Origin of the sequence: Phaeobacter sp. JH20_26 (assembly GCF_048056275.1) — a bacterium.
Classification (GTDB): Bacteria; Pseudomonadota; Alphaproteobacteria; order Rhodobacterales; family Rhodobacteraceae; genus Phaeobacter; species Phaeobacter bryozoorum.
In genome coordinates, this window is record NZ_JAYMWL010000019.1 from 219,827 (window position 1) to 273,769 (window position 53,943).

General features: G+C 62.8%; 59 protein-coding genes and 1 pseudogene (2 of these 60 only partly in view). 40 read left to right on the forward strand and 20 right to left on the reverse strand.

What is annotated here, in order from left to right; translation table 11 throughout:
* The 6 genes from VWY60_RS16495 to VWY60_RS16520 all read left to right on the forward strand — a co-directional run.
* Positions 1 to 997 carry the 3' portion of a hypothetical protein gene (locus VWY60_RS16495; RefSeq protein ID WP_416541184.1) on the forward strand. It extends 125 nt beyond the left edge of the window, so the window shows 997 of its 1,122 coding nt (coding positions 126–1,122); the start codon falls outside the window, past its left edge; the stop codon is at positions 995 to 997.
* 107 nt (positions 998 to 1,104) lie between these two features.
* A complete protein-coding gene (locus VWY60_RS16500; RefSeq protein WP_416541185.1) occupies positions 1,105 to 3,042 on the forward strand; it encodes an ATP-binding protein in 1,938 nt (645 codons plus the stop codon).
* 113 nt (positions 3,043 to 3,155) lie between these two features.
* On the forward strand, positions 3,156 to 3,983 hold the full coding sequence (locus tag VWY60_RS16505) for a hypothetical protein (protein ID WP_416541186.1): 828 nt from the start codon (positions 3,156 to 3,158) through the stop codon (positions 3,981 to 3,983).
* Positions 3,984 to 5,381, forward strand: coding sequence for a DUF6638 family protein (locus VWY60_RS16510; protein WP_416541187.1), 1,398 nt, complete (start codon positions 3,984 to 3,986; stop codon positions 5,379 to 5,381). It begins immediately after the preceding gene.
* Positions 5,381 to 5,647, forward strand: a complete 267-nt coding sequence (locus VWY60_RS16515; RefSeq protein WP_416535291.1) for a hypothetical protein — start codon at positions 5,381 to 5,383, stop codon at positions 5,645 to 5,647. The genes VWY60_RS16510 and VWY60_RS16515 overlap by 1 nt, the downstream gene beginning before the upstream one ends.
* Before the next feature lie 8 nt (positions 5,648 to 5,655).
* Positions 5,656 to 6,303 carry a DUF1523 family protein gene (locus VWY60_RS16520; protein WP_340546769.1) on the forward strand — a complete coding sequence of 216 codons (648 nt, stop codon included), beginning with the start codon at positions 5,656 to 5,658 and terminating at the stop codon, positions 6,301 to 6,303.
* A gap of 45 nt (positions 6,304 to 6,348) precedes the next feature.
* Here VWY60_RS16520 and VWY60_RS16525 read toward each other — a convergent pair whose 3' ends face one another.
* Complete coding sequence (locus tag VWY60_RS16525) at positions 6,349 to 7,926, reverse strand: DUF5928 domain-containing protein (RefSeq protein ID WP_416541188.1); 1,578 nt, start codon at positions 7,924 to 7,926, stop codon at positions 6,349 to 6,351.
* Positions 7,927 to 8,067: 141 nt separating this feature from the next.
* Here VWY60_RS16525 and VWY60_RS16530 point away from each other — a divergent pair, with 141 nt between their 5' ends.
* Positions 8,068 to 8,886 carry a sulfotransferase family protein gene (locus VWY60_RS16530; protein ID WP_416535289.1) on the forward strand — a complete coding sequence of 273 codons (819 nt, stop codon included), beginning with the start codon at positions 8,068 to 8,070 and terminating at the stop codon, positions 8,884 to 8,886.
* Between the two features lie 130 nt (positions 8,887 to 9,016).
* On the opposite strand, the gene VWY60_RS16535 is transcribed toward VWY60_RS16530, so the two are convergent.
* From VWY60_RS16535 to VWY60_RS16545, 3 genes and pseudogenes are all read right to left on the reverse strand, one after another.
* Entirely contained in the window at positions 9,017 to 9,484 is a 468-nt protein-coding gene (locus VWY60_RS16535; RefSeq protein ID WP_416541189.1) for an NUDIX hydrolase, read from the reverse strand.
* A gap of 115 nt (positions 9,485 to 9,599) precedes the next feature.
* A complete protein-coding gene (gene ilvD, locus VWY60_RS16540) occupies positions 9,600 to 11,444 on the reverse strand; it encodes a dihydroxy-acid dehydratase (protein ID WP_416541190.1) in 1,845 nt (614 codons plus the stop codon).
* 121 nt (positions 11,445 to 11,565) lie between these two features.
* Positions 11,566 to 11,805, reverse strand: a pseudogene (locus VWY60_RS16545) (benzoate/H(+) symporter BenE family transporter); the annotation flags it as partial.
* A 150-nt stretch (positions 11,806 to 11,955) separates the two neighbouring features.
* Here VWY60_RS16545 and VWY60_RS16550 point away from each other — a divergent pair.
* The 6 genes from VWY60_RS16550 to VWY60_RS16575 all read left to right on the forward strand — a co-directional run bounded on the left by VWY60_RS16550 (position 11,956) and on the right by VWY60_RS16575 (position 17,113).
* Positions 11,956 to 12,516 carry a helix-turn-helix domain-containing protein gene (locus tag VWY60_RS16550; RefSeq protein ID WP_416535285.1) on the forward strand — a complete coding sequence of 187 codons (561 nt, stop codon included), beginning with the start codon at positions 11,956 to 11,958 and terminating at the stop codon, positions 12,514 to 12,516.
* A gap of 180 nt (positions 12,517 to 12,696) precedes the next feature.
* Entirely contained in the window at positions 12,697 to 13,560 is an 864-nt protein-coding gene (locus VWY60_RS16555; protein ID WP_416541191.1) for a DMT family transporter, read from the forward strand.
* 81 nt (positions 13,561 to 13,641) lie between these two features.
* Positions 13,642 to 14,118, forward strand: coding sequence for an SsrA-binding protein SmpB (gene smpB, locus VWY60_RS16560; RefSeq protein ID WP_340546776.1), 477 nt, complete (start codon positions 13,642 to 13,644; stop codon positions 14,116 to 14,118).
* Between the two features lie 321 nt (positions 14,119 to 14,439).
* Positions 14,440 to 14,937, forward strand: coding sequence for a hypothetical protein (locus tag VWY60_RS16565; RefSeq protein WP_416537423.1), 498 nt, complete (start codon positions 14,440 to 14,442; stop codon positions 14,935 to 14,937).
* 140 nt (positions 14,938 to 15,077) lie between these two features.
* Positions 15,078 to 15,929: a 3-mercaptopyruvate sulfurtransferase gene (sseA, locus tag VWY60_RS16570; RefSeq protein WP_340546778.1), complete on the forward strand. Its 852-nt coding sequence runs from the start codon at positions 15,078 to 15,080 to the stop codon at positions 15,927 to 15,929.
* Positions 15,929 to 17,113 carry an amino acid aminotransferase gene (locus VWY60_RS16575; RefSeq protein WP_340546779.1) on the forward strand — a complete coding sequence of 395 codons (1,185 nt, stop codon included), beginning with the start codon at positions 15,929 to 15,931 and terminating at the stop codon, positions 17,111 to 17,113. The genes sseA and VWY60_RS16575 overlap by 1 nt, the downstream gene beginning before the upstream one ends.
* 216 nt (positions 17,114 to 17,329) lie before the next feature.
* Here VWY60_RS16575 and VWY60_RS16580 read toward each other — a convergent pair whose 3' ends face one another.
* Both VWY60_RS16580 and VWY60_RS16585 read right to left on the reverse strand, forming a co-directional pair.
* On the reverse strand, positions 17,330 to 18,673 hold the full coding sequence (locus VWY60_RS16580; RefSeq protein ID WP_340546780.1) for an ammonium transporter: 1,344 nt from the start codon (positions 18,671 to 18,673) through the stop codon (positions 17,330 to 17,332).
* 26 nt (positions 18,674 to 18,699) lie between these two features.
* A complete protein-coding gene (locus VWY60_RS16585) occupies positions 18,700 to 19,038 on the reverse strand; it encodes a P-II family nitrogen regulator (RefSeq protein WP_024095995.1) in 339 nt (112 codons plus the stop codon).
* 270 nt (positions 19,039 to 19,308) lie between these two features.
* Between VWY60_RS16585 and VWY60_RS16590 the strand changes: the two genes are divergently transcribed.
* Positions 19,309 to 21,564, forward strand: a complete 2,256-nt coding sequence (locus VWY60_RS16590; protein ID WP_416535283.1) for a transglycosylase domain-containing protein — start codon at positions 19,309 to 19,311, stop codon at positions 21,562 to 21,564.
* 272 nt (positions 21,565 to 21,836) lie between these two features.
* Here the strand turns inward: VWY60_RS16590 and VWY60_RS16595 are convergent, their stop codons facing one another.
* Positions 21,837 to 22,445: an MlaC/ttg2D family ABC transporter substrate-binding protein gene (locus tag VWY60_RS16595; RefSeq protein WP_340546782.1), complete on the reverse strand. Its 609-nt coding sequence runs from the start codon at positions 22,443 to 22,445 to the stop codon at positions 21,837 to 21,839.
* Positions 22,435 to 23,214 carry a VacJ family lipoprotein gene (locus VWY60_RS16600; RefSeq protein WP_374015516.1) on the reverse strand — a complete coding sequence of 260 codons (780 nt, stop codon included), beginning with the start codon at positions 23,212 to 23,214 and terminating at the stop codon, positions 22,435 to 22,437. The genes VWY60_RS16595 and VWY60_RS16600 overlap by 11 nt, the downstream gene beginning before the upstream one ends.
* A 184-nt stretch (positions 23,215 to 23,398) precedes the next feature.
* Here VWY60_RS16600 and VWY60_RS16605 point away from each other — a divergent pair, with 184 nt between their 5' ends.
* From VWY60_RS16605 to VWY60_RS16630, 6 genes are all read left to right on the forward strand, one after another.
* Positions 23,399 to 25,129, forward strand: a complete 1,731-nt coding sequence (locus VWY60_RS16605) for a type I secretion system permease/ATPase (protein WP_416535282.1) — start codon at positions 23,399 to 23,401, stop codon at positions 25,127 to 25,129.
* Complete coding sequence (locus VWY60_RS16610) at positions 25,126 to 26,442, forward strand: HlyD family type I secretion periplasmic adaptor subunit (RefSeq protein ID WP_340546785.1); 1,317 nt, start codon at positions 25,126 to 25,128, stop codon at positions 26,440 to 26,442. Before VWY60_RS16605 ends, VWY60_RS16610 begins: the two co-directional genes overlap by 4 nt.
* Positions 26,443 to 26,567: 125 nt before the next feature.
* Positions 26,568 to 27,026, forward strand: a complete 459-nt coding sequence (locus VWY60_RS16615) for a RidA family protein (RefSeq protein WP_340546786.1) — start codon at positions 26,568 to 26,570, stop codon at positions 27,024 to 27,026.
* The gene (locus VWY60_RS16620; protein WP_340546787.1) at positions 27,023 to 27,796 is read left to right on the forward strand and encodes a glycerophosphodiester phosphodiesterase family protein; all 774 of its coding nucleotides are present in this window, start codon (positions 27,023 to 27,025) and stop codon (positions 27,794 to 27,796) included. The genes VWY60_RS16615 and VWY60_RS16620 overlap by 4 nt, the downstream gene beginning before the upstream one ends.
* Positions 27,797 to 27,842: 46 nt before the next feature.
* Positions 27,843 to 29,030, forward strand: coding sequence for a GNAT family N-acetyltransferase (locus VWY60_RS16625; RefSeq protein WP_416541192.1), 1,188 nt, complete (start codon positions 27,843 to 27,845; stop codon positions 29,028 to 29,030).
* The gene (locus tag VWY60_RS16630; RefSeq protein WP_416537419.1) at positions 29,027 to 29,320 is read left to right on the forward strand and encodes a 4a-hydroxytetrahydrobiopterin dehydratase; all 294 of its coding nucleotides are present in this window, start codon (positions 29,027 to 29,029) and stop codon (positions 29,318 to 29,320) included. Before VWY60_RS16625 ends, VWY60_RS16630 begins: the two co-directional genes overlap by 4 nt.
* 100 nt (positions 29,321 to 29,420) lie before the next feature.
* On the opposite strand, the gene VWY60_RS16635 is transcribed toward VWY60_RS16630, so the two are convergent.
* Positions 29,421 to 29,909 carry a peroxiredoxin gene (locus VWY60_RS16635; RefSeq protein ID WP_340546790.1) on the reverse strand — a complete coding sequence of 163 codons (489 nt, stop codon included), beginning with the start codon at positions 29,907 to 29,909 and terminating at the stop codon, positions 29,421 to 29,423.
* 123 nt (positions 29,910 to 30,032) lie between these two features.
* On the opposite strand from VWY60_RS16635, the gene VWY60_RS16640 reads away from it, so the two are divergent.
* The 4 genes from VWY60_RS16640 to VWY60_RS16655 all read left to right on the forward strand — a co-directional run bounded on the left by VWY60_RS16640 (position 30,033) and on the right by VWY60_RS16655 (position 33,000).
* A complete protein-coding gene (locus tag VWY60_RS16640; protein WP_416541193.1) occupies positions 30,033 to 31,244 on the forward strand; it encodes an NAD(P)/FAD-dependent oxidoreductase in 1,212 nt (403 codons plus the stop codon).
* The gene (gene rsmD / locus VWY60_RS16645; protein WP_340546792.1) at positions 31,241 to 31,795 is read left to right on the forward strand and encodes a 16S rRNA (guanine(966)-N(2))-methyltransferase RsmD; all 555 of its coding nucleotides are present in this window, start codon (positions 31,241 to 31,243) and stop codon (positions 31,793 to 31,795) included. The genes VWY60_RS16640 and rsmD overlap by 4 nt, the downstream gene beginning before the upstream one ends.
* 24 nt (positions 31,796 to 31,819) lie before the next feature.
* A complete protein-coding gene (locus tag VWY60_RS16650) occupies positions 31,820 to 32,488 on the forward strand; it encodes an HAD family hydrolase (RefSeq protein ID WP_416541194.1) in 669 nt (222 codons plus the stop codon).
* A 185-nt stretch (positions 32,489 to 32,673) separates the two neighbouring features.
* Positions 32,674 to 33,000 (forward strand): hypothetical protein, encoded by a 327-nt coding sequence (locus VWY60_RS16655; protein ID WP_040181163.1) that lies wholly within the window; start codon positions 32,674 to 32,676, stop codon positions 32,998 to 33,000.
* An 83-nt stretch (positions 33,001 to 33,083) separates the two neighbouring features.
* Here the strand turns inward: VWY60_RS16655 and map are convergent, their stop codons facing one another.
* Positions 33,084 to 33,893, reverse strand: a complete 810-nt coding sequence (gene map, locus VWY60_RS16660) for a type I methionyl aminopeptidase (protein WP_416541195.1) — start codon at positions 33,891 to 33,893, stop codon at positions 33,084 to 33,086.
* A gap of 157 nt (positions 33,894 to 34,050) precedes the next feature.
* On the opposite strand from map, the gene VWY60_RS16665 reads away from it, so the two are divergent.
* Positions 34,051 to 34,977: a mechanosensitive ion channel family protein gene (locus VWY60_RS16665; protein WP_416541196.1), complete on the forward strand. Its 927-nt coding sequence runs from the start codon at positions 34,051 to 34,053 to the stop codon at positions 34,975 to 34,977.
* A gap of 17 nt (positions 34,978 to 34,994) precedes the next feature.
* Here VWY60_RS16665 and sfsA read toward each other — a convergent pair whose 3' ends face one another.
* Positions 34,995 to 35,702 carry a DNA/RNA nuclease SfsA gene (gene sfsA, locus VWY60_RS16670; RefSeq protein ID WP_340546796.1) on the reverse strand — a complete coding sequence of 236 codons (708 nt, stop codon included), beginning with the start codon at positions 35,700 to 35,702 and terminating at the stop codon, positions 34,995 to 34,997.
* A gap of 50 nt (positions 35,703 to 35,752) precedes the next feature.
* Between sfsA and VWY60_RS16675 the strand changes: the two genes are divergently transcribed.
* The 4 genes from VWY60_RS16675 to VWY60_RS16690 are packed head-to-tail and all read left to right on the forward strand — an operon-like array spanning position 35,753 to position 38,786.
* Positions 35,753 to 36,490 carry a competence/damage-inducible protein A gene (locus VWY60_RS16675; RefSeq protein ID WP_340546797.1) on the forward strand — a complete coding sequence of 246 codons (738 nt, stop codon included), beginning with the start codon at positions 35,753 to 35,755 and terminating at the stop codon, positions 36,488 to 36,490.
* Entirely contained in the window at positions 36,487 to 37,230 is a 744-nt protein-coding gene (locus VWY60_RS16680) for a GNAT family N-acetyltransferase (protein ID WP_416541197.1), read from the forward strand. The genes VWY60_RS16675 and VWY60_RS16680 overlap by 4 nt, the downstream gene beginning before the upstream one ends.
* 3 nt (positions 37,231 to 37,233) lie before the next feature.
* Positions 37,234 to 37,809, forward strand: coding sequence for a peroxidase-related enzyme (locus tag VWY60_RS16685; RefSeq protein WP_340546799.1), 576 nt, complete (start codon positions 37,234 to 37,236; stop codon positions 37,807 to 37,809).
* A complete protein-coding gene (locus VWY60_RS16690; RefSeq protein ID WP_416541198.1) occupies positions 37,806 to 38,786 on the forward strand; it encodes an OmpA family protein in 981 nt (326 codons plus the stop codon). Before VWY60_RS16685 ends, VWY60_RS16690 begins: the two co-directional genes overlap by 4 nt.
* Before the next feature lie 123 nt (positions 38,787 to 38,909).
* On the opposite strand, the gene VWY60_RS16695 is transcribed toward VWY60_RS16690, so the two are convergent.
* Positions 38,910 to 39,815 carry a LysR family transcriptional regulator gene (locus VWY60_RS16695; protein WP_340546801.1) on the reverse strand — a complete coding sequence of 302 codons (906 nt, stop codon included), beginning with the start codon at positions 39,813 to 39,815 and terminating at the stop codon, positions 38,910 to 38,912.
* A gap of 222 nt (positions 39,816 to 40,037) precedes the next feature.
* Here VWY60_RS16695 and VWY60_RS16700 point away from each other — a divergent pair, with 222 nt between their 5' ends.
* The 4 genes from VWY60_RS16700 (at position 40,038) to VWY60_RS16715 (ending at position 41,651) form a co-directional block, all read left to right on the forward strand.
* A complete protein-coding gene (locus tag VWY60_RS16700) occupies positions 40,038 to 40,481 on the forward strand; it encodes a DUF4399 domain-containing protein (protein ID WP_416541231.1) in 444 nt (147 codons plus the stop codon).
* 98 nt (positions 40,482 to 40,579) lie between these two features.
* Positions 40,580 to 40,900: an NIPSNAP family protein gene (locus VWY60_RS16705; RefSeq protein WP_416541199.1), complete on the forward strand. Its 321-nt coding sequence runs from the start codon at positions 40,580 to 40,582 to the stop codon at positions 40,898 to 40,900.
* Positions 40,900 to 41,256, forward strand: a complete 357-nt coding sequence (locus tag VWY60_RS16710; RefSeq protein ID WP_416535266.1) for an antibiotic biosynthesis monooxygenase family protein — start codon at positions 40,900 to 40,902, stop codon at positions 41,254 to 41,256. The genes VWY60_RS16705 and VWY60_RS16710 overlap by 1 nt, the downstream gene beginning before the upstream one ends.
* Before the next feature lie 47 nt (positions 41,257 to 41,303).
* Positions 41,304 to 41,651, forward strand: coding sequence for a hypothetical protein (locus tag VWY60_RS16715; RefSeq protein WP_416541232.1), 348 nt, complete (start codon positions 41,304 to 41,306; stop codon positions 41,649 to 41,651).
* 70 nt (positions 41,652 to 41,721) lie between these two features.
* Here VWY60_RS16715 and VWY60_RS16720 read toward each other — a convergent pair whose 3' ends face one another.
* Together VWY60_RS16720 and VWY60_RS16725 are read right to left on the reverse strand one after the other, a co-directional pair.
* Positions 41,722 to 42,273 carry a type 1 glutamine amidotransferase domain-containing protein gene (locus tag VWY60_RS16720; RefSeq protein WP_416541200.1) on the reverse strand — a complete coding sequence of 184 codons (552 nt, stop codon included), beginning with the start codon at positions 42,271 to 42,273 and terminating at the stop codon, positions 41,722 to 41,724.
* Between the two features lie 160 nt (positions 42,274 to 42,433).
* Positions 42,434 to 44,461, reverse strand: coding sequence for an FAD-dependent oxidoreductase (locus tag VWY60_RS16725; protein ID WP_416541201.1), 2,028 nt, complete (start codon positions 44,459 to 44,461; stop codon positions 42,434 to 42,436).
* 158 nt (positions 44,462 to 44,619) lie between these two features.
* Here VWY60_RS16725 and VWY60_RS16730 point away from each other — a divergent pair, with 158 nt between their 5' ends.
* A complete protein-coding gene (locus VWY60_RS16730) occupies positions 44,620 to 45,102 on the forward strand; it encodes an RNA pyrophosphohydrolase (protein WP_340546806.1) in 483 nt (160 codons plus the stop codon).
* Positions 45,103 to 45,140: 38 nt separating this feature from the next.
* Positions 45,141 to 45,644, forward strand: coding sequence for a hypothetical protein (locus tag VWY60_RS16735; protein WP_416541202.1), 504 nt, complete (start codon positions 45,141 to 45,143; stop codon positions 45,642 to 45,644).
* 20 nt (positions 45,645 to 45,664) lie between these two features.
* On the opposite strand, the gene VWY60_RS16740 is transcribed toward VWY60_RS16735, so the two are convergent.
* A complete protein-coding gene (locus VWY60_RS16740; protein ID WP_340546808.1) occupies positions 45,665 to 46,534 on the reverse strand; it encodes an EamA family transporter in 870 nt (289 codons plus the stop codon).
* Positions 46,535 to 46,616: 82 nt separating this feature from the next.
* On the opposite strand from VWY60_RS16740, the gene VWY60_RS16745 reads away from it, so the two are divergent.
* Positions 46,617 to 47,105, forward strand: coding sequence for a MarR family winged helix-turn-helix transcriptional regulator (locus VWY60_RS16745; RefSeq protein WP_260082048.1), 489 nt, complete (start codon positions 46,617 to 46,619; stop codon positions 47,103 to 47,105).
* 97 nt (positions 47,106 to 47,202) lie between these two features.
* Here VWY60_RS16745 and VWY60_RS16750 read toward each other — a convergent pair whose 3' ends face one another.
* On the reverse strand, positions 47,203 to 48,192 hold the full coding sequence (locus VWY60_RS16750; protein ID WP_416535260.1) for an adenosine kinase: 990 nt from the start codon (positions 48,190 to 48,192) through the stop codon (positions 47,203 to 47,205).
* On the reverse strand, positions 48,189 to 48,833 hold the full coding sequence (nth, locus tag VWY60_RS16755) for an endonuclease III (protein ID WP_416541203.1): 645 nt from the start codon (positions 48,831 to 48,833) through the stop codon (positions 48,189 to 48,191). The genes VWY60_RS16750 and nth overlap by 4 nt, the downstream gene beginning before the upstream one ends.
* A gap of 177 nt (positions 48,834 to 49,010) precedes the next feature.
* On the opposite strand from nth, the gene VWY60_RS16760 reads away from it, so the two are divergent.
* Positions 49,011 to 49,868: a methylated-DNA--[protein]-cysteine S-methyltransferase gene (locus tag VWY60_RS16760; protein WP_416541204.1), complete on the forward strand. Its 858-nt coding sequence runs from the start codon at positions 49,011 to 49,013 to the stop codon at positions 49,866 to 49,868.
* Here the strand turns inward: VWY60_RS16760 and VWY60_RS16765 are convergent.
* Positions 49,823 to 50,107 (reverse strand): hypothetical protein, encoded by a 285-nt coding sequence (locus tag VWY60_RS16765; RefSeq protein ID WP_416541205.1) that lies wholly within the window; start codon positions 50,105 to 50,107, stop codon positions 49,823 to 49,825. The genes VWY60_RS16760 and VWY60_RS16765 overlap by 46 nt on opposite strands.
* A 103-nt stretch (positions 50,108 to 50,210) precedes the next feature.
* Between VWY60_RS16765 and VWY60_RS16770 the strand changes: the two genes are divergently transcribed.
* The 3 genes from VWY60_RS16770 to VWY60_RS16780 all read left to right on the forward strand — a co-directional run bounded on the left by VWY60_RS16770 (position 50,211) and on the right by VWY60_RS16780 (position 52,466).
* Positions 50,211 to 50,918 (forward strand): helix-turn-helix transcriptional regulator, encoded by a 708-nt coding sequence (locus VWY60_RS16770; protein ID WP_416541206.1) that lies wholly within the window; start codon positions 50,211 to 50,213, stop codon positions 50,916 to 50,918.
* A gap of 124 nt (positions 50,919 to 51,042) precedes the next feature.
* Positions 51,043 to 51,702, forward strand: a complete 660-nt coding sequence (locus VWY60_RS16775; protein ID WP_340546814.1) for an OmpA family protein — start codon at positions 51,043 to 51,045, stop codon at positions 51,700 to 51,702.
* A gap of 221 nt (positions 51,703 to 51,923) precedes the next feature.
* Complete coding sequence (locus VWY60_RS16780) at positions 51,924 to 52,466, forward strand: NADPH-dependent FMN reductase (RefSeq protein ID WP_416535257.1); 543 nt, start codon at positions 51,924 to 51,926, stop codon at positions 52,464 to 52,466.
* 99 nt (positions 52,467 to 52,565) lie between these two features.
* Here VWY60_RS16780 and VWY60_RS16785 read toward each other — a convergent pair whose 3' ends face one another.
* On the reverse strand, positions 52,566 to 52,982 hold the full coding sequence (locus tag VWY60_RS16785; protein WP_260101075.1) for a VOC family protein: 417 nt from the start codon (positions 52,980 to 52,982) through the stop codon (positions 52,566 to 52,568).
* 23 nt (positions 52,983 to 53,005) lie between these two features.
* Positions 53,006 to 53,943, reverse strand: the 3' portion of a protein-coding gene (locus VWY60_RS16790; protein WP_416541207.1) for an NAD(P)/FAD-dependent oxidoreductase. Its footprint extends 127 nt past the window's final position; only the last 938 of its 1,065 coding nucleotides appear in the window; its start codon lies beyond the right edge, outside the window — the gene reads right to left on this strand; it ends in the stop codon at positions 53,006 to 53,008.

Here is a 53,943-nt window from a genome sequence, read left to right on the forward strand (position 1 = left end):
GCGGCTATCGAAATCCGATGTGAAGGTGCTGACCGCCTACCTGATGCGGCTGAACTTCACCTTCCGCGCGCTGTCGATGAAATACCTGATGGCGGGGCGCGACACGGGCCGCTTTTTTGGTAGCCTGGCGATGGACAAGCGCGACAGCGGATTTCCCGTCGCCGCCGAGTTGATGACCATGGCCAATGACGCCCAGCAGGCGGAGCGGCACCTGGCCAATATGGCCAGTGAGGCGCAGCTGAAGGACGATATGGTGCGCACCATCATCTCGGAGCGCACAACGCCATCAAAACTGCAATTCGCTCTGTCGCAACGGCTTTATTATCAGGAGCTCATGAAGGGGCAGCTGTTCTGGACCCAAAATGATCCGGTCTGCGAATGGCTGGAAAACCTTGGCCCGCGCCGTCGGCGCTTCCTTTTGCATTGGGCAGCCTACGACAGCCAGGTGAACCTGCCGGTGATCTACCTGATGGAGCTGGAGGACAGCGGCAAGGTGGCGCTGCCCAAGGATGAGCGCCGCTGGCCCGAGGTGCAGGCGCATCTGATGGCACAGGCCTTGGCCGGGCTGAAGCTGGTCACGATTGCCAAGGGGTTTGACGAGGATTTCGACGACCTCCACCCCAAGCATCTGCGCCGCTACCATGTGGGGCCGATGTATTCCTCCGCCTATACCGATCAGTCCGGCCCGCTGCACCGGGTGCTGGAGGAGGCGGAGGCGCCCGCGGGCCAGGACTGGGCCTTGGCCTGGACGCTGGAGGAGCTGGAGAGCGAAGACGTGCGCGAGGAGCGCGCCGGCTGGTTCGGCACCGTGGAGCGGCAGATCTTTGCGCTTGACCCCTTTGGCGGCCGCGGCGCGGATACCGGCGCGACCCGGACCCAGCGCGCCATCATCCTGCCGCAGCGCCCGTTCCAGGTGCTGGCAGAGCTGGATCCGCCGGGATTTGCCGACGTGCAGAAGTTTGTGGTGAGCGACACTGGGCAGGTGCTGCGGTATTGAGCGGCTGCGCGAGCCGTGAGTGCGGGAGCCTCCGGCGGGGATATTTTATGGCCAGAAGAAGCGCGGGTTGGATTTTAGGCCCGCAAGCGACGGATTGAGAGGGTGAGATGAGCATTTCAGGCAACCAGATGGAACTGCGGGAAGAGGATATCCGCAAGCACTACGCGGCGGCTGCGGCGATGCTGGAGGGGTTTGACCACACCCCGCGCATTGCCAAGCCTGCGATCGAGGGCAAGGCGCCGGAGCGCTCAGCCGGGATTGGCACGCGTCGGCGTTTCCGCTCCACCACGCCGGGGCTGGTCACACGCTCCACCGCGCGCCCTGAGGGTGTGCATCTGATTGCCCGCATCGAGGCGGCGGATGACGATGATCCGCTGACCTCGCCGCTTCAGGCGACCCTGCAGCATGCCTTGCGCCGGGCGCTGGCGGTCTCCCTGGCGATGGGGGAGGCCTATGCGGATGTGTCCGGATTGGCGGATCTGAAGCGGGCCAATCTGGCCGGTTCTTTGGACGCGGCGCGCAAGGGGGAGTTCACCGAACTGCTGGCCGCCGAGGCGCTGATTGCGGCGCATGTGTTTGCCAATGCCGCGGCCTATCTGCTGGCACCGCACGGCTCCGAGGCGCAGGCCGAGGTGGGCGAGGCGGAGGAGCTGCTGACGGATAACGCGCCGCTGGCGCTGCACGGGGCACTGTGGGAACTGGACCAGAAACTGGCGCTGCATGCCCCCAATGATGCGCATCTGATCGCGGCCACGGCCGCCTATGCGGAGCAGCTGATGGAAAAGGCGGCCTTGCGCGCCCAGAACGCGCCGCGGCTGGAAGCGTTCACCGCTGCGGACTGGCGGGTGGAGGCGGATGACCTGACCATCAGCGGCTTTGAACCGGCGGCGAAGGCAAAGTCCACAACGCTCACCATGGCGTTCAAGAAACCGCATGAGGTGGTCGGCAACCATATCGCCAAATACCAGGCACTGCGCCTGTCCAAAATGCTGATGGCCTATGATTTCGACCGCCGCCTGAACCCGTTTGCCGAGATGGGTGGCTTCATCTTCACCTTCATGGGGGATGGCAAGCCCGGGACGGGCAAGACGACGCTCATTCAGATGATGGCCGGCCTCATCCATGATTATTGCCAGAACGCAGGCTATGCCTTCCGCTACCAGAATTTCGGCATCGACAATATCGACAGCTATCAGGGCAAGTCCGGCCAGAACGCCAAATCCTTCATCCAGAATGTGATCGACCCGCATGTCATCGGCTTTGGCACCATCGACGACATCGACCAGATCGCAGGGAAACGCGGCGACCGCCAGTCCAGCGCGGGCCAGCAGGAGGTGACGGCGGTGTTCATGGAGGCCTTTGCCGGCGCCAATACCGTGGTACGCGGCAACTGCACCTTTGGCATGTTCTCCAACTACCCGGAAAATGTGGATGACGCCCTGCGGCAGCGGGCCGGCGCGCGGTTCCTGGTGGACGGGCCGCAGACGCGGGAGGATTACATCGACATCCTGACCCTCCTGATGGGCAAGAACCACAGCATTCCGCTGGGCGACCATGACCTTTACGGCGCGCAGGAGATCAAACAGGCCGTTGCACGGTCGTTCGAGGCGCACAACCGCCCGCAGGAGCCGGGGCTGATGGAGGTCTTTGGCCGGGTGCATGACCAGATCGGCGCGCTGGATGATCTGGCCAAGCTCGGCACGTACCTCAAGGCAATCCAGCAGGCGGATGAGCGGTTCACCGGCCGTGCCATCAAGAACATCACCGATGCGGTCAAGGTCCGGGCGATGGATTTCGAGCTGCCGGACGACTGGATGGAGAACCCGGAGCTGTTCCTGTTCAAGGATTACGAGACCAAATCCGCGATGATTGCGGAGCTGCGGGTGCCCATCACGGTCGACATGGTGGTGCAGGAGATCAACCGCTACGCCGACAGCGAGTTCCGCTATGCCGACAAGTCGGATGAGGTGGCGATTGAAAACATGGTGCGCGATTTCGGGCGGCAGGAAGAAGCCAAGCGGCGGTATCTGGAGGGGAAGGGGTGAGCATTCTTCTCCACAGAAGGGCAGAGTCCGCCCGCGGGCGGAAGCATGGCGCCCGCCCATGGGGGCGGACGGGCGCTACCCGAACCGCAAGCGCCTCGGGCGGGGAGGCTTAAATGGCTGAGAAAAGCCCGCGTGCCTTTTGGAGACTGCAAAACCCAATCATGTGGGCATGTTTGGTGACGCTAACTTTTGTCTGTCTCATTCTTTGGTTCGGACTAGCAAGTACATGCAATGAGATTCTTTTTCCAAAAGGCGACTGCCCTCCGAAATGGAGGCACTTGCTGGTGGCTCCTCCAAATGAAGTTGGTGATACGCTCGCAGGTTTGGCCGGTGTGTTAGCTTTCGTTTGGCTTATTGCGACTGTGTTGTTGCAAGCTACTGAACTCCGCGAGCAGCGAGAAGAGTTTGAGCGGATGGCTGACGCGCAAAGTGAACAGGTGAAGCTTCTGCAAAAACAAGCCGCTGTCTTTGCTGCAGAGTTAGAGGACAGACAAGGTGAGCGCTCGCGAAAGCTGCTGAATGTACAGCTAAAATCTTTGTCTGACTTGCTCGATTTAGAAAGCCGTGCAGGCGACCTGTTTGGGATGAATGATGCGCATAACGAGAAGCTATTTGAGCGACGTGCCGCAGAGGACATCGATATCCATATCTTTCGAAATAAGGATGCTGTGACAGACTTTTACATCAGGAATGAAGATCTGGATCTTGGCGGTCAGTCACTCCTTAGAGGATCCATCGCGCCTTATCTCAAAATAGCTGGCCTTACCCAGCAGATCAGTAACTTGTGGGACGCTTTGCCCGAAGATCAGCTCGCGAGACTTAGTAGCATTGGCTTCACTGATTTGCACCATGCCATTAACAGGTTTGTCGATGACAATATCTGGTCCGATGATGCAAGCGACCCAATGAACCCAGCGAATTTTCTCGAAAGGATTGGTTGATTGAAACGCCTCATCCAAAACGGTCTGATGTTCGGCAATCTTTTCCATGTGGCCTCGCCCGCGCTGGTGGAGCGGTATAACCGCGCGCTGAAGCATCTGACCGGCAAAACCACCACCCTCACGGATTTCCACGTCGATATCTCTGGCTACTCGCCGGAGGTGGGCGATGAGCTGGGCGATGATCACTATCTGAACCACGCGGGCGTCAACCGGCAGTTCATCCTGCTCAGTACCGAGCAGAAGCGCTGCCCGCTCCTGAATGTGAAATTCTCCACCAGCCGGGACATTCTGCGCCGGTTCATTGCCGCCAATGAAAGCCAGCTTTTTGCACTGACGGCCACGGATGCGGTGGCGGGCGAGCTGGTGAATTCGGTCTTCGAGGTCACGACCCCGGCCAAATTGTTCGATATCCGTCAGGTGCGGATCGAGGCCGACACCACGCGGGCCACGCTGCGGCAGGCGGATCGGCTGGCGGAGCTGGTGGAACGGTTCAAGAGTGAGGAAGACGGCTGGTTCGATGACGCGCTGATCGCCGAGATGATCGAGACGGCGGAAAAAACCGGCGATGTCACCCGCAACCCGGTGCGGCTGAAGCATGAGGTGTTTGAGCAGCAGAATTTCTGGACCGCGCATTTCGGCGGGCTTTACGTGTTTCAGAAGGTGGAGCACCCGGCGGTGATCGCCAGCGGCGCCAAGCCCGAGGGCGTGCCGCTGGACCATGTGTTCGACCTTGGCCAGAAGAACGCCATTGCCAAGTTTCTGGAGCTGAACGGGCTGGTGGAGCCGATCATCCGCGCACGCGGTGTCGATGGCGCGGCCATCCTGCGCCAGAAGATGGGATTTCTGGCGATCAGTGTGCTGGCGGATAAGGGCATGGACCTCTCCGGCCTGTCGCGCAGCGATCTGCGGCGGCTGGCAGCGCGTCACGCCAGTGATCTGCCTGCGGAGTTCGAGGGTATGGCGGCCATGGTCCGCTGGGCAGATAGCGGCGGCGCATGGCCCCAGATCAAATCGGACCATCCCGCCTATTTCTATTGCCTGCGGGCAACCAATACGCCGGATCGCGATCTGGTCAACATGCTGCTGGCAGAGCTGACCCCGCTGGATTTCCGCCAGCTGTTCATCTGCCACAAGGAGGCGTTCTATCAGCAGTATCGCGGCTGGCCAGAGAACAAGAAGGATCACGTCGTGACCTTCCTTGCGCGGGAATATGCCGTGGACAAGGCCGGCGCGCGGGCTGCTCTCTTTGGCCATGAGCCGGATATGAGCGGTCGCAGCCCTGCGGTCGAGGCCCGCCGTCGGGGGGCCGAGCAGGCGCCTTCCCCGGATCGTCTGGTCGAGCGGGTCGGCCCCTGGGGGGCGGTAGGTCGCCGGGGCAATACGCGGGGGCGGCGCTGATGTTTGCCTTCATTCGCCTGATGGCGATCCTTCTTGTGGTGCTGACGGTGATCTATGCCCTGGTGTCGCTCTACTCGCGCGAGGTACGTCGGGCCAAGCTGAAACGCCGCTGGACCGAGAAGGGGTTGACCGGAGACCGTTCCGCCTTCATCCAGCGCGGGCTGCACCAATATGATCGCTCGCTGCGGCGCAGGCTGATCCTGCTGGTCTATATCGTGCCGCTGGGGGCCATTGCGCTTCTGGTTTATGTCATGAATTTCATGTGAGGTCGCTGATGCGTTACGTAAAATGGGTGTTCATTCTCACCTTCTGGCTGCTGGCGGGGGCCTTTCTGCATTACACGCTGCCGCAGAACGACGTGGTGCGCGTGGTCAAGACCGAGGTGCGCCGGGTCGATTTTGGTGAAAACTCGATCTTCTGGGCGCAGCAGGATACCGCACAGGAAAGCGCGACCAGCGTCAACCGCGACGTGCGCTTTGTCGAGGCTTTCTTTCCCAATGGTCGCCCGATCGTCTATCGCAACGAGGACACCGGCTGGGGCTGGCCGCCGTATTTCAAGCTGGACAGCTCCAATCTTCAGGCCGAGCTGACCGATCTCGCGTCCACCAAATCAGACCCGCAGTGGGTGCTGGTCCGCCACTATGGCTGGCGCAATGAATTCCTGTCGATCTTTCCCAACGCGGTTGCGGTCAAACCGGTTGACGGCCCGGATCATACCCAGGTGAACTGGTTCAACATCATCTTCCTCACGCTGCTGGCAGCGGTGGTCTGGGCGATATATGTGCGCTGGCGCCGTTTCCGCCGGGCGCGCATCGACCCGATGGTCGAGAATGTCGAAGACAGCCTTTATGCTGCCGGCGATGCGCTGTCGGAACGCCGTGGCCGGTTGCGCCGCTGGCTGGACAGCTGGAAGCAGAAATAGCGCAGGACAAGCGGGGCTGCCGACTGCGCAGCCCCAGATGGCCCCCTAGTCAGAGAACAGATGCTCGGTCCGGGCAAGGCTCAATGCGGCGTCATGGTCCAGCGCCAGAAACGGCATCAGCTGTTCGGCGATCTGCTCGTCACTGTCGCTTTCGCGGATCAGGCTGAGGTGATCAAATCCCACATCGCGGATGCGGTCGGATTCATGCTGGATATCGTTGCGGATCGTCGGCAACAGCCGCTCCAGTGCGGCGGCTGAGGTTTGTTGACCGGCCAGACCAATGCGTTCGGCATGACCGGTGAGATAATCGTCGCTCAGGTAGCATTCGATCTGTAGCAGACGTGTCACCGCCCGGTCCGCGCAGAAATCCTGCATCAGCTCCAACGCCGAAGGGTCAAGGCAGATCACCAGCCGGTCGGTCTCATAATAGTCAAACAGCATCCGAACCAGCGCGCGGCGGTGGCGGGTGCGTTTCCATAATGTCGCCTCGATACCGCCGAGGTCGGGCATCTCGGTGCCTTCTTCGTCAAACAGATAGGCGAGCGCCGGGATGTTGCTGACCTCACGCAGCCGCTCGATCAGGCGTTTGGCCACATGCCATTTCTTGCAGGTGATGATCAGCAATTCGCGGTTGCGCCCGAGCGTGCTTTCGGTTTCCCAGAAACGGGGGGCAAAGCGCAGCCCGTTGCGTCCGCGTTTGGTCAGAAACTCATAGAGGTTACGACCCTCGTTGGAGATCTGAAACTCAACCCCCTGTGCGGCATAAAGCGCGCCGAGCCGGGATTTCAGCTCCTGTGCCTCGGGGCTGATCTTGCGGGCAAAGAGAAAATCCTGCCCCATCAGCATGTCGTAATGGTCGTTGTAGAACTGTACCGGCATTCCGTAGTCAGAGAACATCAGCAATGTCAGCGTGCGGCTCTCGATCTCCCTGGCGGGAACCAGATGGCGCACCAGGGTCTGAAAGAAGGTCTCATCCGGGATCCAGGTGGTGCGAAAGAACCGCAGCACATCGCGGCGGTCCTTCAGGAACGCCAGGATCCATTCCACGGTGCGGCGGCGCAGGCACCACCACTGGCTGCCGATCTGGATCTGCATATCCTCGGGCAGGACGCGCGTCAGGCCCAGCCGTTTCTGCACCATGTGGCTCAGATCAAAGAGGCGTTTGTTCCTGCGTTCGTTGAAGATATGGCGATAGATCAGCCGGTCTTCCTTCATGCCGGTCTTGATCCAGTCGCTTTCAAAAAAATCGAAGCTCTCGATGTAATCGCAATCCTGCGCGTCCAGCAGCTGGCGCGCGTATTCGGCCGTCTTGATCGCCATGCAGTCGCCGGACACCATGTAGAAATGCGTCGCCCGAGGGAAGGTGGCGACGGCGCTTTCAAGCGCGTGGAGCGTCGCCTGAACCAGAGACCATTCGCCCCAGCCGCATTTGACCCGCTTGCGGGCAAAGCAGACATTCGGGTTGTCCTTCAGCGCGGCTCGGATTTGCTGGAAATCACGCGCAGGAGACCGGCCATCGAAGTGGATCGCCATGTAATCCCCGGCGGCAGTCAGTTGCTCTGCCTGCTGGATAATCGCCTCTGGGTCCTTATGGCACAGCAGAACATATGCGATTTTTGCCATGACGACGCCCCGGGGTCTTATTTTGATTGATTGTTTCCTTGATACTGACGAATTCTCACTGAATAAACCGCATTATTTAGCTTTTAACGACTAGGCTGGCAGATGGCGCCTATTGCAGCGCATCGGACTGGGAGAGCAAGAATGGGATTTCCGGGCACTTGGATGACAGAGAGCGAAAGCGTGGTCTACCGCGTGGTGCCCAAATGTGCCTGCTCGACCATTGGTCAGATCATGTATTACTCAGATCATGGCCGGTTCTTCGATGGCGATATCCATGATGCCACCAGCGGGCTGCATAAATGGGCTCTGCCGGACAGCCAGCCGCTGATTACCGGCAATGTGCAGTCGCAGAAATCCTATGCGTTCACCTGCGTGCGCAACCCTTACACGCGCGTGCTGAGTTCCTTCTTCGACAAGATTTGCGGCATCCAGCGCAATGGCAAACGCTACCGGGGCAATCTGGTGCCGCGGCTCACCTATGACTACGGGATCGAAGTGGGCGGTGACGATGGCAAGCAGCCCTTTGACCAGATCAAGAGCTTTCGCCGTTTCCTGCTGTTTGTCCGCGACACGGTGAAGTTTCGCCGCCCGATGGATCCCGATATCCACTGGTCGGCAACCTCGGGCCATGTTTCCACCTTCATCTGCAACGGCGGGCGCTACGATAAGGTGATCTGGACCGAAGCCTTCAACGAGGGCATGCAGGATGTACTGGACGCCATCGAGACGCCGCATCAGGTCGATCTGGCGCAGATCCCGCGCTTCAACGAAAGCGAAGGTCACGGTCCCAAGCGGGCTCATCCGGTCGAGGAGTACTTTGACGATCTGTCGATGCATCTGGTCTATGAGATCTACAAGCGCGATTTCGAGGTGTTCAAATACGATTTTGAAAACCCCGCCAACAAGATGCCCATCGGCGAGATCGACCTCGATGAGGTGCATGCCAAACTGGGCGAATAGGTCACACCCGACCATCAGCTCCCGCCCGAGCTGCAATCATTGACATGATCTTGTCCCGGTTGGGCGTGGCGCCGCTGGCGCGGCGCGCCTCCGGCGGGAGTATTTCGGGAAAGGTGAGGGGTTTTGTGCCTTATGGGCGGGTCGGGGATCCCAGATCTTGCAGCTGGGCTTGCAGTCCGGTTGGAAACAACTCAATCCCGCCAGTCTCCAGCACATCAGGATGCACCCATCTGGCAATAGATTTCAGGCCGTTGTCTTCGTAGAACTCAATCGTATCGCCTGCCAGATGCGGGGTCTCTGGCCAGGTGACCTGCGCGGCGAAGATGATTTCATGGCCGGTCTGGCCTTCGTGCCGATAGATGTTTTCCAGCACCACCGGCGCGCCGATGATGGTGATTTCCACAGCGAGCTCTTCCTGAAACTCCCGTCGCAGCGCCTGTTGCCAGGTTTCGCCAAATTCAACGGTGCCACCCAAGGGGCGGACGCCTTTGGTCCGGCCGCTGTCATCGGGCACCTCCGCCGCGAGGAAACGGCCATCGCGCCAGGGCAGACCAATGGTTTTCACGCGAATGGACTGGGCCGGGCGCCAAATGGTCATGTCGGATCTCCTGCGGTGCCGAGGTGGGTCGAGTAGGGCTGGATCTCTATGAAAGAAAAAGCCCCGACATCCAAGATGCCGGGGTCTTCAAAAGCGGACTCACTGACAGCGCTGATTATTCGTCGTCGGGCAGGGCGCGCACGGCGCCTTTTGCGGCGGAGGTGGCCAGCAGGGCATAGGCCTTGAGCGCGGTGGAGACCTTGCGCTTGCGCGGCTTCACCGGTTTCCAGCCTGCTGCGTCCTGGGCGGCGCGCCGTGTCGCCAGCTCCTCGTCGGAGACCGCCAGGTGGATGGTGCGGTTGGGGATGTCGATCTCGATGGTGTCGCCCTGGTGCACCAGGCCGATGGTGCCGCCTTCAGCTGCCTCAGGCGAGACATGGCCGATTGACAGCCCGGAGGTGCCGCCGGAAAAACGCCCGTCGGTCAGAAGCGCGCAGGCTTTGCCCAGCCCTTTTGATTTCAGATAGGAGGTCGGGTAGAGCATTTCCTGCATCCCCGGACCGCCGCGCGGGCCCTCATAGCGGATCACCACCACGTCACCCTCCTTGACCTTGCCGGTCAGGATGTCGTTCACCGCCTGATCCTGACTTTCGCAGACATAGGCCGAACCGGTGAATTTCAGGATGTTTTCATCCACCCCTGCGGTTTTCACGATGCAGCCGTCGCGGGCGATATTGCCAAACAGCACCGCCAGACCGCCGTCCTGGCTGAAGGCATGTTCCTTGGAGCGGATCACCCCGCCTGCACGGTCGGTGTCCAGCTCCTTGTAGCGGTTGGACTGCGAAAACGCTTCGGTGGTGCGCACGCCGCCGGGGGCGGCCTTGAACAGCTCTTCGGCCTCGGGGTTGTTGGCAACCTTGATGTCCCATTTGGCGATTGCCTCGCCCATGGAGCTGGAGTGGACGGTGGCGCAATGGTCATGCAACAGTCCCGCGCGGCTGAGTTCACCCAGGATGGAGAAGATGCCACCGGCGCGGTGGACGTCTTCCATATGAACGTTTTCGGTGTTCGGTGCGACCTTGCACAGGCACGGCACCTTGCGCGACAGGCGGTCCATATCGGTCATGGTGAAATCGACCCTGCCTTCATTGGCGATGGCCAGGAGGTGCAGCACCGTATTGGTCGACCCGCCCATGGCGATATCGAGGCTCATGGCGTTTTCAAACGCATCAAAGGTGGCGATTTCGCGCGGCAGCAGGCCTTTCTCCTCGCCCACGTAGTGGCGCTTGGTGATGTCGACGATCTTGCGGCCCGCCTCAAGGAACAGGTGTTTGCGGTCGGCGTGGGTGGCCAGTGTCGAGCCATTGCCCGGCAGCGCCAGACCCAGCGCCTCGGCCAGACAGTTCATCGAGTTGGCGGTGAACATGCCGGAGCAGGAGCCGCAGGTGGGGCAGGCGTTTTCCTCGATATGCTGCACCTGCTCATCGGTGAGGTTCTCGTTGGCCGCCGCAACCATCGCATCGACGAGGTCGATCTTCTTGGCGTCGAGATCGGCAATGTCGATCTTGCCCGCTTCCATCGGTCCACCGGAAACGAAGATCGCCGGGATATTCAGCCGCATCGCTGCCATCAGCATGCCGGGAGTGATCTTGTCGCAGTTGGAGATGCAGACCATGGCATCGGCACAATGGGCGTTGACCATATATTCGACGGAATCCGCGATCACCTCGCGCGAGGGCAGCGAGTAGAGCATCCCGTCATGGCCCATGGCGATACCGTCATCCACCGCGATGGTGTTGAACTCCTTGGCGACGCCGCCGGCCGCCTCGACCTCGCGGGCGACCATCTGGCCCAGATCCTTGAGGTGGACGTGGCCGGGTACGAACTGGGTAAAGGAGTTGACGATGGCGATGATCGGCTTGCCGAAATCATCGTCCTTCATCCCTGTGGCGCGCCACAATCCGCGTGCGCCCGCCATATTGCGGCCATGGGTGGAAGTTCTGGATCGGTACATTGGCATCTGGCTGGTTCCCTTGTCTTTGCCCCTCAGGGACACGATTTGCGCAACAAAGGCAACATGTCGGGGCGGTCTTCGGTAATTATCTGGTGGTTTCTGCCGGTTTTCGCAGGCTTTGGCGGGGCGGAGTGGCGAACCGGGCGGTCAGGATCGGCATCCGGGACATCAGCGACAGGCCGAGGCTGTTGAGCCCCATGCCCACACCCATGCCCATAACCAAGACCAGAATCCAGCTGTCGGCCTGCGCCAGATTGGCGCCGGGGGCGCCGCTGGCCTGAGCGATGATCACGACAGATCCGGTGTAGCCCAGCAGCACGGCAACAGCGCCGGCAACAATATGCGACAGTTTCAAGGGGCTGAGCATCCGGGTTTTCCTGAGCTGGCGGATCCGCTAGAGATCGCAGGTCTGTGCGTTATAGCGCACAGTAGCGTTTGTGCGTTATAACGCACAAGAGGTTTTTGAAGCGCGGCATGAACCAATCCGCATCAGGCGGACCAGAAACGGGCAGCAGGCATGAGCGAAGATAGCATCACTCTGAATTTGCGGGACATTCGCCAGGGCGCAGGGCTAAGCCTGTCACGGGCTGCCGAGGTCACCGGCGTCAGCAAGGCGATGCTGGGCCAGATCGAGCGCGGCGAATCAAGCCCGACGATTGCCACCCTGTGGAAAATTGCCAAGGGGTTTCATCTGCCGCTCAGCGCGCTGATCGGCGAGGCGGCAGCCCCTGATCTGGCCGCCAGCGGCGAGCGGGTGTTCCGCTCGGTCCAGTTTCCCGGTTCGATCGCGGTGAAGATGGTGTTTCCCTTTGATCCTGCGCTTGCGGCCGAGACCTTTCACGTGAGCCTGCGTCCCGGCCAATGCCACCTGTCCCAGCCCCATGACAGCGGCGTGACTGAAGAGGTCTTCGTGCTGGAGGGCGCGATGGAGGTGTTGCGGGGCGACGATTGGGTGGCGCTGGATACCGGGCAGGGGCTGCGCTTTGCGGCGGATCAGCCACATGGCTATCGCTGTGGCGACAGCGGTGCTGCGTTCTTGAACATGCACCACTACCGCCGCGTGGCCTCTCGCGGCTAGCGGCAGCCGGATCAATTGGCCGCAGCGGCGCGGCTTGTCGCCGGGGCAGAGGATGCCTAATGCTGGTGGCATTGATGACGAGGCGCCAGACCCTCCGGGGTGCGCGCGTCTTGCCCCTGTTTCCATTGACCTATTGCCGGAGAGTTTTCCACCGGCCTTATTACGAAAGCGATCTGATCCATGGACACTCTGCGCGGCAGTCTCCTGATGGTGCTCGCTATGGCCGCCTTTGCGCTGGAGGATATGTTCATCAAATCCGCGGCCCGAAGCCTGCCGGTCGGGCAGATCCTGATCCTGTTCGGGGCCGGGGGCATGGTGATCTTTGCCATCATGGCGCGTGCACAGGGGCACCGCCTGTGGACCCCGGTGTTCTGCACGCGCGCGCTTGTGCTGCGCTCTGTCGCCGAGGTTGCAGGGCGACTGTGCTACACGCTGGCAATTGCGCTGACGCCGCTTTCTTCGGCCTCCGCAATCCTGCAGGCGACGCCGCTGGTGGTTGCTGCCGGCGCGGTGGTCTTCTTTAACGAGCATGTGGGCCTGCGCCGCTGGCTGGCGATTGCGGCGGGTTTTGTCGGCGTCTTGATGATCCTGCGCCCGGGCGCCAGCGGGTTTGAGCTGGCCTCGCTCTTTGCGGTGGCGGGAACGCTTGGCTTTGCAGGCCGCGATCTGGCCACCCGCGCGGCTCCGGCCGGGCTGTCGAACGCGCATCTCGGGCTGGCCGGATTTGCCATGCTGATCGTTGCGGGGGTCATGGCGCAGCCCTTTGGCGCGCCGATGGTGATGCCGGATCTCGCCACCGGGGCCGGTCTGGTGGCTGCAACGGTGGTAGGGGTGGTGGCCTATCACGCCCTGACCGGCGCCATGCGGAGCGGCGAGATTTCGGTCATCGCTCCCTTCCGCTACACCCGGCTGGTGTTTGCCATGGTGCTTGGGGTGGTGGTCTTCCACGAGCGCCCCGACCTCTGGACCCTGATGGGCAGCGCGGTCATCGTGATCAGTGGCGGCTTTACCCTGATGCGCAGCCGTCGCCGTCAGCCTACCTGAATCCGGTCGGTGGGGCGGGGGCCAGTCCTCCGCTGCATCACCATCTTGCACCTCTCCCCCCGGCAGCTTACATCTGCGCCCATGGCCAAGCAAAAATCAGACCCGAATTACAAAGTGATCGCAGAGAACCGCCGCGCGCGGTTTGACTATGCGATCGAGGACGATCTGGAATGCGGGATCCTGCTGGAAGGATCCGAGGTCAAATCCCTGCGCGCCGGCGGTACCAATATCGCCGAGAGCTACGCGACGGTGGATGATGGCGAACTCTGGTTGGTGAACTCCTATATCGCGCCTTACGAGCAGGCGAAGATGTTCAAGCATGAGGAGCGTCGTCGCCGCAAGCTGCTGGTGTCGCGCAAGGAGTTGTCGAACCTTTGGAATGCAACCCAGCGCAAGGGGATGACCCTGGTGCCGCTGGTGATGTATTTCAACCATCGCGGTCTGGCCAAGGTGAAGATCGGCATCGCCAAGGGCAAGAAGAACCACGACAAGCGCGAGACCGAGGCCAAACGCGATTGGTCGCGCCAGAAGCAACGCCTGCTGAAAGACCACAGCTGAGTGCGACGCATTGTAGCTGCGGTGGGACAGGGCCACGTCTGGATCTGCCGCCGGACCTGCGCCGGACCTGCGCCGGACCTGCGCCGGACCTACGACCGTCGCTTCCCGGCCACCCTATCCTGCCCGGCAGTGGCACGGGGTAACGCGTGGCCATTGCAATAACTGACTAAATAAGTCAGATAAGCCCAACCCAGCAGACACATCCCTCGGTCAGGCCCGGCATCTTCTGTTTTCCTCCCTGTGACAAGGATGATGCCGATGCCTGAGGCCCTTTCTGATTCGCGACCTCTGACCCCTGCGCCCGCCGCTGACATGCCTACTATGCCCGCAGAAACCGCGCTAGCGGAACTGGGGCTTGATCCGTTTGAGGTCGCGCTGCTGCCACAGCTGCGCCATTTCACCACCTGCCTGCGAGAGCCGCAGAGCCAGGCCTGGCAGCACGCCTGCTGCAGCGCGGCTGAGCGCTGGGGTGAGAGTTTCGGCCTGGGGGTCGCGCATGCGCTGTTCAAGGTGGTGCGCTGCCTGCATGACCTGCGCGGCGAGCTTTATCAGGGGCATGACGCGCTGACCCTCTCGACCCGAGCCAGTGTCACCGCAGATGAAGCGGCCTGTCTGCGGATGCTGCATCACATGCGCCGCGACAACACCCCAGCGGCCCGCGACGCCGTAGCCGATCTGACCGGCGGCTGGATGGACCCGCATGTGATCCGCGCGGCGCTGTCCTTTGCCCATCGCTTCCCGGCGGGCAAGACGGATCCGGCCCCTCGGTCACAACCTGCCACCGAATCCGCGCGCCCTCGGCTGCGGATTGTCCGCTGACAGGGAGTGCAGATGCCCGGCGCAGCGCCTCCGATCCGGCCCGGTGGGACAGATTGTTGCGCTGCAGGCCTGGCCTCCCTTGCGACTCTGTCCGCGCGGTTGTACGGATGCCTCAGCACATATGAGGGGAGGCGGTAACGTTGGATGATCCTAAAACGCTTGTGTCGACAGACTGGCTTGCTGCGCATCTGAAGGACCCTGATCTGCGGCTCCTTGATGCCTCATGGTACATGCCGCACGAAGGGCGAGACGCCAAGGCGGAGTATGACGCAGCTCATATTCCCGGCGCGCGCTTCTTTGATATCGACGATATCGCCGACAATCGCTCCGAGCTGCCGCATATGGTTCCCCCGGTGGAGAAATTCATGTCCCGCCTGCGCGCGATGGGGGTCGGAGACGGCCATCAGGTTGTGGTCTATGACGGCACTGGCCTGCGGTCGGCGGCGCGGGTGTGGTGGCTGTTCCGCCTGATGGGGCAGACCAATGTTGCGGTGCTGGACGGTGGTCTGCCGAAATGGCAGGCCGAGGGCAACCCGGTCGAAGATCTGCCGCCGGTCATCCGCGACCGCCATATGACCGTGCGGGTGCAGAACCATCTGCTGCGTGATGTGACGCAAGTGTCCTCCGCCGCCAAGCTTGGCGATCACGAGATCATCGACGCCCGTGCGGCCGCGCGGTTTCAGGGCACGGTTGCCGAACCCCGCGAAGGTCTGCGGTCGGGTCATATCCCCGGCTCCAAGAACCTGCCCTATACCGAACTGCTGAACGCTGACCAGACGATGAAAGCGCCGGACGCGCTGCGTGCCGCCTTTGAACGGGCTGGTGTCGATCTCAGCAAGCCTGCCATCACCACCTGTGGGTCAGGCGTGACCGCCGCAGTCCTCAGCCTCGCCATGGAGCGGATCGGCAAGACCGATCATTCGCTTTATGACGGCTCCTGGACTGAGTGGGGCGCCTTCCCAACCCTTCCCGTTGCAACCGGAGAGACCTGATGTTCGAAACCCTGAAACCCCAGCCGGCGGACAAGATCCTGATGCTGATGCAGACGTATCGCGACGACCCGCGCGATGACAAGATCGACCTTGGCGTCGGCGTCTACAAGAACGCCGAAGGGGTGACCCCGGTGATGCGCGCCATCAAGGCGGCAGAACATAAACTGTGGGAAGAGCAGACCTCCAAATCCTACGTCGGCCTGGCCGGTGATCCGGCCTATTCCGACGCGATGATCAAGCTGATCCTTGCGGATAGCGTCGAGCGGGGCAATGTCGCGGCAGCCGCCACCCCCGGTGGCACCGGTGCCGTGCGTCAGGCGTTTGAGCTGATCAAGATGGCCAACCCGGGCGCGCGGGTGTTCGTGTCGAACCCGACCTGGCCCAACCACATCTCGATCCTGAACTATCTGCACATCGAAACCGTCGCCTATCGCTATTTCGACCGCGAGACCTGCGGCGTTGATTTCGATGGCATGATTGAAGATCTGAAAACCGCCAACAAAGGCGACGTGGTGCTGCTGCATGGCTGCTGCCACAACCCGACCGGTGCCAACCTCAACATCGTGCAGTGGCAGGAAGTGGTGGCGCTGCTGAACGAACGCGGTCTCATTCCGATGATCGACATTGCCTATCAGGGCTTTGGCGACGGTCTGGAAGAGGACGCCCAGGGCGTGCGCTATGTGGCGGCCAACACGCCGGAATGTCTGATCGCGGCCAGCTGTTCAAAGAACTTCGGCATCTACCGCGAACGCACCGGCCTGCTGATGGCAGTATCGCAGGATGCAGGCGCACAGGGGCTGAACCAGGGCACGCTGGCGTTCCTGAACCGGCAGAACTATTCCTTCCCGCCGGATCATGGCGCGCGTCTGGTGACCATGATCCTGAATGACGACGCGCTGCGCGCCGATTGGGCGGCGGAACTGGAAGAGACCCGCCTTGGCATGCTGAAACTCCGCCAGCAGCTCGCGGATGAGCTGCAGCGCCTGACCGGGTCTGACCGCTTTGCCTTCCTGGCCCAGCATCGCGGCATGTTCTCACTGCTCGGCACCACGCCTGAAATGGTCGAGAAGATGCGCGCCGACAGCGGCATCTACATGGTCGGCGACAGCCGCATGAATATCGCAGGTCTGAACACCCAGACGGTGCCGATCCTCGCCCGGGCGATTGTCGACGCTGGCGTCTGATCCTGCCTGGCTGATCCCGCCTGTCTGATTCAGGCTGTCAGAACCGATGATCACGCCCCGCTTCGGCGGGGCGTTTTGCGACGGCTCACCAGACTTTCTCAATTCGTCTGGGCAAAAGCCTTCAAAGACTTTTGGCTGCGGCCCGGGGGGCACCCAAATGAAAACGCGGCCCCCGGAGGCACCGGGAACCGCGTTCAGTGTCAAGCCGGGTTCGGATCAGCTGGGGGAAAATTCGGGATAGGCTTCCATACCCAGTTCCGCCATGTCCAGACCGTTGACTTCGTCCTCTTCGCCAACCCGGATACCGGTCACCGCCCGCAGGATCAGCCAGACCACGGCGGAAGAGATAATGACGAAGAGCGCGACAACCACGATCCCGGTCAGCTGTGTGATCAGGCTGGCTTCGGGGTTGGTCAGCACAACCGCGATGGTGCCCCAGATACCGGCCACCAGGTGAACCGGGATGGCGCCGACCACATCGTCGATTTTCAGCTTGTCCAGCAGTGGCACCACAAAGACCACGATGATGCCGCCAGCAGCCCCGATCAGCGTGGCCATGCCCAGACCGGGCGTCAGCGGTTCTGCGGTGATCGACACCAGACCCGCCAGCGCGCCGTTCAGGATCATGGTAAGATCGGGCTTCTTGAACAGCAGCTGCGTCAGGATCAGCGCGGCCACGGCGCCGCCAGCTGCGGCTGCGTTGGTATTGGCAAAGATCCGGCTCACGTCCGCGACATCCCCGACAGTGCCCATCGCCAGCTGCGAGCCACCGTTAAAGCCGAACCAGCCCAGCCACAGGATGAACGTCCCAAGGGTGGCCAGCGCCAGGTTGGATCCGGGCATCGGGACGGTCTTGCCGTTCTTGTACTTGCCAATGCGCGGGCCAAGGATCAGCGCGCCGGTCAGAGCCGCCCAGCCCCCAACGGAATGCACCACGGTGGAGCCTGCAAAGTCGAGGAACCCCATCTCGTCCAGGAAGCCGCCGCCCCATTTCCAGCTGGCCTGCAGCGGGTAGATCACTGCGGTCAGCACGATGGTAAAGGCGAGGAAGGGCCAGAGTTTCACGCGCTCGGCGAGGGTGCCGGAGACAATGGAGGCCGTGGTTGCACAGAACATCAGCTGGAAGAAGAAATCCGATCCGGTGGAGGCATAGGAGTAATCATCCGCCTGCTCGGCGGTGATGCCCACCGCCTCCAGAACGCCTGGACCCCAGACACCGGAGAGGACGCCCTCAATCGACCAGGTGCCCAGCGGATACATCAGGTTATAGCCGATCAGGTAATAGAAGATGGCCGCCAGAGAGAACAGCGCAACGTTTTTTGTCAGCTGCATGGTGACGTTTTTCGACCGCACCAGACCCGCTTCCAGCATGGCAAAACCGGCCGCCATCCAGAATACGAGGAAGCCGCCGACCAGAAACAGCAGCGAGTTGAGGATAAACACCGTGTCGGTGGCCGCCGCTCCGGGCGCCGGGGCCGCAGCGGCGGTCTCTTGGGCGAGGGCGAGGCCGGGCAGGGCCAGCGTCGCCACCGCTGCAAGGGAAAGGGTTGATTTACGCATAACTGATTTCCTTCCTTTGCGCGTTTTCACAGCGCGTCGTGATTGGTTTCGCCGGTGCGCACGCGGATCGCCTGCTCAACGTCGAGAACAAAAATCTTGCCGTCACCGATCTTGCCGGTGCGGGCGGTCTGGGTGATGGTGTCGACGACCTGATCGGCCAGCCCGGAGGGCACCACCAGATCCAGCCGCATCTTGGGCACGAAATTCACCTCATATTCCGCCCCACGATAGATCTCCGTATGGCCGGACTGGGCGCCGAACCCCTTGATTTCCGTGACCATCAGCCCGGACACGCCGATGGATGTCAGCGCCTCGCGGACCTCCTCCAGCTTGAACGGCTTGATGGTTGCTATGATCATTTTCATGCCCGACCCCCTGTGATGATGGCGGCGCGTGGTGACAGCGCCTGAACTGTTTGCAGGTGCAGCAAATCCGCAGAGCCGAGTCGGTGGAACGTTCGGGGCCGGGTTTTGAGGGCGGTTGCGGCGGGACGGCTAAAAAATAGGCGATCTTTTGCCAGTCCGCCTAAAAAACACCCGGCTTTCAGAGGGGAAATGTCGTGAAACTGCCCCTCAACAAACCGTCGCAGACACGGTATGGTCCGCAAAACGGGCAAACCGGGCAGGATCTGGAAGATGGCACAAGGACCGCGGCGCCGACCTCTGGTCGCAGACAAGCGCTACGCGACAGCGGGGCGCGGCACGCAGGGCAAAGCGCCCGCGCGCAAGGCCAAACCACGGCCGAAATCAACCGCAAGGCCGCGTAAATCGGGCTGGCTTGGCCTGTTCGGCGGCGGTCGCAAAACGGGTGGCACCGGGGGCGGCGGCAGAGGCCCGCGCAAACCGCAGAAACCAAAGACCCTGCTGGGCAAGATCCTCGCGCTGCTGCTGGCACCGTTTCGCTGGGCGTTCCGGCTGGCCTGGGGATTTGCCTGGCGGATCGGCATGATCTCGACCGCGCTGGTGGCGCTGGCGGTGGGCTACCACTACATGAAACTGCCCGAGGTTGCTGAACTGTTGGACGGGCGCGCGCGCGGCTCTGTCACGCTCACCGATCGCAACGGCGAGGTCTTTGCCTGGCGGGGGGATCAATTCGGCGGCGTGGTCACCAGCGAAACCGTCTCGCCCTACCTGAAGAACGCGATCGTCGCGACCGAGGATAAACGGTTCTACCGCCACTTCGGTGTATCGCCGCGCGGCGTTGCCAGCGCTGTCCGCATCAACCTGAGCGAAGGGCGCGGCCCGCTGTCCGGCCATGGCGGCTCCACCATCACGCAGCAGACCGCCAAGCTGCTGTGCCTCGGCGTGGTCTATGATCCGACCGAATGGGAGAGCGAGCGCGCTTATGAACGCGACTGCCGCCAGGGGTCGCTGTGGCGCAAGGCCAAGGAAGCCATCTTCGCGATGGCGATGGAGGCCAAATACACCAAGGATGAAATCCTCTCGATCTATATGAACCGCGCCTATCTGGGCGGCGGCGCCTATGGGGCCGAGGCTGCAGCGCAGCGCTATTTCGGCAAATCCGCCAATCAGGTGGATGCCGCAGAGGCGGCGATGCTGGCGGGTCTGCTGACAGCCCCTTCAACGCTGGCACCGACCAATAATCTGCAACGCTCGCAGGATCGCGCCGCCACCGTGCTGCGCCTGATGCAGGAGCAGGGGTATCTGACCACCGCTGAAATGCGCGCGGCGCAGAATACCCCTGCGGTCCTGAGCGAGGCCGCCGCCGCCCGCGCCGGTGGCTATTTCGCCGATTGGGTGATGGACACCATCCCGGATTTCTTTGGCAATGAGACAACCGAGGATGTGGTGATCCGCACCACCATCGACCAGCGCCTGCAACGCGCAGCCGAAGATGCGCTGAACCATGTCTTTGACACCAAGGTCCGCGAAGGCTCCAAGGCGCAGGCCGCCATTGTGGTGATGAGCGCGGATGGCGCGGTCCGGGCCATGGTGGGTGGGCGCAAATCCCGTGTCTCCGGTGTGTTCAACCGCGCGACCCAGGCCAAGCGTCAGACCGGCTCGGCCTTCAAACCCTTTGTCTATGCCACGGCGCTTGAGCTGGGGTATTCGCCGCTCGACCGGGTGCTGGACGCGCAATATTGCCTTGATGTTCCGGGGTCCGGCCAGTGGTGCCCAAAGAACTATACGCGGAAATTCTATGGCGAGGTCACCCTGGCGCAGGCCCTGCGGGATTCGCTGAACGTCCCGGCTGTGAAAGTGTCCGAGGCGGTGGGCCGCGATCTGGTGCGTCGCGTGGCCGGTGATTTCGGACTGGACAGTGAGCTGGCCGCCGGCCCGGCGCTGGCGCTGGGTGCCTCCGAAAGCACGCTGCTTGATATGACCGGAGCCTATGCGGGCATTCTCAATGGTGGCTCCTCAGTGACCCCATATGGCGTGACGGAGCTGACGATCATTGGCGACAACACCCCTCTGATGGGCGCCAGCGGCGGTCTGGGCGAGCGGGTGATCCAGACCAAGGCGGCGCGGGAACTGATCTGGATGATGGAACAGGTGGTGTCGCAGGGCAGCGGTCGGCGGGCGCAGATCCCCGGCTGGCAGGCGGCCGGCAAGACCGGCACGACACAGGCGGCCCGTGATGCCTGGTTTGTGGGCTTCACTGCCGATTATGTCGCGGGCGTCTGGATGGGTTATGATGACAACACGCCGCTCTCCGGCGTGACCGGTGGCGGTCTGCCCGCCGATATCTGGCGCGAGGTCATGGTGCGGGTGCATGACGGTCTGACACCCAAACCGCTGCCGATGATCGCACCGCAGCCCATCGCACCACCGCCACAACCGCAGCCACAGCGTCGCCAGCGGCCCAACGTCGGGCAGGAACTGGGGCGCGCGGTGGACGGTCTGCTGCGTGACATCTTCGGCAACCGATAGCGCATCACGCCGGACCAAGCCGGGCCAATATGGGTCATATGTCCCGCATGTTTCTGCGCTGTCACCGTGCAGCGTTCCGGCGCGGTCGTCGGCGGTCAGTCACTCCGTTTGGTGACCGCCGGTAGCCCCGTGTGGTGTCGCACCGCGCTGGGGATCATCGCGCGACCTTATGCGCGCTGACCGGGCGCGGCGCACAAACGGCAATCCTGAAATAGAAAAAGGGGCCGCCGGGCCCCTTCTTCGTGATCTGTCTGACGCTGCGGTGGCTGAACTCAGCTCAGCCGCTTCAGCTCGGCGATCAGCTTGTTGATATCACCCTTGTTGCGGTCAAGGATGGCCCCGATCTCGGTGCGTTCGGTCAACAGCAGGTTCACGCCTTCGATGAACATGTTGTAGAATTTGTCGCGACCGGATTTATCGGACACGAGGAAGGTCACCTCAAACGGCGCCTGACCTTTCAGCTTGGCCAGCGATTTGATCTCATAACCCGCCTTGATCTTGCGCGCGGATTGCACCTCGACCGAACCGCCGATGAACTCGCGGAACCGCTTGCCGTATTTGCGGGAGATATAGCCCTGGAATGCATCGGCAAAAGCGTTCATCTGCGCGCCCGAGGCGCGGCGGGCATCCACACCCAGCGCATAGCGCGCCATGATGTTCACATCCGCATAGCGCACGAAAATCTTCTCGAAATCACGGATCATCGCACCTTCGGACTTGCCGGAGGCGATGACCTTGTTGATGTCGCCAACGACGCTGCCGACAAGGCTGCGCGCGGCGGCTTCACTCAGGGCAAGCACTTTACCGGGCAGGGCGGCCAGCCCGAGAAAGGCAACGCCAGTGGCCAGGAAACTGCGGCGGGTCAGAAAATTACTCGGCATAGATGTCCTCATACGGATCTGAATAGGGATCGCCATAGACCCCTTCGTATTCACTTTGATCGCCGCCCAACTCGAAGCGGCGGTTCTGAAGGTAGATCAGCCGCGCCTGCGCGTAGCTGTCGGCGCTCTCATACAAAATCGAGTCGATGGTGTCGGAATATGTGCCACGATCCCCCAGACGACGCACCACCTCGGCATAGATGCCGATGTTGTCGGCTGGATTATGCCGAGCGTAGCTGATCGGATTGGTGAAGAAATCCACCACGATGCCAGCCCCGTCGCGGGCGGTGGAGGGGCCAAAGAACGGCAGCTCGACATAGGCGCCTTCGCCAACACCCCAGACATGCAGCGTCTCGCCGAAATTGGTGTCCACACGCGGCACGTTGAAGTCAGAGGCCGGATCGCCAAGGCCGCCGATGCCGAAGATCGTATTGATCACAAAGCGCGATACAGCGATGCCCGATTCCTTGAAATTGCCCTGCAACAGCGCATTCACCGCCTGACCCGGCATCGACAGGTTCTCGGCAAAGTTGTTGAAACTGGTCACCATATCCGGCGGCACAATCGCGACATAACCCTTGGCAGCGGGGCGAAAGGCAAAGCGGTCAACACCACGGTTGAAATTGTGAATGGACCGGTTGGTGTTCTCGTAAGGATCGAACACCTCACCCGACGCGCGCGAGACACTATCTTGGGTTGCGCAGCCTGCCAGTGTCGACGTAACAGTTACCAGGGCCATAATCAAAAAAGGTCGCAGCGGGAAGGTCATTCGCTTCGGTGTCCAATCTGTCTGCTGTGGGCGCGTTGGACCCACTTAGGGTGTTTCTCAGCTCTGCCTAGTCAGAGACTGGGCTTGTTTACACAGTTGTGGCAGATTTGGAACATATGTGGTCCGGTTTTCTGCGCGCGTGGCTGATACATAGGGCATATTGACAGGGAATTGCAGACCTCTCATGACGAAAACTACTAATAAATCCGGCTTCGATGAGCTGCGGGCGCATCGTCGCCGCAGTCGTGGTCTCTATTGGTCGGTCGGTATCTTCAGCTTCTTCGTGAATATGCTGATGCTGACGGGACCGCTATACATGATGCAGGTCTATGACCGGGTGCTGGGCAGCCGGTCGGTGGCGACGCTGATCGCGCTGTCACTGCTGGTCGTGTTTCTCTACGGCACCATGGGTATTCTGGATTATGCGCGCGGTCGCATTCTGTCGCGGGCCGGGGCGCGGTTTCAGGCCGGGCTGGATCAGCGCGTGTTCGATGCCATGATCCGCCGTTCTGCGGTGGCTCAGGATCCGGTGGCGCAGACCGGTCTCAGCGATCTGGAATCGGTGCAACGTCTGATCGCCTCCCCGGTGCTCGGTGCCGCATTCGATCTGCCCTGGACGCCGATCTTCCTGTTTGGCATCGCTTTGTTCCACCCCTGGCTCGGGCTGCTGGCGCTTGGCGGTGGTGCGGTTCTCATCGCCATCGCGGTGCTGAACCAGTTCCTGTCGCGCCGCCCGCAGATGCAGGCAGGCATTTCCGGCCATCGGGCCAATCTGATGTCCGAGGAAATCCGCACCGAAGCGGAGATGATCCAGTCGATGGGTATGCGCCGCGCCGCGTTTCAGCGCTGGAAAGCGGGCCGCGATGCCGCACTGGTGGACAGTGTCGCCGCCAGCGACGTCGGCGGCGGCTTCACCACATTGACCAAAACCCTGCGCCTGTTCCTGCAATCGGCGATGCTGGGTCTGGGCGCGTATCTGGTGCTGCAGAACGAGGTGACCGCCGGCGCGATGATTGCAGGCTCGATCCTGATGGGCCGGGCGCTGGCGCCTATCGAACTGGCGCTTGGTCAATGGGCGATGGTGCAGCGCGCGCTGAAGGGCTGGCGCAATCTCGCCGAGCTGCTGGAGAAAGTCCCGGAAGAGCCGCAGCGCACCGAATTGCCCAAACCCTCCGCCAATCTCGAAGTACAGGCGCTGGCGGTGGTGCCGCCGGGGGACAGCCGCCCGCAGCTGCGCAATGTCAGCTTCCGGGTGCAGCCGGGTCAGGCCATCGGCGTGATCGGCCCCTCAGGCTCCGGCAAATCCACCCTCGCGCGGGCACTGACCGGCGCCTGGCGCCCGGCGGCGGGCACGGTGCGGCTGGATGGCGCCTCGCTGGAGCAATACGCCCCCGAGGTGCTGGGCCAGAACATCGGCTACCTGCCGCAGCGCGTGCAGCTGTTCGAGGGCACCATTGCCCAGAACATCGCCCGGCTGTCGTCCAACCCGGATTCCGAAAAAGTCGTCGCCGCCGCGAAAAAGGCTGCGGCCCATGATATGATCGTCCATCTGCCCGATGGCTATGACACCCGGATCACGGCTGGGGGCGGGCGGCTCTCCGGCGGTCAGATGCAGCGTGTCGCCCTGGCGCGCGCGCTTTATGACGATCCGGTGATCGTCATTCTGGATGAGCCGAATTCGAACCTCGACAACGACGGGTCGGTGGCGCTCAACCGGGCGATCAAACAGCTCAAGGCCGATGGCAGATCGGTGCTGATCATGGCCCATCGCCCGGCGGCCATTCAGGAATGTGACCTTTTGCTGGTCATTGATCAGGGGATCCAGACCGCCTTTGGCCCCAAGGACAAGGTCCTGCGGGAAATGGTTTCGAACCACCAGAGCATTCAACAGGCAGCGCCAGGAGGTGTGCGATGAACCAGACCGATACCGGGGCCACATCCTGGTCCGCCCGCCGTCCGCTGCTGATCGGCCTGTTCGGCGTTGTGATCCTGCTCGGGGGCTTTGGCACCTGGTCGGTTGCCACCTCCATCGCCGGTGCCATCGTGGCCTCGGGCCGGATTGAGGTCGACCGCAACCGGCAGGTTGTGCAGCACCTCGACGGCGGCATCGTGCAGGACATTCTGGTGGAAGAGGGCGACACCGTGGCCGAGGGCGCGGTGCTGCTGCGGCTGGATGCCAAGGAGCTGTACTCGCAACTGGTCATCACCGAAGGTCAGCTGTTTGAACTGATGGCACGCCGCGCGCGCCTTGATGCCGAGCGGGACAGTGCCGAGACGGTTGAGTTCGACGCCGAGCTTTCCGAACTGGCCGAAACCCGGCCAGAGGTGGCCGACCTGATGCAGGGCCAGCTCCGCCTGTTTCAGGCGCGCAAGGATTCGGTGGCGCGCGAAATCGACCAGCTGGAAAAACGACGCTCGCAGATACAGGATCAGATCAAAGGCGTTCTGGCGCAGCAGGCCTCGCGCCGCACCCAGCTCGAGCTGATCGAGGAGGAGCTGGCAAACCAGCAGTCGCTGCTGGATCGCGGGCTGGCGCAGGCCGGCACGGTTCTGAACCTGCGCCGGACCGAGGCCGACCTGCAAGGTTCGCTGGGCGAGCTGATTGCCACCGAGGCCCAGGCCGAGGGGCGCATCACCGAAATCGACATCGAAATCCTCAAACTGGGCACCCAGCAGCGCGAGCAGGCCATCACCCGGCTGCGCGATCTGCGCTATCAGGAGCTGGAATTGGCCGAGACCCGCCGCGCGCTGAAGGAACGTCTGGCGCGGCTCGATATCACTGCACCGGTCTCCGGCATCGTCTATGGTCTGCAGGTCCATACGCCGCGCTCGGTGATCCGGGCGGCGGAGCCGGTGCTTTATCTGGTGCCGCAGGACAGGCCGCTGGTGATTGCCGCGCAGGTGGCCCCCACCGATGTCGATCAGATCTATGTCGGTCAGCCGGTAACCCTGCGCTTCCCGGCTCTGGATCAGCGCCTGACGCCGGAACTTTTCGGCACGGTGAAACAGGTCTCTGCCGATGCGTTTGAGGATCAGGCGAGCAAGCTCTCCTACTACCGCACCGAGATCGAACTGGATCCCGGCCAGCTGGAAACCCTGCCCGAGGGCACGGTGCTGATCCCCGGTATGCCGGTCGAAGGATACATCCGCACCGCCGAGCGCACGCCGCTGGCCTATCTCGTGAAACCCCTTGCCGACTACTTCGTCAAAGCCTTCAGGGAAAGCTGACGGGGCCGAGCAGCGCGAAGCCGCGGACACGTCGCAAAACCGCCCCACCCGGGGCGGTTTTTTGCTTTCCGCCCTGCCGCTTCCCGGTTAGCGTTCCGCAAAACCTGATGCAAAGGACTGCACCCATGGATATCGAAGCCAAACTCAAAGAACTGGGCATTCAGCTGCCGAGCGCACCGGCCCCGGCTGCCAATTACGTCCCCTATGTCGTGGTCGGCGATATGGTCTACATCTCCGGCCAGATCTCGGCCGGCCCCGAAGGGCTGATCACCGGCAAACTGGGCGCCGACATGGATGTGGCCGCAGGTCAGAAAGCCGCCCGCCAATGTGCCATCGCGCTGCTGGCGCAGCTGAAAGCCGCCTGTGATGGCGATCTCAATCGCCTGAAGCGCGTCGTCAAACTCGGCGCTTTTGTGAATTCCACCGACAGTTTCACCGACCAGCCGCAGGTGGTGAACGGCGCTTCCGATCTGATGGTCGAAGTGCTGGGCGATGCCGGCCGTCATGCCCGTGCCGCCGTCAGTTCGCCTTCGCTGCCGCTGGGGGTCGCTGTGGAAATCGACGGCGTGTTCCAGATCTCATGAGAGCTGACCTGCCTGCCGCACTCCTGCGCCAGCCCATAACCCATCGCGCGCTGCATGATGTGCGCGATGGCCGCCCGGAAAACAGCCGCGCCGCCATGCGCGCCGCGATCGAGGCTGGCTATGGTATCGAAATGGATTTGCAGCTGTCCTCGGACGGCTGCGCCATGGTGTTTCACGATTACGCCCTGGACCGGCTGGCCGAAGGCACCGGTCTGGTGGCGGATCACACCCGCGATCAGCTGCGCGCGATCCCGCTCAAGGGCGGCGACGGTGAATGTATCCCCGATCTGGCCGAGATCCTTGATCTGGTGGCAGGCCGTGCGCCGCTGCTGATCGAGCTGAAGGATCAGGACGGCGATATGGGCCCCAACATCGGCGCGCTGGAGGCAGACACCCTGCGCCAGTTGCAGGGCTACAAGGGCGATGTCGCCCTGATGTCCTTCAACCCGCATTCCGTGGCAGAGCTGGCACGGCTGGCGCCCGAGGTGCCGCGCGGACTGACCACCAGCGCCTATGATCCGGTCAGCTGGCGCGAATTGAGCACGCCGACCTGCGACCACCTGCGCGCGATCCCCGATTTCGACCGCGTCGAAGCCAGTTTCATCAGTCACGAGGTGCAGGACCTCGGCCGGGATCGCGTCACGCAGCTGCGTGATCAGGGTGTGCCGATCCTGTGCTGGACGGTGACCTCTGCCGCGATGGAAACCGAGGCACGCAAAATTGCGCATAATGTCACCTTCGAGCGCTATCTTTCTGATATTCCGGGTTGAACCCGTCCGCGACGGACACAGATACTGTCTGTCGCGGAGGCATTGAATGGAACAGGCGCAGATCGAAATCGAAGTGCTGGCTGCGCTGTCGCAGCTGGAGGCTGCGGAATGGGACGCCTGCGCCTGTCCCGAGGCCGCTGATGGCGGCCCACCGCTCGACCCCTTTACCACCTACCGGTTCCTGTCCGCGCTGGAGGACAGCGGATCGGTGGGGCGGGGCACCGGCTGGCAGCCGCAGTATCTGACCGCGCGGCGCGACGGCCTGCTGATTGCCTGCGCCCCTATGTATGTGAAATCCCACAGCCAGGGCGAATATATCTTCGACCACAACTGGGCCCATGCCTATGAACGCGCAGGCGGGCATTACTATCCCAAACTTCAGATCGCGGCCCCCTTTACCCCCGCGACAGGCCGCCGCTTTCTGGTCAGGCCCGGGTATGAAGGCGTGGGCCAGTCCGCGCTGGTACAGGGCGCCGTGCAGCTTGCCGCCAATAACCGCGTCTCCTCGCTGCATGTCACCTTCTGCACCGAGGATGAGGCCGCCATGGGCGCCGAAATGGGTCTGATGGCGCGGGTCACCCAGCAGTTTCACTGGCTGAACGACGGCTACCGCAGCTTTGACGATTTCCTCGCCGCGCTAGCGTCGCGCAAACGCAAGACCATCCGCAAGGAACGCGCTCAGGCGCAGGGCTTCGGCGGCGAGATCCGCTGTTACCACGGCAGCGATCTGCGCCGCGAACACTGGGATGCCTTCTGGACCTTCTATCAGGACACCGGCGCGCGCAAATGGGGCTCGCCCTATCTCAGCCGGGCGTTCTTCGACATCGCCCATGACACCATGGCCGACGACATGCTGCTGATTCTTGCCGAACGCGACGGGATACCGGTGGCCGGTGCACTGAATTTCCTAGGCCGTGAGACGCTTTACGGTCGCTACTGGGGGTGCACCGAACACCACCCCTGTCTGCACTTCGAACTGTGCTACTATAAGGCTATTGAACACGCGATTGCGCGTGGCCTGAAGGCCGTCGAAGCAGGCGCGCAGGGCGAACATAAACTGGCGCGCGGCTATCTGCCCCGGCAGACCCACAGCCTGCATTGGGTGGGCGATCCCGGCTTTGCCGATGCAATTGCCCGCTATCTGGACGCCGAACGCGGCGCCATCGAGGAAGAGATCGAGATCCTGACGGACTACGGTCCGTTCCGCAAACCCCATGTGGAGGAGCAACAATGACCGAGAAACTTTCTGAAGCCACCCGTGGCCCGCTGCTGGACCCGCTGTTCAGCGCCGGATGGGAGGTGGTCGAGGGCCGCGACGCCATCACCAAGACCTTTAAATTCGCCAGCTTCGTCGATGCCTTTGGCTGGATGACGCGGGCTGCAATCTGGGCCGAAAAATGGGACCACCACCCGGAATGGAGCAATGTCTACAATACCGTTACAGTGACCCTGACCACCCATGACGTCGGCGGTATCAGCGCGCTGGACGCCAAGCTGGCGCGCAAGATGGAGAGCCTTGTCTGACAGGCGCCGTCTTCATCCGCGGTAGAATGACAAGAGAGGCACGGGTATCCGCGCCTCTCTTGGTGTTTCTAGCGCCCCGATCTTGGTCTGGGGCAGGGGCTCAGCCCATCGCCTCCAGCAGGGCCTCGCCTGCCGACAGCTCACATTTGCCGGGCGAATCCTCGGCATTCATGATCTCGACCTTGCCGTCGCGGGCCAACATCGCATAGCGCAGAGAGCGCCCGACCAGCCCCGCCGCAGGCGCGTCCAGCCGCATCCCGATCGCATCGGTAAAGCCGCATTCGGCGTCCGACAGCATGGTGATCCCCGCTGCACCGGCACCGGTCGCCTCTGACCAGGCCTGCATCACAAAGGGATCGTTGCCCGCAATGCAGATGATTTCATCCACGCCCTTGGCCGCCAGCGCCTCGGCGTTGCGCACGAAACTGGGCACATGGGCGGAATGGCAGGTCGGCGTAAACGCACCCGGCACCGCAAAGATCGCCACCGTGCGCCCCTTTGTCAGATCGCTGATCGCGACCTGCTCCGGCCCGTCCTTGCCCATCCGCGTCAATGTTGCCTCCGGCAGGCTGTCCCCTTGTGAAATCATGCTGTGTTCCTCTCCGTGCTGATTGTGTTTTATGTTCCCCCACATATAGGGTTCGGCAACAGCCTGACCAGCACGCAAACTGGCAATGGCATTTCCGAAAGACAGCAGAAGGCACAATAGCAAATGACCCATTTTGTCGTGATCGGGGCAGGCCAGGCGGGGGCCTCGCTGGTGGCGCAGCTGCGCAAGCAGGGTTTTGACGGAGAGATTACGCTGATTGGCGGCGAACCCGTTGTGCCCTATCAGCGCCCGCCTCTGTCAAAGGCCTATCTTCTGGGGGAGATGGAGATGGACCGCCTGTTCCTGCGGCCCGAGAGTTTTTATGCCGAGGCCAATATCACCCTGAAACTCGGCCAGCAGGTGCAGGCCATCGACCCGGCGGCGAAAACCGTGACGCTGGCGGATGAGGTGCTGCACTACGATCAGCTGGCGCTCACCACCGGCTCCACCCCCCGCCGCCTGCCTGCGGCCATCGGCGGCGATCTGGGCGGGGTCTACGTCCTGCGCGATCTGGCGGATGTGGATGCCATGGCCCCGGCGGTCACGGATGGCGCGCGCACACTTATCGTCGGCGGTGGCTACATCGGGCTGGAGGCCGCAGCGGTCTGCGCCAAACGCGGGGTTGCCGTGACGCTGGTCGAGATGGCGGAGCGCATCCTGCAACGGGTCGCAGCTCCCGAAACCTCGGATTATTTCCGCGCGCTTCACACGGGCCACGGTGTTGATCTGCGCGAAGGCGTGGGTCTTGTGCGGCTGGAAGGCGAGGGCGGCGCCGTCAAGCGCGCAGTGCTCAGCGATGGCAGCACGGTCGAGGTGGACTTCGTCATTGTCGGCGTCGGCATCACCCCGGCCACCGATCTGGCAGAGGCGGCAGGCCTCGCGCTGGAGAATGGCATCCGGGTGGATGAACAGGGCCGCACCTCGGATCCGTCGATCTGGGCGGCGGGCGATTGTGCGTCCTTCCCCTATCGCGGCAGCCGTATCCGGCTGGAAAGCGTGCCCAACGCCATTGACCAGGCCGAAGTCGCCGCCCGCAATATGCTCGGCGCGAATGAAACCTATGTGGCCAAACCCTGGTTCTGGTCCGATCAATACGACGTCAAACTGCAGATCGCGGGCCTCAACACAGGCTACGACAACGTGGTCACCCGCACCGGCAGCGATGGCACCATGTCGTTCTGGTACTATACCGGCGATCAGCTGGTGGCGGTGGACGCAATGAATGATCCGCGCGCCTATATGGTTGCCAAACGTCTGATCGAGGCCGGGCGCACCGCTGACAAATCCGTCGTGGCGGACGCTGACGCGGATCTGAAGCCGCTGCTGCGCACATGAGGATCATCGCCGGCGAGTTTCGTGGCCGCGCGCTCACCAGCCTGGGCAAGGGCGACGCGGGCGCGCATCTGCGCCCCACCACCGACCGTGTGCGCGAAAGCCTGTTCAACGTGCTGGGCCATATCGTCGATTTCGACGGCGCGCGGGTGCTGGATCTGTTTGCAGGCACGGGTGCCCTGGGGCTTGAGGCGCTGTCGCGCGGCGCGGCCGAGGCCGTGTTTGTGGATGATGGCCGGGTGTCGCAGGGGCTGATCACCAAGAACATCGACCTGCTGCGCATCAAGGATCGCGCCCGCCTCATCCGCCGTGATGCCACCCGCCTGCCGGTCAATGACGCTGCGCCTTACGATGTGGTCTTTCTCGATCCGCCTTACGGCAAGTCGCTGGGGCAAAAGGCGCTGGCGGCGGTGACAAAAGGCGGCTGGCTGGCCGAGGAGGCGCTGGTCGTCTGGGAAGAAAGCAGCCCCATGCAGCCCCCCGAAGGATTCACTCTGCACGACAGCCGCAAATACGGGGACACCCATGTCACCCTTCTGTGGCGCGAGAGCTGAGCATCAGCCCAAAAGGACAGCACCATGCCGATTACATATCCCACGCCGAAACTGGTGATTTTTGATTGCGACGGTGTGCTGGTCGATAGCGAAACACTTAGCAATCAGGTGCTGGTCGACAATCTTGGACGGTATGGTCTGCAACTGTCGCTGGCGGAGTGCATGGACCTCTTTGTTGGTGGCACCATGGCGGATGTCCGAACCAAGGCCATCGCGCGCGGTGCGGATCTGCCCGAGAACTGGGTGGCGCAGGTCTATGATGAAACCTACGCAAGGCTGCGGCAGGGGGTGGATCTGGTGCCGGGTATCCCGGATCTGCTGGCGCTGTTACAAGCCCGCGGCATCGCCTTCTGCGTCGCCTCCAACGGCAGCGAGAAAAAGATGCGGATCACCCTTGGTCAGAACGGCCTCTGGGACCTGTTCCATCCCCATGCCATGTTCTCGGCCCAGACGCTGAAGACCGGCAAACCCGATCCCGATCTGTTTCTTGCGGCGGCCTGTCATTTCGACGTGCAGGCGCGCGACTGTCTGGTGATCGAAGACAGCGAAAACGGCGCCCTCGCCGCCGCCCGCGCCGGGATGCGCTGCCTTGGCTTTGACCCGCAGGGCAACGCCAGCCGCCTGACCCGCCACAACGCCGAACATATCACCGCCATGTCAGAGGTTCCGCGCCTGATTGGACATATTCCCTAAAGGCACCCTCAGGTAGAGTGCGACATTTTCACAGCAATCTATACGCTTTGTTCAGCGAAAACCCCACGATCCACCCGCAGGATTTACACCGTTCGATGCAGGCAATATTCGACCTGTGAAACGGACGATCAATCGTTTCGTTCAGCACTTCATTTCAGATGCTCAAAATTGACGTAGGACACAATATGAAATTCAATCTCCGTATTGGCCTGGCGCTCGCCAGCGCCTTGGCCCTGTCGGCCTGCGTGTCGCCTGATGTTGTCACCAAAACGCAGGTGGGGGATGCCAAGCTGACCTGCACCGAAATCGCGGTCCAGCTGAACCAGCTGGAAGAGATCCGCAAAGAAGCCAAGAAGGGCAAGAGCATGTCCGGCGAGAATATCGCCGCCGCGCTGTTGTTCTGGCCGGCTGTTATCGGCAACCATTCCAACGCCAAGCAGGCGCTAGAAGCCGCGAACGAGCGTCACGAGGTTCTGGTAGCCCTGGCAGAGCGCAAACGCTGCAAGCTGTGATATCGGTACGGGGCAACCCGTATCGCAGAACGACAAAGGGGCGCGCCACAAGGCACGCCCCTTTTTTGGTAAATGATACGGCATCAGCCGTAGGTCGGGTGAAACGTCCCGCCGGGCGACAGGGTAAAGATCTCGGCCCCATCAGCCGTAACGCCAACCGAATGTTCAAACTGCGCCGACAGCGATTTATCGCGGGTAACAGCGGTCCATTCATCCGCCAGGATCTTGGTTTCCGGGCGGCCAAGGTTCACCATCGGTTCAATGGTGAAGAACATGCCTTCCTCCAGTACCGGGCCGGTGCCCGGGCGGCCATAATGCAGCACATTGGGCGGCGCGTGGAACACCTGACCCAGACCATGGCCGCAGAAATCCCGCACCACGCTCATCCGCTGCGCTTCCACATAGGATTGGATCGCATGGCCAATGTCGCCAAAGGTGTTGCCGGGTTTCACCGCCTCGATCCCCTTCATCAGGGAGTCATGGGTCACCTGGATCAGCCGCTCGGTCTTGCGCGACAGCTTGCCTGCCACATACATCCGGCTGGTGTCGCCGAACCAGCCATCGACGATGACGGTGACGTCGATATTCAGGATATCGCCATCCTTCAGCTTCTTGTCGCCGGGAATCCCGTGACAGACCACATGATTCACGCTGATGCAGCTGGCGTGCTGATAGCCCTTGTAGCCGATGGTGGCCGAGGTCGCGCCTGCGTCCTCCACCATCTGGGTGATCAGCCGGTCCAGCTCGCCGGTGGTCTGACCGGGGACGACATGGGCAGCGATATCGTCAAGGATCCGTGCCGCCAGCGCCCCGGCAGCGTGCATTCCGGCAAAATCGCCGGGCTCATAAATGCGAATGCCGTCTTTGGTGGTGCGGCCGTCTTTCGATCTCATCAGATGAGGCTCCATCGGGTGTCTTTGACATAGCTATCTACGCGCTCTGCGCCAAAAGGGCCAGAGCCGGCACCACCGCCTGCCGGGAACTTTTTACCACCCGGATGCGTTCCCCTCCCTGACGAATTGCAATCGCACCACGGAGGGACCCGCAGCCATGGACAGCATGAATGCCCTGATGCAGACCGAAATCTATAACGGAAAAGCGCTGGCCGATCTGATCACGCTGGAATTTCTGGCTCAGGCCATGGGCAGCGTGCTCGCCGCCATGCTGATCCTGATGGCTGGCTTCATCGTCGCGGGCTGGGTCAAACGACGGATCGTTCAGATCGGCGACAGCCATGCCAGCCTTGATGTGACGCTGTTCCACTTCCTCGGCAATCTGGCACGCTATGTGATCCTTGCCTTTGCGGTGCTCTTTGTTCTCAACACCTTCGGGGTCCAGACCACCTCGATCATCGCGGCCATCGGTGCCGCGGGTCTGGCCATCGGTCTGGCCATGCAGGGCGCGCTGTCCAATGTGGCAGCTGGCATCATGCTGATCCTGTTCCGCCCGTTCAAACTGGGTGATTTCATCGAAGTGGACGGCGAAATGGGCACGGTCAAGGAAATCACCTTGAACAACACGGTGATCGCCGACCTGTCGAACCTCAAGGTGATCATCCCCAACTCCGAAGTCTGGGGCAACACGATCACCAATTACTCCGAATATGACACCCGCCGCGCGGAATGGACCTTCGGCGTCGGCTACGGGGCCAATCTTGCCACCGCCGAGCAGGTCATCCGCGACGCCATCATGTCCGACAGCCGCTCGCACGCAGAGCCGGAACCCTTCATCCAGGTCAATAATCTCAACAGCAGCTCGGTGGATTTCCTGGTCCGTGTCTGGGTCGATGCGGCGGAATATTTCCAGTATCAGGCGGATATGAAACGCCGGGTGAAGGAAGCACTGGACGCGGCCGGAATCGATATTCCCTTCCCGACCCGGACGCTGGTGCAGGCCAGCCCCGACAGCTCGGACAGCTCGGATAGCGCCGAGCAGAGCAAAAGTGGCGCCAGCGACACGCAGAGCGAAGCAGCCTGACAGGCGACCCGCAGCGCTCAGCCCGCGCCTGCGCCAATCGCGCCCGCAATTGCAACACCCTCCGGGGTGATGCGGGTGGCGATCACCAGCCGCTCCACCCCCGCAGCCGCCGCCGCATCCCAGGCGGCGGCATAGGTCGGGTCGATATCGCCGGCGATCTGAAACCGCTCACAATCACCGCGCTGCACCAGATAGAGCAGCACCGCCCGGTGACCGGACCGGCACATGTCGGCCAGGTTGCCCAGATGCTTGGCCCCGCGCGCGGTCACGCTGTCGGGGAACTCCGCCAGACCGGGCTGGCGTGACAGCGTCACGCTTTTGACCTCAACATAGCAATCGGGCAGGCCGGGCTGGCTCAGCAGGAAATCAATGCGGCTCTTCTCGGCATATTTCACCTCGGCCCGGACCGTTTCATAGGCCGACAGCGCTGCGATCTGGCGCGCCTCCAGCGCCGATTTCAGCGCGCGGTTCGGCACCGATGTATCCACACCCACCAGGGTGCCACCGGCAACCTCGACCAGCCGCCAGCCGTATTTCAGCTTCTTCTTCGGATCGTCATTCGGCTCCAGCCAGACCGTGCTGCCCGGGTCCGCCAGCCCCATCATCGAGCCGGGATTGGCACAATGCGCGGTTATTTCGCGCCCATCCGGCAACTGGCAGTCCGCCAGAAACCTCTTGTAGCGTCGGATCAGCGTGGCGGGCAGCAGAGGGGTTTGAAAGCGCATGTGACAGGGCCTATACCTGCGCTATCATTGGTTCAAGAGGAGGAGCGCAGATGGCCACCCCAACCGGCGCTATGCCAACCGCAGCGATGCTTGTCATCGGTGACGAGATTCTGTCCGGGCGCACCCGCGATGCCAATATGTATTACCTCGCCGGCGAGCTGAGCAAACATGGCATCGACCTGCAGGAAGTGCGCGTCGTCAGCGACAATGAGGCCGCGATCATCGCCGCCGTCAGGGCGCTCTCGGATGGTTTTGACCATGTCTTTACCAGCGGCGGTATCGGCCCCACCCATGACGACATCACCGCCGATTGCATCAGCAAGGCCTTTGATGTGCATCTGGACGTGCGCGAGGATGCGCGCGCGCTGTTGCAGGCCCATTACGACAAATCCGGGCAGGAGCTGAACGCCGCCCGCCTGCGCATGGCCCGGATCCCCGATGGCGCCACGCTGATTGAAAACCCGGTCTCCACCGCGCCCGGTTTCACCCTGCGCAACGTGCATGTGATGGCCGGGGTGCCCAGCGTGTTTCAGGCCATGGTCGCCTCGGTCCTGCCGACGCTCACCGGCGGTGCGCCGCTTTTGTCGCAGACCCTGCGAGTGCAGCGGGGCGAGGGCGACATTGCCCCTATCCTGACCGCCATTGCCGAGGCCTATGATGATCTTTCCATCGGCTGTTACCCGTTCCAGCAGAATGGTGCCTTTGGCGCCAATGTGGTGGTGCGCGGTGCCGATGGCGCGAGGGTGGATGCGGCGATTACCGCGCTGGCGCGGGATCTTGATCTTTGACTGCCACGCCGTCGCTGACCGACCCGAAATACTATGACGTCACCGACCACACCTGGCCTGCCGCCGAGGTCCGCCAGCTGGGTCCGGTCACCCTGCGCCGGGGCGATGGCGGCGGCAGCCGGGTCTCCGCAGCAACCGTCATCACAGGCCACGCAAGCGAGGCAGAAATCACCGCCGCCGAACAGGCCATGTCGGAGATGGTGCAGGATCATCTGTTCATGATCCGCGACGGTCAGGACGCCCTTGATGCGCAGCTCGCTGCGCGGGGCTATGTGATCAAGGATCCGGTGGTGCTCTGGACCTGTCCCGTCGAACAGCTCTGCCATGTTGAAATCCCGCCCGTGACCGCCTTCTGCGTCTGGGAACCCCTTGCGATCCAGCATGAAATCTGGGCCGCCGGTGGCATCGGTCCCGAGCGCTTTGCGGTCATGCAGCGCACGGCGGGGGCCAAGACCTCGCTGCTGGGCCGCTGCGATGATTCCCCTGCGGGCACCGGCTTTGTGGCGATTCACGACGGCACCGCCATGGTGCACGCGCTGGAAATCCTGCCGCACCAGCGGCGCAAGGGCATGGGCGTCTGGCTGATGCACCGCGCTGCGCAATGGGCCGCTGATCAGGGCGCGCGCGAACTGGCGGTTCTCTGCACCGAAGCCAACGCCGGGGCAAACGGTCTATATGCCTCACTTGGCATGCTGCGCGCCGGGCGTTACCACTATCGTCACAACCCAGAGGGAGTGTAACCGATGACCCGCGACGCTGATGCCCCAACCGCATTGGACCTGCCGATGGTGGACCCGCTGCCGCCGGAGACGCAGAAATATTTCGACATCTGCCAGGACAAACTCGGCATGGTGCCCAACGTGTTGCGGGCCAATGCCTTCGACATCGACAAGCTCAACGCCTTTACCGCGATGTATAACGACCTGATGCTGGCGGACAGCGGCCTGTCAAAGCTGGAGCGCGAGATGATCGCGGTGGTGGTCTCCGCCATCAACAGCTGTTTCTACTGCCTCGCAGCCCATGGCGCGGCCGTGCGTCAGCTGTCGGGCGATCCCAAGCTGGGCGAAATGCTGGTGATGAACTACCGGGTTGCTCCGTTGGAGCCGCGCCAGCGCGCCATGCTGGATTTCGCGGCCAAGGCGACCAAGGCCAGCGCCGAGATCGAAGAGGCCGACCGCCAGACCCTGCGCGACCACGGCTTCAGCGACCGCGATATCTGGGATATCGCCAATGTCACCGGCTTCTTTAACATGTCCAATCGGGTTGCCAGTGCCACCGGCATGGTCCCCAACGACGCCTATCACGCGCAGCACCGGTGATCCGTCGCGCTGTCCTTGCCGCCCGGCGGCTGACGCCTGCGGTGGCGGGGCTGCTCTGTGCGGCCCTGCCGTCCCTTGTGGCAGCCCAGGGTATCGAGCTGCCGCCCGGCGCGCGCCAGCTGGCCGAACGGCCAACCGCCCTTGGCAGCTACGCGGTGCCGCTAGGCGCGGCCAGCGACGACGGCGTGCCCGAACGCCAGGTCGAAGGTCAGATTCTGCGCCGCAGCTGGCGGATTTCCGGCGATTCCACGGTTTTGCAGGTGCTGGCGCCATTGCGCGCGCAGCTGGTCGATGCCGGCTATGACCTGCTGTTTCAATGTCCGGCGCGCAGCTGCGGCGGCTTTGATTTCCGCTTTGATATCGAGGTGATCCCGGCGCCGGATATGACGGTGGATGTCAGCAACTTCAGCTTCCTCTCTGCCGAACAGCCCGACGGGCGGATCGTCACCCTGCTGGTTTCCCGCTCCGGCAATGCAACCTTTGTGCAGATGATCGAAGTCCGCCCCGCGGAAACCGCCAGCGCGGCACCGCGCGACGACACCGCCGCCACCGCCAGCCAGCCAGAGGAGGCGCCGATCGTGGCACCGCCGCTGGTCGGCGCGGCAGAGCTGATCGAGCGCCTGCGCCGCAATGGGCGCGCGGTTCTGGCAGATCTCGAATTTGAAACCGGCGCGGTGGCGCTTGGGGCCAAACCCTATGCCAGTCTGGCGGCGCTGGCAGAGTTCCTCAGCCAGAACCCCGACTATTCCGTGCTCTTGGTGGGCCATACTGATACCGTCGGCAGTCTTAGCCAGAATATCGCGCTCTCCGAACGGCGCGCCGATGCGGTGCGGACCCGTCTGCTGGAGGAGGGCGATCTGGAGCCTGGTCGCGTTTCGGTGGCAGGTGCGGGCTTCATGGCGCCGCTGACCAGCAACCTCAGCCCCGAGGGGCGCGAGGCCAACCGCCGGGTCGAGGTGGTTCTGATCGCCCGCTGACAGGACGCCCACAGGAAGCCCGCAGGCCGCCCGCAGATCTCCCATGGCCACCGCCCAGAGGCCCGGAACGGGAAAACCCGGCACAATGGCCGGGTCCTCTCCAGTTCCAACGGGGCGCGCGGCTCACCAGGTGATGCCATCCTTATCGGCAAAGGCCTCAGCGAGAAAGTCGATGAACGCCCGCACCTTGGGCTGGGTAAAGCGGCCAGGAGGGTAGACCGCATAGATGCCTTGGGTTTCCATCGGCAGCGAGGGCATGACGTCCTCGACCAGCCCCTCGGCCATGGCATCTGAATAGAGATAGCTTGGCAGATAGGCGATCCCGAGGCCGGAAATGGCCGCATTCAGCAGCGACTGCCCGTCATTCACCGACAGCCAGCCAGAGGTCCGCACCTGCCGTTTTTCGCCCGACGGCGCGGTGATCTTCCACATGCTGCCGCTGGACTGGTTCGAATAATGCAGCAGCTTGTGCATGTTGAGATCGTCGATCTTCTGTGGACGACCGAATTTCTCCAGATAGGCGGGGGAGGCGATCATCCGCTTGGTGGTTTCGGTCAGCTTGCGCGCACGCAGAGAGCTGTCTTCCAGCTCGCCGATCCGCAGCGCCATATCAAACCCTTCGGAGATCAGCTCCACATAGCGGTTGTTCAGCACCATGTTGACGGTGATATCGGGATAGTCGCGCAGGAAGTCCGACAGCACCGGCGACAGGTGATTGACGCCGAAATCCGTCGCCACTGAAATCCGCAGCAGCCCCGATGGCGCCGATTGCATGGAGGTGACCAGCGCATCCGCCTCACCGGCATCATTCAGGACACGGCGGGCGCGGTCATAGTAGGCCAGCCCAATTTCGGTGGGCGAGACCCGCCGCGTGGTCCGGTTCAGCAGCCGCGCGCCCAGACGGGCCTCAAGGCTTGAGACATGTTTGGACACCGCCGATTTGGAGATCCCCATCTTCTTTGCCGCATCGGTGAATCCGCCCTGGTCCACCACATTGGCAAAGGCCTCCATTTCGGTCAGTCGGTCCATAGCACTCGCGTCCTTGTTTACCCGTGTTGCCTCAAATGTCGCGGGCAAATCGGGCAAGAACGGGGCGAGGATGGGATAATTGCAGGGTTATTCACCCATAGTTTACCAGCTGGAAACACCTGCGGCTCGGCCCGAAGATCGCAATAGCAGTCAAAGCCACTATGTTGAGAAGGGCTTACATCAATGGGAGGACAACTTATGACTGCGATCATCAGATCCACGATGAGAACCACGCTGGCGGCCCTCGTCGCCTGTGCCCTGCCGGTTTCCGCGGCCCTGGCCGGCGGCGAAACCCCGGCACCGGAGGGGGCGGAGGTCTACTTCGTGATGCCCAGGGATGGCGATACCGTCTCATCCCCGGTCACCGTGGTCTTTGGCCTGCGCGGCATGGGGGTGGCCCCGGCGGGCACCGAAAAGGAAAACACCGGTCACCATCACCTGCTGATCGACCGCTCGCCGCTGGGCGAGGGCGAGGATGGCGCGGATGAACTGTCCTACGGTCTGCCATCGGATGAAAACCACATCCATTTTGGCGGCGGCCAGACCGAAACGACACTGGATCTGGCACCGGGCGAACATACGCTGCAACTGGTGATGGGCGATTACGGCCATGTGCCGCATTCCACCCCGGTGGTATCGCAGGTGATCACCATCACGGTCGAATAGGCGAGGCAACGGGCGGCGATACTTCGGCGCAGGGCGAAGCATCGCCGTCGGGCCGGCTGCTAGATCAGGGGCGTATTTCTCAACGAAGGACGCCCCATATGCTCACCTGTGTCATCCGCTACCATATCGACCCCACCAAACGTGAGGATTTCGCCACCTACGCCCGCAACTGGGGGCAGGCGATCCCCCGCTGCGGCGCCGATCTGATCGGCTATTATGCCCCGCATGAAGGCTCATCGACGCTGGCCTATGGCATCTATGATGTGGCAAACCTTGCCGAATACGAAGCCTACCGCGCGCGCCTCGCAGCCGACCCACTGGGCCGCGAAAACTACGCCTTCGCCCAGGAGCGCCGCTTCATCCTGCGCGAGGATCGCACCTGGCTGAAAAAAGTTTCCGACCCAGAAGGATCCACATGATGATCGCAGTCATATTCGAGGTTGAAATCAAGGATGGCGCCAAGGACCGCTATCTTGAGATCGCAGCCAGTCTGAAGCCGCTTCTGGAACAGATCGAAGGCTTCATCTCCGTCGAACGGTTCCAGAGCCTCACCACGCCGGGCAAACTCCTGTCGCTGTCGTTCTGGGAGAGCGAGGACGCCGTGGCCAACTGGCGCCAGCTCAGCGCCCACCGCGCGGGGCAGAAAGAGGGCAGGGACCATGTGTTCAGGGATTACCGCCTGCGGGTGGCAGGCGTGCTGCGCGACTACGGCATGGAGCGGCGCGACGAAGCCCCCGCCGATGCCCGCGCGGCCCACGACCCTGTTGCCACGTGAAACACGAGGGGCGCAGGCTACACCTCTGGGGCTGTGCCGTGATCGGTATGGCCCTCTTCACCTCTCTTGTTGGGGCGGAAGAGGCGCGAATACCCGGCGCGGCGATCCTGTCGCCCCGAGATGGCGATATCGTCGCGTCGCCCATCACAGTTGGTATCCGCGTAACCGCAAAGGGCGCATATCACCTCTATGTCGATGGCGACCCTGTCGGTTCCGATGGGTTGCCCGTGGGCGACATCCGCCTGACATTGGATGTGCCAACAGGGGTCCACGAACTCGACGTGCGCCAGATGGGCGCCGCCGTCAGCGGTCAGGCTATCACCGTGCTTGTTGACCGGATCACCTTGCCGGACGACAAAAACTGCCTCGCCTGTGGCGGTTTGCGCCGCCCTTGATCGTTACGTCAAAGACCCCGGTTGCGAACCGGGGCCGTTGTGGAAATAGACACATTAACCGGTCGCAGCTTCAGCGCGGGTGGCGGCCTTCTTCGATCTCTTCCACGATCTTGCCGACAAATGCCTTCAGATCGTCGGGGTTGCGGCTGGTCACGATCCCGTTGTCCGCGACGACCTCCGCATCCTGCCAATCGGCCCCCGCGTTGATCATGTCGGTCTTGATCGACTGAAACGAGGTCATGGTGCGGCCCTTGACCAGACCGGCCTCGATCAGCAGCCAGGGCGCATGGCAGATTGCGGCGACAACCTTGCCCTGATCGTAGAAAACGTTGATCAGCTCGATCACATCGTCATTGATGCGCAGCAGATCCGGGTTGATCTGACCGCCGGGCAGGACCAGGGCGTCGTACTCCTCGACACGGACCGCCTCCAGCGCCAGATCCGCCTTGGCCTCACGGCCCCAGTCATCGCCTTCCCAGCCCTTGATCGCCTTGCCATTGAGGCTGGCGACAGAGACCTCAGCGCCCTTGACCCGCAGCTGATCGCGCGGGAATTCCAGTTCGGACTGCTCGAACCCATGGGTGGCAATCATCAGGATCTTGGCGTCGGTGATACGGGGCATGAAACTCTCCTGTCTGTCGTGGCGGTAATCGCGCCACCGGGGCGGCGCCGTTCACAGACAAAACGCCACTGGGCGCCGGAGGTTCCACAACCGCAAACGACCCCCGCCACCACAGGCGGCGAGGGTCGCAAGATTTACACAGCGGCGAGACGGTGCCGGATCAGAGGCTGGCCGCCAGCCGTGTACCCTGATTGATGGCCCGTTTGGCGTCCAGTTCGGCCGCCAGATCGGCGCCGCCAATCACGTGGCAGGATGTGCCTTGTGCCGCCAGCGCATCCGCCAGCGACCGCTCCGACAGCTGGCCAGAGCACAGCACGACGGTATCCGCCGCGATCACGGTTGGATTCTCGCGCGCCTCGCCAAAGCTGACATGCAGCCCGTCGTCGTCGATCTTCTCATAGTTCACGCCGCCGACGAAATTCACATCCTTCATCTTCAGCGTGGCGCGGTGGATCCAGCCGGTGGTCTTGCCCAGCCGCTTGCCGTGGCGCTCCGCCTTGCGCTGCAACAGCGTCACCTCGCGGGCCGGGGCCTCGGGTTGCGGGCCTTCGGGGGCCAGACCGGCGCGATGCTCGGCCGGGTCCGCAACGCCCCATTCCTTCATCCACAGGGGCAGGTTCTCTGTGGCGCTTTCACCTTCGTGCAGCAGGAATTCCGACACATCAAAGCCGATGCCGCCTGCGCCGATCACCGCCACCCGCTTGCCCACCTTGGCCTTGTGGCGCAGCACGTCGATGTAATCGACCACATTGTCGCGGTCCTGACCGGGGATCTGCGGATCGCGCGGCACCACACCGGTGGCAATCACCACCTCGTCAAAGCCCTTGAGATCGCCCGCCGACACCTCGCGGTTCAGCTCCAGCGTCACATCGCTCTGGGCCAGCATGGTGCGATACCAATCGACCAGCCCCCAGAATTCTTCCTTGCCCGGCACCTGCTTGGCCATGTTCAGCTGGCCGCCGATCTCGCTTGCGCGATCAAACAGCGTCACCTTGTGGCCGCGCTCCGCTGCCGCCAGCGCGGTGGACAGACCCGCAGGACCCGCGCCGACAATGGCGACGGTCTTCACGCTCTCCGCAGGCGTCAGCACCAGTTCGGTCTCATGGCAGGCGCGCGGATTCACCAGGCAGGAGGTCAGCTTGCCGCTGAACGTATGGTCCAGACAGGCCTGATTGCAGGCGATGCAGGGTGCGATCTGATCGGCCTTGCCCTCCGCCGCCTTGGCGACAAAATCCGCATCCGCCAGCATTGGCCGCGCCATCGACACCATATCGGCGCAGCCCTCGGACAGCACCTGCTCGGCAACCTCCGGCGTGTTGATCCGGTTCGATGTGATCACCGGAATGCCAACCTTGCCCATCAGCTTTTTGGTGACCCAGGCAAAGGCCGCGCGGGGAACAGATGTGGCAATCGTCGGAATACGCGCTTCATGCCAGCCAATACCGGTGTTCAGGATGGTGGCACCGGCCTTCTCGATCTCCTGCGCCAGTTCGACCACCTCGTCATAGGTGGAGCCATTGGGCACAAGATCGATCATCGACAGGCGGTAGATGATGATGAAATCCGTCCCCACCGCCTCACGGGTGCGGCGCACCACCTCGATCGGCAGGCGCATCCGGTTCTCATAGGACCCGCCCCAGCGGTCCTCGCGCTTGTTGGTATGGGTGACGAGGAACTGGTTCAGGAAATAGCCCTCCGACCCCATGATCTCAACGCCATCATAGCCCGCCTGCTGTGCCAGCACTGCGGCATTCACGATGTCGGAAATCTGCTTCTCGATACCCTCTTCATCCAGCTCCTGCGGCGGGAAGGGCGAGATCGGCGATTTTATCGGGCTTGGCGCCACGCATTTCGGACCATAGGCATAACGCCCGGCATGCAGGATCTGCATCGCGATCTTGCCCCCGGCCTCATGCACGCGGTTTGTGACGATGCTGTGGTTGGCCACATCCTGCTCGCTCGCCATCATCGCCGCCCCCGGCAGAACCGATCCTTCAAGGTTCGGACCAATGCCACCGGTGACCATCAGCGCCACGCCACCGCGCGCCCGGTCGGCATAGAATTCGGCCACCCGGTTCCAGTCCTTGGTTTCCTCAAGCCCGGTGTGCATGGATCCCATCAGCACGCGGTTTTTCAACGTGGTAAAGCCGAGATCCAGCGGCGCCAACATTTTCGGGTACGCAGTCATGACACTCTCCCTGGTAGTTCTCTGATAAGTCTTTGGTCTTCGTTTGCGCGAAAATGGCCCGGCCTGAAAGGGATTGTCACTTTGGACGCGGCGTCAACCTCTTGCACGACGCTGGGGCACAGGTGCACAAGGGGTGCATCCAACCAAGGAGAGACTGGATGACCCCCGAAGATATCGCAACCCTGCCGTACCGGCCCAATGTCGGCGTGATGCTGGTCAATGCAGCGGGTGAGGTCTGGGTCGGCCAGCGCATGGACCGGCACAAGGACGCCTGGCAGATGCCCCAGGGTGGTATCGACGCAGACGAAGATCCCAGGCTGGCGGCGCTGCGCGAACTGGAGGAAGAAACCGGCGTCACCGCCGATCTGGTCGAGATCATCGCCGAAAGCAACGGCTGGCTGCCCTATGATCTGCCCGCCGAAGTGGTGCCGCATTTCTGGGGCGGCAAGTATCGCGGGCAGGAACAGAAATGGTATCTGATGCGCTTTCTCGGGCGCGACGATCAGATCAATATCGCCACCGACCACCCGGAATTCTCCGCTTGGTGCTGGCAGCCGGTCGATCAGCTGGTCGGCAAGATCGTGCCATTCAAACGCGAGGTCTACGAACGGGTTATTCAGGAGTTTCAGGACCATCTATGATGGTTCGGACTGCCCCCCGTCTGACAAAGGATGTCCTGATGTCGCCGCTTCGCACGCTTTTTCTGCCCGTTGCCCTCCTGTCTGCGCTGGCCGGTCCCGCATCCGCCCTCAGCTGCCTGCCGTGGGGACCGTCGGACGCCTATCTGGAGGCGGTGAAATCCGACAAAAACTACGTCGTGGTCGAGGGTAAGCTCAGCTTTGATGAAACCGCCCTGCCGAAACCGCCGCAGGACAATCCCAATGATGCGCCGCCGCGCAGCCTGATCCCCGCGCGGATCAACGGCAAGGTGATGACCCCGGACGGCTTTTCAAAAGACGTCGATCTGGACATCACGCTGGAAATCCTCTGCTTTGGGCCGTGGTGTGCTGGCGCTGCGGATGGCGTGGACTATCTGGCCTTTCTGGAGCAGCGCGCAGGCGATTACGTGCTGCGCATGGATCCCTGTGGCGGCTTTGGCTTCGGGGGCACCGATGGTGCCGCCCGAGAGGAGGTGCTGGCCTGCCACGCGGGCACATCCTGCACCCCTTGGTCTGAACGCTAACCCGGTCCCGGTTTGGGAGACTAGATGCTAGCCACCCGCCGCCTGCGCCAGCGCAAACCGCTTTGCCCCAGCCACAGGCTGAACAGCGCAAGGCCCGCGCCAATCGCCTGTTTCGCCGTCAGCACCTCGCCAAGGAACACCCAGCCGAGCACCACCGCTGACAGCGGGCTGAGCACCCCGAGAAGCGACACCACCGATGGTTCCAGCCGGGCGATGCCGCGAAACCACAACACATAGGTCGCAGCGCCGCCGATCAGGCTCATGTACGCCAACCCCAACAGGTTCTCGGCACTCAGCTGCGGCAGCGATGGCAGCGACCACAGGGTGACCGGGATCAGCAGCAGCCCGCCCGCCGTCAACTGCCAGGCGGTGAAGGTCAGCAGGGACACAGGCGGCTGCCACTTGCGGCTCAGCACCACGCCGGCTGCCATCGCAATGGCCCCGGCGAGCCCCGCCAGAACACCGATCCCGTCCAGCTGCGCACTCGGCGTCAGCACCAGCAGCGCCACGCCCAGAATGCTCAGGGCCGCCGCCAGCACTGCCGCCGTGCGCACCGGCGTCTTCAGCATCAGCGCCGACAGGAACACCACCACCAGCGGCTGCACCGCGCCAAGGGTCGCAGCAACCCCGCCGGGCAGGCGATAGGCAGCGACAAACAGCAGGCTCCAGAAGATCGAGAAGTTCAGCGCCCCCAGCACCAACAACCGCGGCACCCAGCTCAGCGGCGGCAGTTGCCGCACCATCAGCATCAGCAACAGCCCCGCAGGCAGCGCGCGCAGCAGTGCCACCAGTAGCGGCGACTGCCCCGGCAGCAGGGTGGTGGTGACAATATAGCTGCTGCCCCAGATCACGGGGGCCAGCGCGGTAAGGATCAGATCGCGGCTTTGCATGGCAGAGATTCCTTTATTTCTCGACATCAAGATATATCGGTTTTTCTTGACGTCAAGATATCAGGCGATAAAACCTTCCCACATGGACCATGTGGATTTTGTGACCCAGCAATGGGAGCGAGAGCGCCCCGACCTTGATGTATCGGCGATGGCCGTCATCGGGCGGGTCGGACGATTGGCGCAAGCCTATCAGAAAGAAATGCAGAAAACCTGGGCGCGCTATGATCTGAACGCGGCCAAGTTCGATGTGCTGGCCACCCTGCGCCGGGCAGGCGCGCCTTATCGGCTGTCACCGGGCGATCTGTTGCAGGCCACCATGGTCGCCTCCGGCACCATGACCAACCGCATCGACCGGCTGGTGGACGCCGGTCTGGTGGCGCGCAGCGTCAACCCCGAGGACAGCCGCGGCTTCCTGATTGAGCTGACGCCAGAGGGGCTGAAGCTGATCAACGAGGTGGTCGAGGCCCATGTCGCCACTCAGGCCCGCCTGCTCGGCGATCTGTCGGATACCGAACAGCGCAGCCTGACACAGCTTCTGTCCAAGGCGCTGAACGCGGCAGAAACCGCCTGAAGCCCCCCACGACCGTCAGGGCCGATCACCGATGAAAAAAGCCGCCCCCGATTGCTCCGGGACGGCTGTGCAATAGTGGCTGCGGGCACGCCCCGGCTCAGATCAGCCCTTCGCGGCGCAGCACCTGATTCATCACCGCCTTGGGGCGGGGGCCGATATGGCTGATCACCTCGGCGGCGCAGACATTGCCGATCCTGGCGCAGGTCTCGATATCCAGCCCCTTGGCCATGCCGAACAGGAACCCGGCCGCAAATTGATCGCCGGCCCCGGTGGCATCCACCGGCACCACCCGCTCAACCGGCACTGTCACGCGGGTGTCGCCCTCAACCACGGTGACGCCATCGCCGGAGCGGGTGCAGACCACCAGCGGGCAGATGGCGGCTGTCTTGGCCAGCGCCTCTTCCAGATCGTCGGTTTCAAACAGCGATTTGATCTCGGCCTCATTGCCGATCACGAAATCGAGGTCGTGTTCGATCAGCGACAGGAAGTCGGCCCGGTGGCGTTCCACACAGAAGGGATCGGAAATCGCGATGCCGCATTTGCCGCCGCCGTTGCGGCAGTCCCGCGCCGCTTCCATAAAGGCGCTCTTGCCCTTGTCTTTGTCGAACAGATAGCCCTCAAGGAACATCAGCTGCGCCTTGCCGGCCACCGTGTCCGGCACATCCGACGAGGACAGCTCGGAGGAGATGCCCAGATAGGTGTTCATCGACCGCTCGCCATCGCCGGAGACAAAGATCATCGACCGCGAGGTCGGCAGCTCGCCGCCCGCAACCGGCGGGTTCACAAAATCCACGCCGTCATCCGCCATCGCCTTGGCGTAGAACCGCCCCAGCGCATCGTCATGCACCCGCCCGATAAAGGCCGCATCCAGCCCCAGTGCACCCGCGCCCGCAATGGTATTCGCCACCGAACCGCCAGGCGTCTGCACCCGTTCCTGCATAGCCGCATAGAGCACCTCGCCGCGATCACGTTCGATCAGCTGCATGATGCCTTTCTCGATGCCCATATGCTCCAGAAAGCTGTCGTCACATTGGCTGATCACGTCCACAACGGCATTGCCGATCCCGACGAGCTGGTAGGTTTTCATAGAGTCTTGTCCTCAAACTGGCAGAGATCGCGGATGATGCAGGTGGGGCACATCGGCTTGCGAGCCTTGCAATGGTATCGTCCGTGCAGGATCAGCCAATGATGGGCATGAAGCTGGAAATCCGCCGGAATATTGTCTTCGATGGCACGTTCGACCGCATCGACATCCTTGCCCGGCGCAATGCCCGCCCGGTTGCCAACGCGAAAGATATGGGTGTCCACCGCCTGTGCGGGCTGGCGCCACCACATGTTCAGCACCACATTTGCGGTCTTGCGCCCGACACCGGGCAGGGATTGCAGCGCCGCGCGGGAATTGGGCACGATGCCGTCATACTCCTCGACCAGAATCCGCGACATCTTGATCACGTTCTTGGCCTTCTGGCGATATAATCCGATGGTCTTGATATGCTCGATCAGACCTTCTTCGCCCAGATCCAGCATCTTCTGCGGGGTGTCGGCAATCTTGAACAGCTCGCGTGTTGCCCGGTTCACGCCCGCATCGGTGGCCTGCGCCGACAGCGCCACCGCCACCACAAGCGTATAGACGTTGACGTGATCCAGTTCGCCCTTCGGCTCTGGATCCGCTGCCTGAAACCGCGTGAAGATCTCACGCAGCGTGTGATAATCGAGTTGCTTTGCCATCGCGGCCCTTAATGCCGCGGAGGAACAGTCGGCGCAAACAGAAAAGCGGGTCAGGGTGAGCGAAGCGTTACACTGCGGCTTGCCGGTCTCGCGCAGGCCCTTCGCGCAAGATCCGGGTCGCACTGCCCGGCCAGCGCCATATACTGGAGCACAGGACCACAGGCGGGAGTGCGACCCATGACATTGCAGACGCGCGAGGAGAGCTATCATTACGGCGTCATGCGCCGGGCGATTGCGCTGATTGACGATGGCGGCGAGGATCTGACGCTGGCCGAACTCTCTGCCGCGATGGGGATGAGCCCCTCGCATTTCCAGCGGCTGTTCTCGGCCTGGGTCGGCGTCTCCCCGAAACGCTACCAGCAATATCTGCGGCTGGGCCATGCCAAGAGCCTGCTGGAGGATCGCTTCACCACGCTGGAGGCCGCCCATGCGGTGGGTCTTTCGGGCAGTGGCCGACTGCACGATCTGTTCCTGCGCTGGGAGGCGATGAGCCCCGGTGAATACGCCCGCAAGGGGGCCGGTCTGACAATCCACTGGGGCTGGTTTGACAGCCCCTTCGGTCTGGCGCTGGTGATGGGCACGCAGAAAGGCATCTGCGGGCTGGCCTTCGCGGCGGAAACCGGGCCGGAGGCGGCGATGGCGGATATGCGGTCACGCTGGCCTCAGGCCGCGTTTGCCGAAACCCCGGAGCTGTTGCGGCCGCAGGCGGAGGCGATCTTTGCACAGCGCGGTGAGGCGGCCCTGCATATGATCGGCGCCCCCTTGCAGATCAAGGTCTGGGAGGCGCTGCTGCGCATCCCGTCCGGGCAGGTCACCACCTATTCCGAGATCGCCCAATCCATCGGCGCGCCGCGGGCGGTGCGCGCCGTCGGCACGGCGGTGGGGCGCAACCCGATCAGCTGGCTGATCCCCTGCCACCGCGCCCTGCGCAAATCCGGTGCTCTTGGCGGCTACCACTGGGGGCTGCCGGTCAAACGCGCGATGCTGGCCTATGAGGCGGCGCGGGAGGAGGGGCAGCAGGACGGCGCGGCCTGATCCGCGCGCACCCTGTCCTGACCCGCGCGCCGCGCAAACAGGCGCCGCAGCAGGGCGGGGCGCTTGCCACCCGGCGCGATCTCGGCCTCGGCCCGCGCTGCGGCCATTGCGGCGGCCTTTGCCGCGCCCCGGATCTGAGCGGCCTCCCGCTCCACTTCGTAGGATTTGGGAAACTGGCGCTGCGCCTCCCATTTGTCTTTGCCCAGCGTGATCAGAACAATCCAGTCATAGGTCAGCATGGTGTTTCTCCTTCTGTCTGAAGTCAGAACACCACAACGCTGCTGACACGCTTTGTCAGCGGCCTGTGCTAAGATGTCAGCAGCCTGTCAGCGGAGAGAGATCATGGAGCGCACCGGCCGCCTGTTCGAAGTCATCCAAATCCTGCGCGCCGCCTCCGCCCCGATCCGGGCGGAGGATCTGGCGGAAAAGCTGGAGGTCTCAAAACGCACCGTCTACCGCGATATCGCCGCGCTTCAGGGGATGCGCACCCCGATCGAGGGGGAGGCGGGTATCGGCTATGTGCTGCGCAAGGGCTATGATCTGCCGCCGCTCAACTTCGACGAAGAAGAGCTGGAGGCGCTTTATGTCGGCCTGTCCCTGTTGATGCGAACCGGCGACGGCGCCTTGCAGGAGGCGGCCAAAAGGGTCTGTCGCAAAGTCATGGAATGCCGCTCGCCCGGAGATCGGTTGCAGGTGGCACCCTGGGGCGGCGCGCCGCTGGATGATCCCGAGCGGGGCTGCGTGTCAAAGGGGTTGCTGCGACAGGCGGTCCGGGACAGCCGCAAACTGCGGCTCACCTATCTCTGTCCCGACAGCGGCGAAACCCTGCGGGTCCTGCGCCCGCTGGCGCTGATCTACAACGTCGAAACCACGCTGCTGGCGGCCTGGTGCGAATTGCGCGGCGGCTTTCGCCATTTTCGCGCCGACCGGATGCTCTGCGCCGATCTGCTGGCGGACAGCTTTGCGGCAGAGGCCGATCTGCTGCGCAAACTCTGGATGGAGCAGGGCGGGGGGCTTGAGGAGGATGCGGCCCGGATCACCTCAGCCTAAAGCAGAGCTTGGGCAGGTTTTCGCCGAGCCAAAAAGACGTTACCTTGTGATGACGGCACCGCAACACGATATTCTCCGCAGCACGGGCCCCGCCCGGATTGAGCAAGCAAAAGGCAGATTTTTGATGATGCAGATGAAACTTACCACCGCAGCCATCCTGGCCGCAGGCCTGGGCCTGACCGCCTGTACCGATCCCGCAACCGTCGGCACCCCCGGCAGCAAGACCCAGAGCGGCGCTCTGATCGGGGGCCTGATCGGCGCGGGCGTTGGCGCTGCTGCCAATGATTCCGACCGGGGTCTGGGTGCTGTCACCGGCGCGCTGGTCGGTGCCGCCGCCGGCAGCGTCATCGGCAACCAGCTGGACGCGCAAGAGCGCGAGCTGCGCCAGTCGATCTCCAATGATGGCATCTCCATCGTCAACACCGGCGACCGTCTGATCGTGTCGCTGCCCAATGACCTCACCTTTGCCACCGACAGCGCGGCGATCTCGCCCGCGGTGCGCTCTGACCTGAACAAGGTTGCCGCCAGCCTGGTGCGCTACCCCAACAGTCAGGTTCAGGTGATCGGCCATACCGACAGTGATGGCGATGCCGCCTATAACCAGGGCCTGTCGGAGCGTCGCGCCAATGCGGTCGCCGATCAGATCCAGGCCGGTGGCGTGCCCTACAACCGCGTGCAGATCATTGGCCGCGGCGAAAGCCAGCCGGTGGCGTCGAACCTCACACCCGATGGCAAGGCGCGCAACCGCCGCGTGGAAATCGTCGTGATCCCGCAGGGCGCCTGAGCCTCCTGACACAGCCATATCCGGGGTGTTGCCCCGTCCAAGCAGAAAGACCGCGCCGCAGGGTGCGGTCTTTTTTCTGCGCAGTTATGTAACTATTCCAGACTGCGTGGCGTTGTGTGGATGACTGCACATCGGCTGCGCAGGCGTCGGGGTTTTCTCACCGGCCTGACGGCATAGGTTTGTCCGAGACAGAAATTCAAAACCGAAAGAGGCATCACACCATGTCCGACCCCAAAATCCTGACCATCTCCGGTTCGCTGCGTGCGGGCGCCACCAACCGTAAACTGCTGGCCGAGGCCCTGCGCCTGTTTGGTCCCGCCGAGGTGAGCGAGGCCGATCTCAATCTGCCGCTTTATGACGGTGACGACGAACAGGCCAATGGCATTCCCGCAGCGGTTCAGCGGCTTGCGGATCAGATCGAGGCGGCGGATGCGGTGATCATCTCCACCCCGGAATATAACGGCGCGCCCTCTGGCGTGTTGAAGAACGCTCTCGACTGGGTCAGCCGCACCAGCAACAAACCGTTTCAGGACAAACCGGTGGCCGTCATGTCCGCCGCTGCGGGCCGCGCCGGCGGGGAGAAGTCGCAGATGCTGCTGCGCACATTCCTCGTGCCGTTTCAGCCCCGCGTGCTGACCGCACCGCAGGTGCATGTGGCGGCATCGCAGTCCGAATTCGACGAAGGCGGCCGCCTAAAGGGCGAGATGTATGTCAAAACGCTGGAAACGCTGATGACGGCGCTGCGGGCCGAAATCGCGCGCTGAGCGGACCCAGACCAGAGATCAACCAGACCAGAGATCAACCAGCCCCGCAGCGCAACCACCGCTTCGGGGCTGTCTTTGTGTCGGCGTCTGCCGCGTTGATCACCCGTCGCGGCCCGGCTCGTCGGGAGAGTTGGAAAACAGCGCGATCTTATTGCCGTCAGGGTCGCGCAGATAGCCGACATAAAACCCGGCGCTATAGGCCGCGCGAAACCCCGGCTGGCCGTCATCAGATCCGCCCGCCGCAACCGCCGCCGCGTGCAGGTCGCGCACCTGCTGCTGATCGCGGGCCTGAAACGCCACCATCACGCCATTACCAGCCGAGGCGGCAGCGCCATCAAACGGCGGCTTCACATAGAAATCGGGCAGGGTCGGCAGCTCTCCCTCCGGCACTGGCAGGGCAAAGCTCAGCCCTTCCGGCCCCTCGCTGAGACCATAGCCAAGCACCGGCAGAAACGCAGTGTAAAAGGCCTTCGCCTTTGCCATATCATTGGCACCGATGGTGATATAGGCGATCATTGCTCTTCCCCTTCGCCTGACATTCAGAAGTTATCTTCGACCCGGAACCCGTCGGGGATATCGTCGTTTCCGTCCAGAACCAGATCTGCCATTGTCCCGGCGACCTTTGGCGCCATGCCAAAGCCGATCTTGAAGCCGCCATTGGCAATGAAATGACCATTCCTGCCGGGCCAGCCGCCCAGCATCGGCGCGCGTGAGCGGGCGCGGGGCCGCACCCCGGCCCAGCGTTCGATCACCTCGGCACCATGCAGCACCGGCAAGGCGGCGCAGGCGCGCGCGATCACATCGTCAAGCTGGCTGTCGGTGCTGGTCGGGTCGTCAAACTCACGTTCGCTGGTGGAGCCAATCGCGAGGGTGCCATCGGCATGGGGAATGATGTGCAGCCCGTCGGCATATAGCTGCGGCACATTCCCCTCGGCAAAGCGCAACAGCGCCGCCTGACCCTTGACCCCATTGCCCAGCGTCTTGCCCTCGGCCGGGCCGCCGGGGCCTGCCAGCCTGTCGTTCAGCTCCAGCAGTCCTGCATAGCCCTTGGCATGGATCACCTGCCCCTGATCGGCGCCCTCTGCCTGCACCTCGATCCCCATGACGGACAACCCTGCCACCAGCGCGGCACAGGCGCGGCGCGGGTGCATCCGGGCGCTCAGCGTATCGTGGATGACATATCCGCTGGCGCTGGGCGGCACCCATGGCCCTGCGTCGGCGGCGGCGATGACGGACCAGTCCGCCAGTCCCTGCCACAGCGACCGGGCGCTTTCTGCGCGGTCATGGGCCAGATCCAATGTCCGCTGATCATTGATCGGTTGCAGCCGCCCGGTGCGCCCATAGCCGGGAGACACCCCGCCGGTTGCCTCAACCTCGGCCCAGAAGGCGTCGGCCATCAGCAGGCTTTCCAGCTGATATTGTTTCTTTGGGTTCCAGTTCTCCGGCACATGCGGCGCCAGCGCGCCGACCAGACCGC

Bases quoted from the DNA above. Each gene is read 5' to 3' on its own strand.
- VWY60_RS16620 (WP_340546787.1), top strand. From the start codon at position 27,023: ATGAGAGCTGACCTGCCTGCCGCACTCCTGCGCCAGCCCATAACCCAT.
- VWY60_RS16605 (WP_416535282.1), top strand. From the start codon at position 23,399: ATGACGAAAACTACTAATAAATCCGGCTTCGATGAGCTGCGGGCGCAT.
- VWY60_RS16685 (WP_340546799.1), top strand. From the start codon at position 37,234: ATGACCCGCGACGCTGATGCCCCAACCGCATTGGACCTGCCGATGGTG.
- VWY60_RS16550 (WP_416535285.1), top strand. From the start codon at position 11,956: ATGAGCGAAGATAGCATCACTCTGAATTTGCGGGACATTCGCCAGGGC.
- VWY60_RS16745 (WP_260082048.1), top strand. From the start codon at position 46,617: ATGGACCATGTGGATTTTGTGACCCAGCAATGGGAGCGAGAGCGCCCC.
- VWY60_RS16735 (WP_416541202.1), top strand. From the start codon at position 45,141: ATGTCGCCGCTTCGCACGCTTTTTCTGCCCGTTGCCCTCCTGTCTGCG.
- VWY60_RS16505 (WP_416541186.1), top strand. From the start codon at position 3,156: ATGGCTGAGAAAAGCCCGCGTGCCTTTTGGAGACTGCAAAACCCAATC.
- VWY60_RS16725 (WP_416541201.1), bottom strand. From the start codon at position 44,461: ATGACTGCGTACCCGAAAATGTTGGCGCCGCTGGATCTCGGCTTTACC.
- VWY60_RS16565 (WP_416537423.1), top strand. From the start codon at position 14,440: ATGCCCGCAGAAACCGCGCTAGCGGAACTGGGGCTTGATCCGTTTGAG.
- VWY60_RS16700 (WP_416541231.1), top strand. From the start codon at position 40,038: ATGAGAACCACGCTGGCGGCCCTCGTCGCCTGTGCCCTGCCGGTTTCC.
- VWY60_RS16625 (WP_416541192.1), top strand. From the start codon at position 27,843: ATGGAACAGGCGCAGATCGAAATCGAAGTGCTGGCTGCGCTGTCGCAG.
- smpB (WP_340546776.1), top strand. From the start codon at position 13,642: ATGGCCAAGCAAAAATCAGACCCGAATTACAAAGTGATCGCAGAGAAC.
- VWY60_RS16610 (WP_340546785.1), top strand. From the start codon at position 25,126: ATGAACCAGACCGATACCGGGGCCACATCCTGGTCCGCCCGCCGTCCG.
- VWY60_RS16580 (WP_340546780.1), bottom strand. From the start codon at position 18,673: ATGCGTAAATCAACCCTTTCCCTTGCAGCGGTGGCGACGCTGGCCCTG.
- nth (WP_416541203.1), bottom strand. From the start codon at position 48,833: ATGGCAAAGCAACTCGATTATCACACGCTGCGTGAGATCTTCACGCGG.
- VWY60_RS16710 (WP_416535266.1), top strand. From the start codon at position 40,900: ATGATCGCAGTCATATTCGAGGTTGAAATCAAGGATGGCGCCAAGGAC.
- VWY60_RS16555 (WP_416541191.1), top strand. From the start codon at position 12,697: ATGGACACTCTGCGCGGCAGTCTCCTGATGGTGCTCGCTATGGCCGCC.
- map (WP_416541195.1), bottom strand. From the start codon at position 33,893: ATGAGATCGAAAGACGGCCGCACCACCAAAGACGGCATTCGCATTTAT.
- VWY60_RS16600 (WP_374015516.1), bottom strand. From the start codon at position 23,214: ATGACCTTCCCGCTGCGACCTTTTTTGATTATGGCCCTGGTAACTGTT.
- VWY60_RS16740 (WP_340546808.1), bottom strand. From the start codon at position 46,534: ATGCAAAGCCGCGATCTGATCCTTACCGCGCTGGCCCCCGTGATCTGG.
- VWY60_RS16590 (WP_416535283.1), top strand. From the start codon at position 19,309: ATGGCACAAGGACCGCGGCGCCGACCTCTGGTCGCAGACAAGCGCTAC.
- VWY60_RS16530 (WP_416535289.1), top strand. From the start codon at position 8,068: ATGGGATTTCCGGGCACTTGGATGACAGAGAGCGAAAGCGTGGTCTAC.
- VWY60_RS16535 (WP_416541189.1), bottom strand. From the start codon at position 9,484: ATGACCATTTGGCGCCCGGCCCAGTCCATTCGCGTGAAAACCATTGGT.
- VWY60_RS16615 (WP_340546786.1), top strand. From the start codon at position 26,568: ATGGATATCGAAGCCAAACTCAAAGAACTGGGCATTCAGCTGCCGAGC.
- VWY60_RS16665 (WP_416541196.1), top strand. From the start codon at position 34,051: ATGGACAGCATGAATGCCCTGATGCAGACCGAAATCTATAACGGAAAA.
- VWY60_RS16650 (WP_416541194.1), top strand. From the start codon at position 31,820: ATGCCGATTACATATCCCACGCCGAAACTGGTGATTTTTGATTGCGAC.
- VWY60_RS16715 (WP_416541232.1), top strand. From the start codon at position 41,304: ATGGCCCTCTTCACCTCTCTTGTTGGGGCGGAAGAGGCGCGAATACCC.
- VWY60_RS16760 (WP_416541204.1), top strand. From the start codon at position 49,011: ATGACATTGCAGACGCGCGAGGAGAGCTATCATTACGGCGTCATGCGC.
- sfsA (WP_340546796.1), bottom strand. From the start codon at position 35,702: ATGCGCTTTCAAACCCCTCTGCTGCCCGCCACGCTGATCCGACGCTAC.
- VWY60_RS16765 (WP_416541205.1), bottom strand. From the start codon at position 50,107: ATGCTGACCTATGACTGGATTGTTCTGATCACGCTGGGCAAAGACAAA.
- ilvD (WP_416541190.1), bottom strand. From the start codon at position 11,444: ATGCCAATGTACCGATCCAGAACTTCCACCCATGGCCGCAATATGGCG.
- VWY60_RS16515 (WP_416535291.1), top strand. From the start codon at position 5,381: ATGTTTGCCTTCATTCGCCTGATGGCGATCCTTCTTGTGGTGCTGACG.
- VWY60_RS16785 (WP_260101075.1), bottom strand. From the start codon at position 52,982: ATGATCGCCTATATCACCATCGGTGCCAATGATATGGCAAAGGCGAAG.
- VWY60_RS16520 (WP_340546769.1), top strand. From the start codon at position 5,656: ATGCGTTACGTAAAATGGGTGTTCATTCTCACCTTCTGGCTGCTGGCG.
- VWY60_RS16655 (WP_040181163.1), top strand. From the start codon at position 32,674: ATGAAATTCAATCTCCGTATTGGCCTGGCGCTCGCCAGCGCCTTGGCC.
- VWY60_RS16775 (WP_340546814.1), top strand. From the start codon at position 51,043: ATGATGCAGATGAAACTTACCACCGCAGCCATCCTGGCCGCAGGCCTG.
- VWY60_RS16585 (WP_024095995.1), bottom strand. From the start codon at position 19,038: ATGAAAATGATCATAGCAACCATCAAGCCGTTCAAGCTGGAGGAGGTC.
- VWY60_RS16630 (WP_416537419.1), top strand. From the start codon at position 29,027: ATGACCGAGAAACTTTCTGAAGCCACCCGTGGCCCGCTGCTGGACCCG.
- VWY60_RS16770 (WP_416541206.1), top strand. From the start codon at position 50,211: ATGGAGCGCACCGGCCGCCTGTTCGAAGTCATCCAAATCCTGCGCGCC.
- VWY60_RS16575 (WP_340546779.1), top strand. From the start codon at position 15,929: ATGTTCGAAACCCTGAAACCCCAGCCGGCGGACAAGATCCTGATGCTG.
- VWY60_RS16595 (WP_340546782.1), bottom strand. From the start codon at position 22,445: ATGCCGAGTAATTTTCTGACCCGCCGCAGTTTCCTGGCCACTGGCGTT.
- VWY60_RS16640 (WP_416541193.1), top strand. From the start codon at position 30,033: ATGACCCATTTTGTCGTGATCGGGGCAGGCCAGGCGGGGGCCTCGCTG.
- VWY60_RS16635 (WP_340546790.1), bottom strand. From the start codon at position 29,909: ATGATTTCACAAGGGGACAGCCTGCCGGAGGCAACATTGACGCGGATG.
- VWY60_RS16720 (WP_416541200.1), bottom strand. From the start codon at position 42,273: ATGCCCCGTATCACCGACGCCAAGATCCTGATGATTGCCACCCATGGG.
- VWY60_RS16750 (WP_416535260.1), bottom strand. From the start codon at position 48,192: ATGAAAACCTACCAGCTCGTCGGGATCGGCAATGCCGTTGTGGACGTG.
- VWY60_RS16705 (WP_416541199.1), top strand. From the start codon at position 40,580: ATGCTCACCTGTGTCATCCGCTACCATATCGACCCCACCAAACGTGAG.
- VWY60_RS16525 (WP_416541188.1), bottom strand. From the start codon at position 7,926: ATGGCAAAAATCGCATATGTTCTGCTGTGCCATAAGGACCCAGAGGCG.
- VWY60_RS16500 (WP_416541185.1), top strand. From the start codon at position 1,105: ATGAGCATTTCAGGCAACCAGATGGAACTGCGGGAAGAGGATATCCGC.
- rsmD (WP_340546792.1), top strand. From the start codon at position 31,241: ATGAGGATCATCGCCGGCGAGTTTCGTGGCCGCGCGCTCACCAGCCTG.
- VWY60_RS16730 (WP_340546806.1), top strand. From the start codon at position 44,620: ATGACCCCCGAAGATATCGCAACCCTGCCGTACCGGCCCAATGTCGGC.
- VWY60_RS16675 (WP_340546797.1), top strand. From the start codon at position 35,753: ATGGCCACCCCAACCGGCGCTATGCCAACCGCAGCGATGCTTGTCATC.
- VWY60_RS16780 (WP_416535257.1), top strand. From the start codon at position 51,924: ATGTCCGACCCCAAAATCCTGACCATCTCCGGTTCGCTGCGTGCGGGC.
- VWY60_RS16695 (WP_340546801.1), bottom strand. From the start codon at position 39,815: ATGGACCGACTGACCGAAATGGAGGCCTTTGCCAATGTGGTGGACCAG.